Origin of the sequence: Halomonas sp. ALS9 (genome assembly GCF_001651035.1) — a bacterium.
Lineage (GTDB): Bacteria > Pseudomonadota > Gammaproteobacteria > Pseudomonadales > Halomonadaceae > Vreelandella.
Genome location: NZ_LXRG01000022.1, coordinates 1 through 56,750 on the forward strand (window position 1 = coordinate 1; position 56,750 = coordinate 56,750).

Sequence of the window (56,750 nt, forward strand, 5' to 3'; positions counted from 1 at the left end):
CTCACACCTCACACCTCACACATATATTCCATTTTGATCTTTAAATGGTTCTAAAAATAACTTTTTAGAATATAAGATTGGCTTCACAATACCCTCATGCTTATTTGTTAAGGATGTGTTGGTTATGTCGCTGGATGCTTGGATAGCGGTAGGGGTGGTGCTCACCATCTTCCCGTTGATGGCCTTTTCACGCCTGGGGCCGGATATTATTTTGTTGGGCGCGGTTATTGTGCTAATGACGCTGGGGGTGATTGACCCCCAGCAGGCGCTGGGGGGCTTCTCTAATAGCGGCCTGTTTACCGTGGCGTTTATGTATGTACTGGTCGCCAGTATTCGCGAAACCGGCGGCATCGACCTGATCATTCGCTATGTGCTCAAACGGCCCAAAAGCGAGCGGGGCGCGCTGGTTCGACTGCTGCTGCCGGTAGCCTCGCTTAGTGGCTTTGTCAATAATACCCCCGTCGTTGCTACCTATATCCCCGCGGTCATGAGCTGGAGCCGTCGGCTGCGCTTGTCTCCCCAGCGGCTGCTGATGCCGCTTAGTTTCGCTTCTATCCTGGGTGGCACCATCACGCTATTTGGTACCAGCACCAACTTGGTGGTGCATGGGTTGCTGCTGGAGCGCTACCCAGAGCTTGGCATGGGGCTGTTGGATTTGGCTTGGGTGGGTGTTCCTGTAGCCGTAGCAGGACTTGCCTATCTCATTTTGTTAGGGCCACGTCTGTTGCCCGCTCGGGAGGGGCTGGCCAATGCGTTCGCCAACCCGCGAGAGTTTACCATTGAAATGGAAGTCGACCCGGCAGGTGTGCTGGTGGATCGCAGCGTCGAAGAGGCAGGACTACGCCACCTACAAGAGCTGTTTCTGGTCGAGATTGAGCGCGAGGGTAACGTGGTCAGCGTGGTGGGGCCTGGCGAACAACTCAAAGGTGGTGACCGGCTGGTATTTGCAGGCACCTCTGATGCGGCGGTGGAGCTGCAGCAAATCCGCGGTTTGATCCCCTCCCGGGATGGCACTTCCAGTTTGGAGAAGGAGTTTAAAGAGCGTCGCTTGGTTGAGGCGGTGGTGTCTAACCAGTGCCAGTTTATTGGCCAGCGAATTCGCGATGGCCACTTTAGAACCTTGTATGGAGCCGCCGTGCTGGCGATCTGCCGTGGCGGTGAACGGGTTAAGGGCAATCTGGGGCAGGTGCGGCTGCAGCCCGCCGATGTGCTGCTGCTGGAAGCGCGGCCCCCGTTTATTGAGCGTCACCGCCAGTCACGGGACTTTTTGCTGATCAGTGAACTCAATGGCGCGGCGCGGCCGATCCATGAAAAAGCGCCGCTCGCCTGGGGCCTGCTGTTAGGTGCCGTGCTACTCGCCGCTTTCGGTGTGTTGAGCATGCTTAACGCGGCCATGCTGGGTGCCGCATTGGCGTTGATGACCGGCTGTTGTTCGGTGGGCGCTGCCAAGCGCGGCTTGGATACCCAGGTACTGCTCACCATTGCCGCCTCCTTTGGGGTGGGGGCGGCGTTGCAGAGTTCCGGTGCTGCCGGGGCGATCGGTGGCGGAGTATTGACTCTGGTGGCGGGTAATCCACTGTTGCTGTTAATCGGCACTTACTGCGTGGTGGCGCTGCTTACCGAGCTGGTCACCAATAACGCTGCGGCGGTGATTATTTTCCCGGTGGTGATGAGCGCCGCGGAAAGCTTGGGCGTTAGCCCAATGCCCTATGTGGTGGCCGTCATGTTTGCCGCCTCGGCGAGCTTTTTAACCCCCATCGGCTATCAAACCAATTTGATGGTGTATGGCCCTGGGGGTTACCGGGTGAGCGATTTTCTACGCCTGGGCAGTGGATTAAATATACTGACAGGTGCCATAGCGCTGGTGTTAATTCCCCTGGTATGGCCTTTTTAAGTGGGCTGTGACTATTTTAGGCGCTCTCCCGCTCGCTGTTAACGCAGGTTTGCGCTAGGGTGGCCCTTTTTGCATAAGGAATACGACGTTATGACTGCTCCTGGCGAACTGATTATTGAGCCGAAAGATGGTCAACCCGCCGATGCCTGTGTGTTCATTATTCACGGCTTAGGCGCGGATGGGCACGATTTTGAACCGCTGGTGCCAGCACTGGCGCTGCCAAAAGATTCCCACGTGCGCTTTATCATGCCCCATGCGCCACGCCTGCCGGTGACGATTAATGGCGGCATGGTGATGCCCGCCTGGTACGATATTCTCGCCATGGACTTGGGGCGTCGGGTTGATGAGGTTCAGCTCAAGAAATCCGCTGAGCGCATCCAAGCGCTGATTCAAGAGCAGATTGACCAGGGGATCGATAGCCAGCGCATTATTGTCGCGGGCTTTTCGCAGGGTGGCGCGGTTGCCTACCACGCCGCGTTGACTTTTCCCGCGCCGCTGGGTGGCTTGTTAGCCATGTCGACCTACTTCGCGACCGCCGACAATATCGACCTTGCAGAAGCTAACCGCCAGATTCCTGTGGAAGTTCAGCACGGTAACTTTGACCCCATTGTGCCTGAAAGCCTGGGACGTAGCGGCGCCGAGCGCTTAAAAGAGATGGGCTACGCGGTCAACTATCGCCAATACCCTATGGCCCATGCGCTCTGCCCCCAGCAGGTCAATGATATCGGCAAATGGTTGAGTTCTCGCCTAAACTAAGCGCCTATTCCTATTCGTGACCGATGCAAGGATGTAGCGAAAACGAATGATAGCTTTCTTTGATGCGATGAAACCTCTTGATGCAATGGAAATACTGCTGGCGCTGTGCCTGACGGCGTCGGCACTAGTGTGCCTGTTTGATCGCCACTTGCTGCGTGCCTGCTGCTTTTTTGTCGCCTTTGCGGCTTCAATGACGCTGGCTTGGTGGTGGCTAGAGGCTCCCTGGCTCGCCGCTGTCGAATTGGTGTTGGGCGTTGCGCTAACCGGGGCCTGTTTTTTTTATGCCCTGGGCCACGTTTTACCCGGCGTTTCATCCCCTCTCGAGCGGGATAGATTTAGCGAGCCCTGGCCGCGGGTGGCGATGCGCGTGTTCTTGGCGCTGGCCTGGTTTGTCATGGTCGGTGCCGCCATTCGCTATGTTATCGCTGACATGGCGTATTCACCTTCACAGCATCCGCTGCTGCTTGCGGGCGTGGTGATTGCCGCCAGCGCTCTGGGGGCGTTTGCATTACATCGCCATTTGCTGCGCCGGTTGCTAGCGTTCAATATTCTCGGCTCGGGGGTATTTATGCTGCTGGCCGGTGTGGCGGGCACCTCGGCGTCTGCCCAGGCGTTAATTAGCGTCGGGCTGCTAGTCGCCTGGCTGGGAAGCATGCTGGGTGCGCTGCTGATTAGACAGCTTTTGCATCTGGAAGGGGTCGAAGCCTTAGGGCGCGACGGTAAGCGCAAGGAGAGCGCTACATGATTTGGCGCTTTGGCCTTTTCGATAGCACCTTTGAACCTCTTGCTAGCACCCATTGGGCGCTGTTAGCTGCGCTTGGCTTGCCGCTGCTGCTAGGTCTCTTAGCTGCACTATTTCCTCCTAAACGAGCCTTTCCCGTTGCGCTGGCGAGCCTGCCAATATTGGCGTCCGGGTGGATGTTGCTATCTGCTTATGACCAGGCGGGTCTGCTCCGTTGGCAGTGGGAAATAGCCGGTGTTCACTTATCGCTCCGCTTAAACGGGCTGAGCGTGCTGCTGCTGTTAATGACCCAGGTGATCGGCGTTGCTGCGGCGCTTTATACACCTGGCTATCTGCGCTTAAGCGAAGCCGGGCCATTGGCACGCTGGCTGTGGCCGCTGATGGGCGTTGTGCTGAGTGCGCTGTCGTTAATTTGGCTGGCCACCGATCTGCTGACCCTTTACCTAGCACTGGAACTGATGGGCTTGGCGGCGGTGGGTATGCTGCTGTTATCGGGAAAGGTGCCCGCGCTAGTGGCGGGAATGCGCTATTTGCTGTTGGCGCTGGTAGGCTCGCTCACCTATCTACTCGGGGTCGCGCTGATTTTAGGCCACTGGGGTCGATTGGATCTGCAGGGCTTGGCTGATGTTATAGAGCCTGGCCCGGTGGCATGGTTCGCCGCCGCCCTGATCGGCACTGGTCTGGCCTTAAAAGCGGCAATGTTTCCGCTGCATGCCTGGCTGACCCCGGTGCATGAGAGTGCCTGGACACCCGTGAGCGCGTTGCATGCCGCGCTGGTGATCAAAGCGTCGCTGTTTATACTGCTGCAGCTGTGGAGCATTCTACTCCCTGAAACCTTCTACGCCCCGCGTGTTATCGCCTGGTTAGGCCTACTGGCGATTGTATGGGGCGGATTGCTGGCATGGCGTACTGATTCGCTTAAAACCCTGGTTGCTTCGTCCACCGTGGCCCAGTTGGGCTACCTGATGGTGGCTTTTCCACTGCTGCTGGGGCCAAATATCGAACCGCTGCCCCGGGCGTTAGCTTGGGAAGGGTTCTGGCTGCAGCTAATGGGCCACGCCTTTGCCAAAGCCGCCATGTTTATGGCAGCAGGCAACCTAATACTGGCCACCGGTGAGAGCACGCTCAAAGGCTTGGCGGGTACCAGCCGCCGTTTGCCGCTGTCACTGCTGGTGTTTGGCATCGCCTCTATCACGCTAATGGGCCTTCCGCCCAGTGCTGGCTTTACGGCCAAATGGATGCTGCTGCAAGCGATGATCATCACCCAGCAGTGGTGGGCGGTGGCGGCGTTATTAACCGGCACGCTATTAACCGCGGCCTATATATTCCGCCTGTTTCGTTACTCGTTTGACGAAACAGCTCCTCGCCATCGTTACCAACCTCTGGCGCCCGGTATGGATCTGATCGCACTAACGCTGGCCCTGATTGCGTTCGCCCTAGGACTATTGGCGCATTTTCCGCTGGAATTGATGCATGGAGGTAGCCCATGAACGCCGCCTGGTTACCGCTGACCGCTTTGGCGACCTCGCTCCTGGTGGTGGTGATTATTTTTGCGCTGCCGGAAGACGCCAGACGACTACGCACCACGATCAACCTCGCGGCGGCAGTGGTTAAGATTATTTTGGTTATGCTGATGGTCAGGCGAGTAGCCGCAGGTCATGAGGATATTTTTAGCTTTCAGGTAGTCGGGGGTGTTGATTTCGTACTGCGCAGCGATGCGCTAGGGGTGATGTTCGCCGGGTTATCGTCACTGCTGTGGCTATGCACCACGGTTTATGCCATCGGCTATCTGGAAGGTTCTGCCAACAGGAAGCGCTTTTTTGGCTTTTTCAGCCTGTGCGTTGCGAGCACCATCGGCATTGCCCTCGCCGATAACCTGTTTACCTTTCTGATTTTCTACGAAATGTTGACGCTCTCCACCTACCCACTGGTGGTTCACAAGGGGACGCAGCAAGCCCTCAATGCGGGACGTGTCTATTTACGCTATACGCTAAGCGCCGGTGTGGTGCTGCTACTGGGGGCGGTGCTGTTGTATAGCCTGACCGGGGATCAATCGTTCTCTTCAGAAGAAGGCTTGGGCGACTATGTGAACGATCACCGCGGCCTGCTAACGCTGATATTTGCCCTCTTGGTAGGCGGGTTGGCGGTAAAAGCGGCCATGGTGCCGCTGCACGGCTGGCTACCCAGAGCGATGGTGGCCCCCGCACCGGTGAGTGCGCTGCTGCACGCGGTCGCGGTGGTGAAGGCGGGCGCATTTGGCATTTTGCGGGTGGTTTACGACCTGTTTGGCATTGAGCTGAGCGTGGAGCTGGGCGTTATCACCGCCTTAGCGGTAGCGGCCTCTATTACGATTATCTATGGCTCGTTAAGGGCGATTGCTCAAGAGGAGCTCAAACCACGCCTAGCGTTCTCCACCGTCAGCCAGGTCTCCTACGTCATACTCGGTATAGGCTTATTCGGCCCGTTTGGCACCGTTGGTGCTTTAGCCCACTTGCTGCATCAGGGCCTAATGAAGGTCACGCTGTTCTTCTGTGCAGGTAACTATGCCGAAGAGCTGGGGATTCATCGCATCGATGAAATGGACGGCGCCGGTAAGCGCATGCCGTTGACCAGCATTGCATTTACTATCGGCGCGTTAGGCATGATTGGCCTTCCCCCGGTGGCGGGTTTTATTACCAAGTGGTATCTCGGGGTTGGCGCGATTCAGGCTGAGATGTACTGGGTCGTCGCTGTGCTAGTGGCGAGCAGCACACTCAATGCCATGTACTTTTTACCCATTGTGCACCGCTTATGGTTCCGTTCAGGGCCCTCCCATGGCAAAGGGAGTTGGCCCAAAGAGCAGCGTCTAGGCCGTTTTGAAACCCATGGCTGGCTGCTTTTGCCCATGGTGTTTACCGCCATGGCCAGCCTGGGCGCTGGGCTATTTGCCGGGCTTCCCTTTAGCCCCTTGGATTGGGCGGCTCGGGTAGCCATCGGGGAGTACCTGCCATGATGACGCTGCTGCTCGCCCTGACGCTACTTTGGCCACTGGTCGTCGTCGGCTGGACGCTATGTAACGCCTATCGCATTTCCGCTGCCCGGCGTGGCTACTTTTCGGTGCTATGGCTAAGCGCTAGTTGGCCAGCGCTGCTGTTAGCCTACGGCGGCGAAGCGCAGTGGACGATGGATGCCTGGATGCTGGGCGGTGAATGGCCGCTAAACTCGCTAAGCCGCCCGTGGCTTGCGTTTACCGCGCTGCTCTGGAGCCTGGCGGCGTTTCATGCCAGGGGCTATTTTGCAGCGGAGCAGGCGAAGGCTCAGGACGGTGATCAAGACGCCGAGCGGCGCCTGTTGCGCTTGGCGCTGTTGTGGCCGCTGACGCTGCTCGGCAACGTGCTGCTGATTATTGCCCAGGATATCGCCAGCTTTTATCTAGGCTTTGCGCTGATGACCTTCGCCGCCTACGCCCTCGTAGTGCATAGCGGTTCACAGGAAGCACGGCTGGGGGCAAAGGCCTATTTGATATTAGCCGTGGTGGGAGAAGGGCTTATTCTTGGTGGCTTTCTCTGGGCGGCCGGGGAAGCCGATACGCTTACGCTACAAGGGGTACGCGAAGGTATTTTAGTCGCTGAGCAAGGCGCATGGATGGCCACTTTGCTGTGCTTGGGTTTTGGTGTGAAAGCAGGCGTTATCGGCCTGCACGTATGGCTACCACTGGCCCACCCGGTGGCACCGGCGCCCGCCAGTGCGGTACTGAGTGGGGCGATGATTAAGGCAGGGCTATTGGGCTGGATCAGTGTGCTGCCGCTGGGTGATGAACAGGTGTCATCATCGCTAGCCCAGTTTGGCAACCTGATGCTGATGGCGGGGCTTGCGGCTGCCTTTGGCGCCGCGCTGTATGGGGTTTTTCAGCGCCATCCCAAAGCCGTGTTGGCCTACTCCAGTATCAGCCAGATGGGCATGATGACCGCGCTGGTGGCCATGGGCTTAGTCGCCCCAGAGGTATGGCCGCTGCTATGGCCAGGCTTGGTGCTGTTTGCTGCCCATCACGCGCTGGCCAAAGGCGCATTGTTTATGGGTACTAGTATCAGCGAGCACCTACCCCGCTGGCCGCTGCCGTTGATATGGGCATTGCTAGCGCTTCCGGGAATATCATTGGCAGGTACCATTGGCGCAGGCCTGGTCAGCAAGTGGGGCGTGAAGAGTCCGCTCTATGAAATGCACCATGAGTCCTTGATCAAACTGCTCAGTTGGGCTGCAGTTGGCACTGCGGCACTGGTGAGTGTTGCCTTATGGCGTCAGTGGCAGCAGCGCCATCAAGGGGGCAGTAACCGCGAGCAGTGGAGTGCCTGGTTAGTCGCCATCGCTGCAGCGCTGTTAACGCCGCTTTGGCTTCCCCTTCCTGCAGGAAGCATCGAGATACCGCTGCTGAAAGAGTGGCTCGGAATCATGTGGCCCTTGCCGGTAGGGGTTGTGTTCGCCGCGATGGGCTGGCTACTAACGCGGCCGCTGAAGGGTAAATCGCTCCCCGCAGGCGACCTATGGTGGCTTTACGCGGGTATTGTAGTCGCTGTGCTGGTGCCATTACGCTGGTTCGGGCACTGCTGCGCCCAGATGAAAGCGACGAGCGTGGCAACCGCACAACAAACCGAAGAAACGTTGATGGGGCATTTAACGCGGCTGTTATCGGCCGAGTCCTGGTTGCGTCACCATGCCAGTGGCTTGATGATGGTGCTTGCCGTATTGCTTGCGGCGCTACTGATGTGGGAAGGCCAGCGATGAGACGACTGTTTGCAATGTGCTTGTCAGGAGCCTGCTATGAGTAAGCTCTCGCGCGGTCGCCGCGCGCAGGTACCCGCTGATATCCCGCAACGTGGCTGGCAGGATATTGCCTGGCGGGTAGTGCGCGCCGCGCGCCGTAACCGCCTTACTATGCTGGCCGCCGGTGTGGCTTTCTACGCCTTATTGGCGTTGTTTCCTACCATTGCAGCGGTCATTTCTCTTTGGGGGTTGCTGTTTGATCCTTATGAAGCTGGCCAGCAGTTGTACGAAATTAGCCGCTTTATGCCACCGGATGCTGCCGAGTTAATCGATAAGCAGGCCCAACAGGTCGTTGAGAGTGCGGAGTCAGGTAACTTTCTAGGTGCTCTCGCCGGGTTGCTGATTGCCATGTTTATCGCTTCCAAAGGGGTGGCGGTATTGGTGATTGGCCTTAATGTAGTCTACGGCGAAAGCGAAAAGCGCAGCCTGTTACATCGCAGTACGGTATTGGTATCGCTGACCTTTGGCTTGATTTTTATGACCCTGGTCTCGCTGGCTTTTATTGCTATCGTGCCGGTGGTCGTCAACGCCCTGGCGATTGACCAACCGCTGAATCGAATACTGCAGTGGCTGCGCTGGCCTGCACTATTGTTGATGATGAGTATGCTGATTGCGCTGCTCTACCGCTACGCGCCCTATCGACGTTCAGCCCAGTGGAGCTGGTTAAGCTATGGCACGCTGTTGGCAACGGTGATGTGGCTGTTAGGTTCCGGCGGGCTTTCGCTCTATGTGCGCTACTTCTCTACCTTTAGTGAGCTGTACGGCTCATTGGGAGCGGTGGTGGCGCTAATGTTATGGTTCTGGCTCTCCGCCTTTGTGGTGCTGTTTGGTGCGGAAGTTAACTGTGAGATGGAGCGCCAAACCTTCACCGACACCACCATTGGCGAGGCGCGCCCGTTGGGTGAGCGGGAGGCGTTTGCCGCGGATACCATTGGCGCCCCTCAGCCATTGAAGGGCTCAACCGGTAACACTGAGACTGAATAACCCCCACCCTTTGTTAGCGGTGGGAGGTGGTGGGTTTTAACAAGCAGGTTTAAAGAAGAGGGCTTAAAGAAGTTAAAGCAGTTCTTCCGCCGCCAGTGCCAAGCGCGAGCGCTCAACGCTTTTCAAGGTGATATGCCCAGCGTGGGGCCAATCACGGAAACGCTCCACCACCGCGGCCATGCCGCAGGTGTTGGCAGTGAGATAGGGCGTATCAATTTGCCCGACATTGCCCAGGCAGACAATTTTGGTATTGCGTCCCGCCCGTGTTACCAGCGACTTAAGCTGTTTAGGGGTAAAGTTTTGTGCTTCATCAATAATCAAAAAGGTGTCGTTTAAGGTGCGCCCGCGCATAAAACTTGGCGAGCGGATTTGTACCCGCGAGCCAATTAACTGACGGGTGGCGCCGTTATCCCAGCTGGATTCTCCCTCCTCGTTGCGCAGCAGGTTATCCATATTGTCGTGGAAGGCACCCATCCACGGTGACATTTTTTCCTCCTCGGTGCCGGGTAAAAAGCCAATGTCTTCGCCCATGGGAATCGGCGCGCGGGTAAACACAATGCGCTCGAACAGCTTGGCATCCAGGGTTTGCTGAAAGGCCGCGGCCAGGGTCATAAAGGTCTTGCCGGTACCGGCATTACCGGCAATGGTCACTAGGTCAATATCGGGATCCATGAGTAGGTTGAGGGTGAAATTTTGCCGGCTGTCGTGGGCGTGAACCCCCCAAACGCCCGCGTGGTGGCGGTAGTTAGTGAGTAGCTGAAGGCGTGCTGAAGAGGGGCCCAGTTCGCGAATGATCGCTTCGAACTCAGCGCCGTTTTCGCTATCCGAGACCAGCATGCCCACGTGCCAGTTGCGGGGCATAGTGCCGGTAAGCTGATAGAAAGTATGGTGATCCAGGCGCTCCACAGTGACATCGACATTCAACGCTTCCCACAGTGAGGCGCCATTTTGCCCTGCAGAGGCGTAGACCTGAGCGCCTTCTATCATGGCGTCGCTGTCGGAGAAGGCACGGTCGTTGAGGTAATCCTCAACAGGCACTTTTAACGCGGCGGCTTTAACGCGTAGGTTGATATCTTTGGTGATCAGGATGACCGAGGCGTCGGGACGTTCTTCGCGTAGGCGGCAGGTTTCCGCCAGTATGCGGTTATCGGGGCTATCGTCGAGGGCGTCAAAGAGTTTTAAATCGTTGTAGCATAAAAAGTGCAGGCGTCCTGTGTCGCCGCTGAGCCGGGGAATCGGAATACCACGTTGGATCTCATCAAAGGTGACTTGGCTGGTAAGGTCAGAGAGCGTACGGCTGATTTGGCGAGCCGTGCGGGCAATTTCACGTACGCCATTTTTGTGCTTATCAAGTTCCTCCAGGACGGTCATGGGGATAACGACATCGTGCTCATCGAAGTGGTAGAGCGCGGTGGGGTCATGGATGAGGACATTGGTGTCCAACACATACAGCCGAGTGGCTTTCTTATCGAGTCGTACCATCGTTGGAATCACTCCTTGGTTGACGGCAACTTCGACACTGGCAGGTGCGTATTACGCCCAGATGACACTTACCAGTGTTCCTCACGTGGCGTGTCCTGGCGTCTCCTTATTTAGCTGTTTTTAATAGCGTGGAAGGCTTTGGCGTTTTTTGCCACAAAAAAGATTTCAACGATATGTCAGTAAGTTCGCATTGGCTTAATTCAGGGTGGCTAAAAAATGCGTCACTTTATTCAATAGCGCGGTGGCGACCACACCACAGTTATCGCTTTCAACATAGCGGTAGTAATGGCTATCCAACGCCAAATCGTGATTAAGCGTGCACAGCGTACCTGCCTCCAGGGCGCCTTTAATTAGTGGGTAAGGCAGCAGCGCCCAGCCGGTCGCGTTGATGACAGCGTCGCGAATGACTTCAAACATGGTCAGCCCAAGGTAATTGCCTGAAAACAGCGCCTCGCTAATCAGTTTGTCATCCTGCACGTGGGTTAAACACACTTGAGTGTACTGGGCCAGGTCGTCGCGGTTAACGCTGGGCAGTCGGCTAAGCGGGTGATGGGGCGCTGCCACCAAGCGCATGCTCACCGGGGCAAGATTGGCCGCCTTGGCGTCGATGCCTTCGGCGGTATACAGGCCAAAGGCAATATCCACCGTCTGGCGCTGCACAAACTGAGTATGTTCCTGGGGTGGCACCAAGTAGACCGAAATCGCGGTTAGCGGAAATTGCTGCTTTAAATCGTGCATCACCTGGCGCCAAAACGCTTCGGGCAAGGCGTCATCGCGGGCAATACCGAGCTGGCTTTCCACCCCCTGTAAGTGCTGATGGCAGTGTTTTTTGATTCGACTAGCGCTGGTTAGCAAGCGGTAGCAGTCGGGAAGCACGCTATCGCCTACGGCGGTTAGCGTTAGGCTGTTGCCCGAACGCTCGAATAGCGCCACGCCCAGGCTGTCTTCCAGCGCGTTGACGGCGGCGCTCAACGTGCTGCGTTTAAGGCCGGTATGCCTCGCTGCAGCGGCAAAGGAGCCGTGCTCGGTGACATCAATAAAAGCCTGTACCTGTTCAGCGCGCATCGTTACCTCGGTTAGCCCTTTGAGCGCCAGTAAAATTGGCGCTGAGCGATTCGTGATTGTTATCACTCCTGACTATTATGGCCCACAATTCGACTAATGTGATGGAGTTATCCGCGTGACCCCCTTTGTTGCCGAGCGCCGTGCGCTAAGATTTTCAGCTATTTCCGCTAGCCTGTTTGCGTTTACCGGGCTGGCGCTGGGGCTGACCAGCGGTTCCATAACGATTCTTTTTGACAGTGGCTACTCGCTGTTAAGCTTGATACTGGCATCGTTATCGTTATTTGCGCTTCAGCAGGCGCGTAAACCTGCGGATGATCACTACCCCTTTGGGCGACTGACGGTAGAGCCACTTGCCGTGCTGCTCAAAGGCGTAGTGATCGCGATGGTCTGTGTCGTCTCGCTGGTCTCAGCCCTGTGGAGCCTGCTCGACGGTGGGCGCTTGGTCACGCTGGATTTGGCACTGATGTTTGGCGTGGTCAATGTGACGGGCTGCCTATTAACTTGGTGGTGGCTGGCGCGCTACGCCCGGGTGGCGCGCTCCTCGCTACTGGCTGCAGAACTGCGCCAGTGGCAAATGGATACCTGGCTGAGTGCCGCCGTCATGTTGGGCTTTGCGCTTACCTGGGCGCTAACCCAGTCACCATGGGCCAGCTACGCGCGCTTCGCTGACCCGGTCATGGTGCTGATCATTGCAGGCTACTTTCTCCCGATGCCGATTCGCATGGTGAAGGGGGCATTACGTGAGCTGATGTTTGGCGGCTCTTGCAGCAGCGTGCGACAAGAGGTGGTGGAGGATGTCGCCGACTTTGATGTCACCGCCGACGATGTGCGCCTGGCCCAGGTGGGCAGCTTCCTGATGGTGGATATCCAGCTAGACAAGCAGCAGTTCGACGACGCCCAGGAGATTGTGGACAGCGTCGAGCAACGATGTAAGCGGCTAAATCTACGCCCGATTACCAGCCTTACCCTGGTTGCTGGCTAAGGCATGTGAAAAAGCATTGACGTCCGATTAAAGGCAGTGCTATTAAGCGCTACCGACAATGGGTGTCGGCTTAATAGTGCTACGTTGAGGGTTGTAAAAACATGCCATTGCGCCGCTGTTTACCCGTACTGCTGCTGACCGCACTGGTCGCTGGCTGTGCTAGTTCTACCATTGCGCCAAGTTACACCACCAACAATCCGGACGTTATGCGGATTGGCGGCGAGCGCCCGGCCAACCGCGATGCGAGCGTTGAAAGCGCCGGCTCTTTCTGCCTGGAAACCGCCGAACGCTGGAACGAGCACGGTCGCACGCCAGATGGTCAAACGTTATGGGCAAAAGATACCCTGCGTAAAGTGGTGCCTTGCAAGCAGTAACGATTAGTAAGTCAACACAACAGCGCCAGCTTATTGAAGCTGGCGCTGTTTCTTATATGTCTCTTTTCGCTGGCAAGTTTAGCTGGCAAGGGGCTATCCAATAGAATGATTACTCCTCTTTCTTCTGCGGATTGCCTTTGCGTTTTGTGCCCGCCATCTCCTCTAGCTCGTTTTCACTCATCGAGTCATACATCTCTTTAGAGGCGCCTACCAGTTCGCTGGGCTTGGTTTCGCCGCGTTTAGCGGAAAGGGCTGCCCCAGCAGCTTTCTGCTGAGCTTTTGAAGTGGCTTTCATTTTGAGACTCCTGTCAGTTGACTTCCTTAACTCGGTCACGTTATTAAGCCTAGCAGCGGGTAGTGGTATTTTCCTACTGGTTGACGCTTTTAACTTAAGAGAGAGAAATGACACCGGCGATTAATAGTGCAAAACATGCAGGCATTGCCTTTCAAATCCATGAGTACCATCACGATACCACCGCGCACTCCTATGGGTTGGAGGCGGCTGAAAAACTAGGCGTCGCGGTTAAGCAAGTATTTAAAACACTGGTGGTAAAGCTGGATGGTAAGCAGCTGGCAGTGGGCATTGTGCCCGTCACAGGGCAGCTAAACCTAAAGCAGATTGCCAAAGCCGCTGGGGCCAAAAAAGCGGCCATGGCAGAGCCGTCGGAAGTTGAGCGCACGACGGGCTACGTACTGGGGGGCGTTAGCCCGCTGGGGCAGAAAAAACGCTTAGCCACCTTTATTGACCACTCCGCCGAACATTTTGCCAGCATTTATGTCAGTGCAGGGCGCCGCGGGCTTGAGATTGAGCTTTCCCCAAAGGACTTAGCTACGTTGATTCAGGCTACATTTGTACCGCTGGCAGCGTGATGTCGATGTGATGGCGGCGCAGCCCGAGGCACTTTCTGGTATGGTGCTTCACATTATAGGTTTGCGGGGCAATACGGCCCCTTCAGGAATTTTCTGTGTCCGACACTTCTTTTGCATCTCTGGCGCTTCCAACGGCGCTACTTACGAATCTAGACACCCTTGGCTACCACGAAATGTCGCCGGTGCAGGCGGAAAGCCTGCCGCCCATGCTGGCCGGGCGCGACGTGCTGGCCCAGGCGAAAACCGGCTCAGGCAAAACCGCGGCGTTTGGTTTAGCGTTGCTAGCTAAGCTGAAAGTGGAGAGCTTCGCGGTGCAGGGCCTGGTGCTGTGCCCCACCCGAGAACTCGCTGATCAAGTCGCCGAAGAGCTGCGCCGTTTGGCCCGCGGTATGGCCAATGTGAAAATACTCACCCTCTGCGGCGGTGCGCCTTTTGGCCCGCAGCTCGGCTCTTTAGAGCACGGGGCACATATTGTGGTCGGCACCCCAGGGCGTATCGACGAGCATTTGCGCAAAGGCTCGCTCGCTCTGGGTTCTCTCACCATGCTGGTGCTGGATGAAGCGGATCGCATGTTGGATATGGGTTTCCAGGCAACCATTGATGACATCATTGCCGACACCCCAGCTGACCGCCAAACGCTGCTGTTTAGCGCAACGTTTCCGGATGAGCAGTCGTCAGGCGGCCTAACCGAGATGACCCGCGGGGTAGTGCGTAATCCGGTGACGGTCAAAATCGCTGAAGTGCACGATGCCAGCACCATTCGTCAGCACTTTTATAGCGTCGCCAATGAAGAAGCGCGATTCGATGCGCTGCGCCAGCTGCTGCTGACCTATCGACCTGCCACCAGCGTGGTGTTCTGCAATACCAAACGCGAAACCCAAGCAGTCGCCGAGCAGCTGACAGACGCCGGGTTTAGCGCCGTGGCGCTGAATGGCGATCTTGAGCAGAAAGACCGCGACCGCATACTGATTCTGTTCGCCAATCAGAGTGTATCTATTTTGGTGGCCACCGATGTGGCCGCCCGCGGCTTGGATATCGCCGAGCTGGATGCCGTGTTTAACTACCAAATTGCCCGCGAGCTTGATGTTCATGTGCACCGGGTAGGGCGCACCGGGCGTGCCGGGGCCAGCGGCATAGCCTGTACGCTCGTCACCCCTAAAGAGAGCTATCGTTTGGAGCGGCTGGAAGGGTTGCTGGAGCAGGCGATTAAAACGGAACCCATGCCTAAACCCCAGCACTCGGGGCCGTTTGAGCCGCCGATGGCCACACTGCAATTAGCCGGTGGCAAGAAAGATAAGCTACGCCCGGGGGATATTCTGGGAGCGCTGACCAGTGAAGGTGGGCTACGCGGCGATCAAGTGGGTAAAATCAAAGTACTCGCCCGCAGTGCCTATGTGGCCGTTGAGCGCAATGTGATCCAGCAAGCTCAGGCCAAACTTGAGCGTGATAAATTAAAAGGGCGTGCTTTCCGTGTTCGCCGTATCCGTTATTGAACGCGTACCAAAGAGGAGCCGACGCAGCTAACCATGAAAATTCCTAAACGATTACAGCCCCTTGTCGATGATGGCATGATCGACGAGGTGTTGGTGCAGTTAATGAGTGGTAAAGAGGCGCAGGTCTACGTGGTGCGCTGCGGTGAAGAAGTACGCTGCGCCAAGGTGTTCAAAGAGGCTAAGCAGCGCAGCTTCAAACAGGCCGTTCAGTACCAAGAAGGGCGTAAAGAGCGCAATAGCCGCCGTTCAAGGGCGATGGCCAAAAAAACCCGTTACGGCCAGAAAGAGCAGGAGCAGGCGTGGTTGAATGCCGAAGTCGACGCCCTCTATCGCCTTGCCTCGGCGGGTGTGCGGGTGCCCGAGCCCCACGGTTTTGTCGACGGTGTACTGTTGATGGAGATGATCAGCGACGCCGAGGGCAATGTGGCGCCGCGTCTGGACGAAGTAACGCTTAACCCAGAGCAGGCCGAGACCTACTTCGCCAAGGTCATTCAGGACGTGGTTAAAATGCTCTGCGCGGGTTTGATTCACGGTGATTTGTCGGAATTCAACGTGCTGGTCGATGCCTCCGGCCCGGTGATTATCGATCTGCCCCAGGCCGTCGACGCCGCCGGTAATAACAGCGCGGCCGCGATGCTGTATCGTGATGTGGATAACATGCGCAATTACTTCGGCCAGTTCGCGCCGGAGATTCTGAATACCGAGTATGGCAGAGAGATGTGGGCGCTTTATGAGTCGGGCGAACTGCACCCGGATAGCAAGCTCTCCGGCCACTTCGATGCTGACACCCACATTGCCAACGTCGATGAGCTGATGGAAGTGATCGACGACGCCAAAGAGGAAGAGGCCGATCGCTTGGCGCGCATGCGCGATGATGACGACGATGGCGAGATCCCGCAGCCTTACTAATCCAGTAGCTCATTGGCCTGGTTGACGATGTTCTCGACGGTAAAGCCGAAGTGCTTGAACAGATCCCCCGCCGGTGCGGATTCGCCGTAGGTGGTCATGCCGATCACGCGGCCGTCCAGACCCACATACTTGTACCAGTAGTCGGCGTGGGCGGCTTCAATGGCGATACGCTTGGTCACCGCTTTGGGCAGTACGCTTTCGCGGTACTCCGCGTCCTGACCGTTAAAGCGATAGGCCGATGGCATCGAGACCACGCGCACGGCTTTACCCTGCTGTTCAAGCTCCGCGGCGGCGTCCATGGCCAGTGCCACTTCTGAGCCAGTAGCAATCAGAATCAACTCGGGGGTGCCCTCGCTGTCTTTAAGTACGTACGCGCCGTTTTGAATCGCCGCCAGCTGCGCCTTAGTGCGCTGCTGATGGGGCAGGTTCTGGCGTGAAAGTACCAGTGCCGTGGGGCCAGAGTGGCGTTTGATCGCCGCATCCCAAGAAGCCGCTGTTTCCACCGCATCACAGGGGCGCCAGGTGTTCAAGTTAGGCGTGGTGCGCAGGCTGGTCAGTTGCTCAATCGGCTGGTGAGTCGGGCCATCTTCCCCCAAGCCAATGGAGTCGTGGGTAAATACGTAAATCACCTGCTGGCCCATCAACGACGCCATGCGAATCGAGTTACGCATGTACTCCATAAAGATCAGGAAGGTCGCGCCGTAAGGTACCAGACCGCCGTGGAGGGCGATGCCGTTCATGACCGCGCCCATGCCGAACTCACGTACGCCGTAGTGCAGATAATTACCGCTGGCATCTTCCGGGGTGATTGCCTGGGCGCCTTTCCAAAAGGTCAGGTTAGACGGCGCCAGGTCGGCGCTGCCGCCTAGCAGCTCTGGCATTTTCGGGCCAATGGCATTTAACACTTCAAAGGAGGCTTTGCGTGAAGCAATGGTCTCGCCGCGCTCTTGGGCCTGCTCAATCAAGGCCTCAGTAGGCAGTTCCGTCGGCAGTTGGCGCTTCATGCGGCGGGTGAATTCCCGCGCTTCCGTGGGGAAGGCTTCAGCATAGTGGGCAAAGCGTGCCTCCCACTCTTGCTGACGGGTTTTGCCTGCAGAACGCGCATCCCAGGCCGAGTAGATCGGCTCGGGGATATGGAAAGGTGCGTGGGGCCAGTCGAGCTGGGTACGCGCCAGGGCCACTTCGTCATCACCTAAAGGGGCGCCATGGGCGTCCTCTTTACCCTGCTTGTTGGGCGCACCAAAGCCAATAATGGTCTTGCAGATGATCAGGCTCGGCTTATCGCCGTGGCTCTTGGCCAGTTCAATGGCGGCTTTCACCTCTTCAGGCTTGTGACCATCCACATTGGGCACCACGTGCCAGCCGTAAGCGTCAAAACGCTTGGCGGTATCGTCGGTAAACCAGCCTTCCACTTCGCCATCGATAGAGATGCCGTTATCGTCATACAGGGCAATCAACTTACCCAGCTGCTGGGTACCGGCTAGCGAGGCCGCTTCGTGGGAGATGCCCTCCATCAAGCAGCCATCACCCAGGAAGCACCAAGTGTGGTGATCGACGATAGTATGGCCCGGGCGGTTAAACTGCGCCGCCAGGGTTTTTTCAGCAATGGCAAAGCCCACGGCGTTGGCAAAGCCCTGGCCCAGCGGGCCGGTGGTGGTCTCAATACCCGGGGCATAGCCAAATTCCGGGTGGCCCGCGGTGGGCGAGTGCAGCTGACGGAAATTCTGCAGCTGTTCCAGGCTTAGCTCGTAGCCACTCAGGTGCAGCAGCGAGTAAAGCAGCATGGAGCCGTGGCCATTGGAGAGCACAAAGCGGTCACGATCGGCCCACATGGGGTCTTCGGGGTTGTGCTTGAGGTAGTCATTCCATAGCACCTCGGCGATATCAGCCATTCCCATGGGGGCGCCAGGGTGGCCGGATTTGGCCTTCTGAACGGCATCCATGGAGAGGGCGCGAATGGCATTGGCTAGCTCAAATCGGTTATTCATATCAGTGGTACCTTGGTTGTTGTATTGAGTAGCGTGTCGTTAGGCACGAGCAGCCAGGCGTTGAGTGATCAGCGACTCTAATGTTTGTTGGTCGCTGGCGAAGCGGCGGATCCCGTCAGCTAACATCTCGTTGGCCATGGCATCTTGATTGTGCTGCCAACGAAACGCCGCTTCTGATAGCGGTGTGGATGCTTTATGAGTGACGGATTGTGGTTGGATGCTGGGGGTGACCTCTCCCTCCAGGCTATCAAGCTGCTCTAACAGGGCGGGAGAGATGGTCAGACGATGGCAGCCCGCCAGCGCCAAGACTTGATCGGTGGTACGAAAGCTCGCCCCCATAACCACAGTGTCGTAACGACTAGCGGCAGCCTTCTCGCAAATCCCTTTTACAAATAGCACGCCAGGATCGACTTCTGGGGTGAACTGCTTGCCTGTTGTCTTTTGGTACCAATCGCTAACGCGGCCAACGAAGGGTGAGATCAGATACACCCCCGCATCAAAGCAGGCCTGTGCCTGAGCATCGCTGAACAAGAGCGTTAAATTGCAGTTGATGCCTTCACGCTCTAGTTGCTCAGCCGCACGGATCCCTTCCCAAGTTGACGCGAGCTTAATCAAAACGCGGTTGCGGTTAATGCCCTGTTTTTCGTAGCGCTCAATCAGTTCGTAGGCCTTGCGGATGCTGGCTTGGGTATCAAAAGAGAGGTGTGCGGACACTTCTGTCGATATGCGTCCAGGAATCACGTTGGCAATTTGCTCGCCGATGGCAACCGACAGCTGGTCAACTATCCGGCTACTCTCCTTGGGGCGTGATTCAGCAAGCACTCTATCGATCATCTCTTGATAGCGAAGGAGCTCGAAGGCTTTGAGAATCAACGAGGGGTTGGTGGTAGCGTCCTGTGGTTGATAGCGCGTTATGGCATCCAAGTCGCCCGTGTCGGCCACGACCAGTGAGTGTTCGCGTAATCCCGTTAGAAGTGACATCACTCATCCTCGTTAATAATGTGCATTAAGTGATCAGATGATTAATCATTTTCATCAGTTTAGTCAAACAAGAGAACTGCTTGGATAGGTTTTAAGCCCTTAATGCAAAAATATAAGGCGCTGTGGTCATTGGTTTTTTTTCGTATATTTATATTAAAATCAATGTTTTATTAAATTTTTTTGCTTTTTTCTTCTTTTTCCCCTATCAAAAAACAGTTTGATCTTATGATCGATGTCTTTACATATGCTCGGTTGGTGATAGATTGAATAGGGTCCGACTGGCAGCTGTGTAGCGGTATTCCTCGTTGTCAGTCGTCCATGTTTCTATTTTCTGGAAAGGGAGAGCATGAATGTCTAATGCGACGCCTCCTCTCAGAGTCGCTATTGGCGGTGATGAAGCCGCTTACGACTTGAAAGAGATTCTCATTGGTTATATCCGAGAGTTAGGCTACGAAGTTGAAGATTTCGGCACTTTTAATGCCCAGCCGGTGCTGTACCCGGACATTGCCTTTGAGGTGGCTACGGCTATTAAGGAGGGGCGCTTCGATCGTGCTGTACTGGTTTGTGGTACGGGAATCGGAGTGGCTATTTCTGCCAATAAAGTGCCCGGGATCCGCGCTGCGCAGGCCCACGATACGTACTCAGCGGCAAAGGCGCGCACCAGTAATAATGCCCAAATTGTCGCGCTGGGGGCCCGAGTGATTGGGCCAGAGTTGGCGAAATCAATAGTGGCCACCTTTTTGGGTAGTAACTTTGCGGGTGGTAATTCCGAATTAAAAATAGCAAAAATTGACGAATATGAGTCCCGACTGAATACTCAGTAATCGTGGTATCGCTTATATTCGTCGACGCTGATTAATAACAACAGCATGCAAACTGTGATCACGCAGTTAGGCCTCACTCCAGAGGATATAATAATGACACGCCTATTTAATGACCCTAGTGATTTTCCAGAAGAAGCCCGTTTAGGCTTAGTAGCCGCGCATCGCGATAAGTTGATGGCTGTGCCAGGAGGTGTTGTGCGCAGTACGCGCAGCCAGCCAGGCACTGTTGCGGTCGTGATTGGCGGCGGGAGCGGCCATTACCCCACCTTTGCGGGACTGGTTGGGCAGGGCTTGGCCCATGGGGCGGTCATGGGGAATCTGTTTTGTTCGCCCTCTGCGCAACAAGTCTACTCCGTCGCCAAAGCCGCTAACAACGGTGGTGGCGTGCTGCTCTCTTTTGGTAATTATGCCGGGGATGTTCTGCACTTTGGCGAGGCGCGCGAGCGTTTGATCGCGGACGGTATTGCTTGTGAAATCGTGTTGGTCACTGATGATGTCGCCAGTGCGCCCTTGGCGGAGATTGATAAGCGCCGGGGCATCGCCGGTGATTTAACCGTTTTCAAAGCTGCTGCCGCTGCCGCAGAGAATGGCTTATCACTGGAAGAAGTCGTTCAAGTGGCGAAAGAAGCCAATCGCTGCACGCGCTCTTTTGGGGTGGCGTTCGAAGGATGTACGTTACCGGGCGCAGCCGATTCGCTCTTTCATGTGCCCGAAGGCAGGATGGCCATAGGGTTGGGGATTCACGGTGAACCGGGCATTAGCGAGACGGATATCCCTTCCGCAGATGGCTTGGCAGAGATCCTCGTTACCCGATTATTGGAAGAAGTGCCAGAAGGTATCAATCTTAAAGGGGCTCGGGTGGCGCCGATACTCAATGGTTTGGGTACCGTTAAGTATGAAGAGCTGTTCGTTATTTATCGCAAGGTTGACGAATTGCTGCAGGAGGCTGGGGTTACCATCATAGAGCCGGATGTGGGCGAGCTGGTGACCAGTCTTGATATGGCCGGGGTTTCACTGACGCTATTCTGGCTTGATAAACACATGGAGCCGTTGTGGATCGCTGCGGCGGATGCGCCGGGCTATCGAAAAGGCAGTGTGACGCCAGCACAGGCGCTGGATCCGGCCGAAGTCGAGGTGGTAACTCAAGATGAGATTCCCGAGGCTAGCGATGCCTCGCGGCAATTAGCGCTCGGCGTTGTCGAGGCGCTCGAAGTACTGGCAAATACAGTCAATGCAAACTGCGAGATGCTGGGCCAGATTGATGCGGTGGCTGGCGATGGTGATCACGGCATTGGCATGCAGCGGGGCAGCAAGGCTGCTCTTGAGGCGGCCAAAGAGGCTTGCGATAGAAGTGCGGGCGCGGAGACCGTGCTGCAGTGGGCTGGGCAGCGCTGGTCAGATAAAGCGGGCGGCACCTCTGGCGCTATCTGGCGGGTTATCTTAAAAGCGATGGGGGAATCACTTGGCAATCAGAAGCCGCTTTCAGGGCAGCGACTTGCTGCTGGTGTAGTCAACGCCCGCCAGCAAGTGATGGCATTCGGGAAGGCTGAATTGGGTGATAAAACGCTTGTCGATGTGCTGGTGCCTTTTGCTGATGCCCTATCTTTGCAGGCTGAGAAAGGCCAGGGAGCTGTGGCTTGCTGGGAGTCGGCCGCACCCATAGCGAGTGAGGCGGCTGAGGCTACCAGGCAGTTAATTCCCCGAGTGGGCCGCGCACGCCCATTGGCTGAGAAAAGCGTGGGTACACCCGATGCTGGGTCGGTTTCATTGGCACTGATTGTTCAGGCGCTGATTCCTGTGTTGAAAAAGTGTCAAGCAAGCTGACATGATACATGCCCTTCAACAACTCCTGGATGCCGAGGATGAATGGTCAAGACGCTGCAGATATAGACTTAATGACAGAGATTTCAACGCTCTACTATGTGCAGGGGGAGACGCAGGAAGCGATTGCTAATAGGCTCGGGCATTCGCGTGTGCGCATAGGGCGGCTGCTCAAGCGTGCCCAGGCAGAAGGGATAGTGGATGTTCGCGTGCGCCTGCATCCCGCCGTTAGTATCGAGATTGAGCAGGAGCTCAAACGGCGCTTTGGCCTGAAGCGAGCATTGATTGCTTTGGATAATGCCGACCCCGATGTGCAGCGCTCGTCGGTCGCGAGTCTAGTGGCCGACCATCTGTCGCGTAGTTTGACCGATGGCCAGATCGTGGCCGTTGGCATGGGGCGTAACGTCGCCGCAGTGGCGGATAATGTTTTTCTCTCCGAGTCGTTAAAGGTTTCATTTGTGTGCGCCATTGGCGGCTCGCTGCGCGCAGGCGAACATATGAATCCCGATCATATTTGTCGACGTTTGGCGAGTCGGTTTGGCGGTGATAGTGAGACGCTTTATGCCCCCGCGCTGGTACAGAACGGCGAGCTTAGGGATGCGCTGTATGAAAATTCCACCGTGCGCCAGACGCTGGATCGTGCTCGACGCGCAGATACCGCTTTGATTGGTGTCGGTGACGTGAGTGAGGACAGTAATATGGTGCGTATGGGGTGGTTTTCCGCCCAGGAGATTGCTGAAGCGCGGCTTTCTGGGACAGTGGGCGATATGATGGGCTACGACTTTATCGATATCCATGGGCAGCCTTCTGCGTCGCAGATGCAGGGGCGAGTGGTCGGGCTCAATATCCAGGATCTCACCCGTATTCCAGACGTTATCGCTATCGCCAGTGAGAATACTAAAGCGGTCGGTATACTGGGTGCGCTGCGTACCGGGGTCATCGATACGCTGGCCACTAGCGTCACAAATGCCCACACCATTCTGCGTCTTGATGAGGCGACTCAAGGAGAGGCGCGTGCTTAATTTGTATCCAAGCTTCGCTGCCTTTTAAGGACCCTTGGGCGCATTGCGCCCAATCGCTCCCAGCCGCCCCCTGCCATGCTCCTTGAGGTGTGCGCGCCTTTTGGCATGCCTGGCTTGCCCCCTCCTCTTGCTACGATGCCAGTAACGACTGTCTGGAAAATGTACATTTGAACGATGTAAGAACATATAGCATGGCTTAAAGAATCATTGCTACATGGCTTAAATAACAAATAGTTTCCATTTTTTAAATTTAAATATAAAAATCAATGAATTGAATTATTGGCCTAAAGTATAAGATCAGAAAATTCCATTATGGATTGACTGGGCTACGCTTAAGGCAGTTAATTCATATGTACACAATAAGATCTTTTGTAATGCGAGCATCGCTAGCTAGGCACTACAAGACACATTAGGAGTGAATAATGCATAACGCCGATAACAACAATCAAGCCGAACTGCCATTGACCATGCAAGCCGTCGTTGCCTACGCGCCTGGTGATTATCGCCTTGAAGAGGTGGACGTGCCTAAGGCGGGAGAAGGTGAAGTTCTGATTAAGGTCGAAGCATGCGGAATCTGCGCAGGCGATCTCAAAGCCTATGAAGGCGCCCCTAGTTTCTGGGGAGATGAAACCCAGCCTGCTTATATCAAAGCACCGATGATTCCAGGTCATGAGTTTATTGGTCACGTGATGGCCTTAGGGGAAGGCGTTAAAAACCTGGAGATCGGTGACCGCGTTATCTCTGAGCAAATTGTGCCTTGTTGGGAGTGTCGCTTCTGTAAACGTGGGCAGTACTGGATGTGCGAAAAGCACGATGTCTACGGGTTTCAGCATAACGTGAATGGCGGGATGGCCGAATATATGGTCTTTCCCAAAGAAGCCATTAATCACAAGTTGCCCGACGAGATTCCGATGGAAAAAGCGGTTCTTATTGAACCCTATGCCTGTTCATTGCATGCCGTTAAACGTGCACAGATTGAACTGGGGGATGTGGTTGTACTCTCCGGTGCGGGAACCTTAGGGCTAGGGATGATAGGCGCGATCAAAAAGTCCGGCCCTGCCAAGCTGGTCGTGCTGGATCTCAATAACAAGCGCTTAGAACTTGCCAAACAGTTTGGTGCCGACATTGTCCTGAACCCTGCGGAAGTCGATGTTGTTGACTACGTGAAAAGTATAACGGAAGGCTATGGCTGCGATATCTATATTGAGGCCACCGGCGCCGTTAAGTCGGTAGAGCAAGGCCTTTATATGATTCGTAAACTGGGCCGTTTTGTCGAGTTCAGCGTATTCAAAGAGCCTGTTACGGTTGATTGGAGCATTATTAGCGATCGTAAAGAGCTCGATATCCTGGGGGCGCATCTAGGCCCTTATTGCTACCCACTTGTTATCGAAGGCATCGGTAATGGTGATTTTCCAACGGACAATGTAGTGACTCACAAGCTGCCATTGGCAGAATTCCATCAAGGGCTAGATTTAATGCGTAATGACCCTGACGCGTTAAAGGTTGTGTTAATACCTGGTTCGTAGGGAATAGCCGAAGCTTTTTATTTATAACTACAATGATAACCGGAGTGATTATGTCGGCGACATTAAATTCGGTGCTCGGTGATAAGCGTATAAAAGTCTATGTAGCAGCGGCTTGTGGTTTAGTGCTAGTTGCACTCATGGCGTTTGATACCAAAGTCATTAGCCTTACTGAACTTGAGAGTGAGGTAGGGTTTTCACCCCAGCAATTTGCTCAGGACACATTTCCCGAGATCCAGGCATATGTCGAGAATAACGCCGTAGAGGCAGCGGTATTAGCGCCAGAAGTGCTTCAAGATGCCGGCGCGGCAGGTGAGAAATACGGTGTCGCTGCTGGCATTGGTCATATCGTGCCAGTCTCTTTCTCAGGTGTTGTTGTAGAAGGGCGAGGGGGTGTTTACACCCTAGATGTTGCCGATGTGCCTTCAGATATCGTTATTCGCCTGCAAACGGGTCCAGCCATTAATGGCACTACGCTAAGAGATACAACCGGCAGTATCCAATTTGGTGACTTCACCAATCAGATCGAATACCAAGACGTTGGCGCAGCACTTAATGACGAAATGAAGCGTCAAGTGCTTGCCGATATTTCCGGACAGGATTTAGCCGGGAAAACGCTAGAAGTCGTCGGCTCCTTCACCATGATAAATCCCAAAAACTGGCTAATTACTCCCGTGAGTATGGCGATCATTGAGTGAGGGGCGACTATGAGTATCGATAGATCAACAGGGGAAGTGGCGCCGGTGATTCTTTCTGCCCGCAATATCGAAAAACGTTTCGGTGCCGTGCAAGCCCTTAAAGAGGTGAACTTCGATATATATCGAGGTCAAGTGACAACACTCTTTGGTGAAAATGGAGCGGGTAAATCCACGCTGATGAAAATCCTGTCTGGCGTCATTACCCAGACGGCTGGCGAGATTGTGTTGGAAGGCGAGAATGTTAGCTTTTCTTCACCGTCGGATGCCGAAGCGATGGGGATTACCATTATTCATCAGGAGTTGAGCTTGGCCCCTAACCTGAACGTGCGCGACAACATTTTTATGGGCCGTGAACTGACTAAAGGGAGGGGCAGCGTCGATTATAAAGAGGAAGCGCGTCAGGCGGAATTATTAATGGAGGAGCTTGGCGAACCGATCCATCCTCTCACCCTAGTCGAAGATCTACGTGTGGGGCAGCAGCAAATCGTTGAAATCGCTAGAGCGTTGTCCAAGAACTCACGCATTTTGATTATGGATGAACCGACCTCCGCATTGAGTGCCACGGAGGTCGAGACGCTATTCAGTGTCGTCGAGGATCTCAAAAACAAGGGTGTGTCGATCGTTTATATTTCTCACCATTTGGAGGAGGCGCTACAGATTACCGATCATGCCGTTGTTCTACGTGATGGCGTTATGACGGCTTATGCCCCGCGTTGCGACATCGATCTGCAGTGGATTGTTAGGCACATGGTGGGGGAGAGCTTCGATCTAGGTTCACCGCCAACAGGGTATGAGCAGGGCGCCACCGCGCTCTCTATTCAGAACCTTTATGTAAGCGACGATAAAGTGGCAGGTCGTTATGTGGTTGAGAACCTTTCGCTGGATGTGCGCGCAGGTGAGATTGTTTGCATTTATGGGCTGATGGGGGCTGGCAGAACTGAGTTATTGGAGTGTGTGGCAGGGCGAACCCGGCAATCCAAGGGAGATATCCTGCTCAATTCAACTGGTGTATCGCATTACAACATTGCCAAGCGAATCGAGAGAGGGTTGGTGTTAGTCCCTGAGGATCGCCAGCGCGATGGATTGGTGCCCACCCTGTCAGTCGGTAGAAATCTGTCGCTGGCCAGTATCCAGGCGTTTACCCGCAAGGGGCTTACTTCATCCCGCCTGGAGGCAGAAATGATTAGTTCAGCTATTGGCAATGTGCATATCAAAACAGACGGTGGCGAGGCTAGCATTGGTTCATTGTCTGGCGGTAACCAGCAGAAGGTGGTGATCGGTAAAATGTTGGCGACTAATCCCGACGTCATCATGCTCGATGAGCCGAGCCGTGGCATTGATGTGGGTGCCAAGGCCGAAGTGTTCAAGTTGTTAAGCCAAGGGGCTCGGCGGGGGTTAGCAGTTGTCTTTACCACGTCTGAAGTAAGCGAGTGCTTAAGTATTCCGCACAGAGTGGTGGTGATGAGCAAGGGGCGGATTTCTGCTGAATTCAAACCGGGTGTTACGAAAGATGAAATTATGGCTGCTTCGGGCGAATCAGTTGCTGCGTGATTATTCAATTGGATAGGTAATGACCATGTCTTATCAAAAAATGTCTCATCATAACAATAACGCGTTACAGGTTGATAAAGACAGTATCGATATCGTCAAGGTTTTGCTGGAAGGTCGGGCTTTCTTCGCATTAATCGGGATCATTATTGTCTTTTCCATACTCTCGCCTGTTTATTTCTCCACGGGTAATTTTTTAACCATGTCTTCGCATGTGGCTGTTTTTGGCTTGCTAGGCATCGGTATGCTGTTTGTTATTCTGACCGGCGGCATAGATCTGTCGGTTGGCTCTACGCTAGCACTTTGCGGGGTGTTCGCGGGTATGCTGCTAGAAGGGATAGAAATTGAGGCACTTGATTTAGCCTTTTTCCCTTCAGTGTGGGTTGTCGTGGTACTTACCTGCTTACTAGGCGGGCTAGTGGGAGCTATCAATGGTGTATTAGTTGCCTACTTCAAAGTGCCTGCTTTTGTGGCCACGCTTGGAATGCTGTATGTCGCCCGCGGAGCCGCTTTGCTACTCACAGATGGTTTAACTTTTAATAGCTTAAGTGGCGATCCTGCGCTAGGTAACACCGGGTTTGAATGGCTTGGGTTTAATAAGCTATTGGGTATTCCGGTAGGGGTTTTAATTCTCTTTTGTGTCGCTATTGTTTGCATGCTGGCTCTTGGCCGCACGCCCTTTGGCCGGTGGATTTACTCTACGGGTGGCAATGCGCGCGCAGCAGAGCTGTCCGGGGTGCCGGTCAATAGAGTTAAGCTCTCTGTCTATATCATTTCCGGCGTGTGCGCTGCCATGGCGGGGATCGTGCTGGCCTCACAGTTGACATCGGCGGGGCCTACAGCAGGCACTACGTATGAGCTGACAGCGATTGCTGCAGTCGTTATTGGTGGCGCCTCGCTTATGGGAGGACGTGGCACTATTCGCAATACTTTATTGGGTGCATTTGTGATTGGTTTTCTCGCCGATGGTCTTGTCATCATCGGTGTGTCTGCCTACTGGCAGATGGTATTCACGGGCAGTGTTATCGTCTTCGCTGTCATGTTAAATAATGTCCAATACAGTGCTAAAAAAAAGTCCTCGAAAAAAGCCGATAAAAAAACCACTGAAATTAAGCGCGAAGATTCTAGAGCAAAAGCTACTTAACGTAGCATTGCTTAGAAGTGTGACCTGATAAGGTCTATTGAACCAAGAGATAACAATCATAACTATGAGGTAATAATCATGCTTCCAAAAAGTAAAAAAATGCTTTTTACAGCACTCGCCAGTGTCTCGATGCTCTTTAGTGGCTCTATAGTGGCTCAGGATAAGGGGCTTATCTCAATTATTGTCAATGATATGTCAAATCCCTATTGGCAAACGGAAGGAAAAATTGCTGAACGCACAGCAAAAGAGTTGGGCTATGAAGCAAATGTCAGTTCCCATGTGGGGGATACCAACACGGAAAGCAATCAGGTCGATACGGCGATTACCAATGGGGCTAAAGCGATCATTCTGGATCCTGCTAATGTGGACGGCTCCATTGGTGCCGTGAGACGTGCCGTAGAGGCAGATATTCCTGTATTCATTATTAACGCCGAAATTAACCAGCAAGGGTTGGCTAAGGTGCAGCTGGTTTCCAATAATGCGCAAGGTGCCGCGTTAGGGGCCCAGGAGTGGGCGACGCAGCTGGGTGGAGAAGGTTCTTATATAGAATTAGAGGGGCCGCCATCTGATAACAATGCCGCGACAAGATCCAATGGCTACGAGACAGTGCTGAGCCAGTATCCCGACCTTAATCTGGTGGCATCAGATATCGCCAATTGGAGCCGGACTGAAGGGCGCAATAAGATGCAGAGCATGCTCCGTTCTCATCCTGATATTCGAGGCGTCATAAGCGGTAATGATGAAATGGCCTTAGGCGCTATTGTTGCTCTAAAGCAGGAGGGGCGGTTAGACGATGTGCTGGTCGGTGGGTTTGACGGTTCACCCGATGCCGTTGATGCGGTTCGCTCGGGGGAATTGGCTTATACCGTTCTGCAGCCGGTGGCCGTTTTTGCAGAAGATGCTGTAAAAATCGCTGATCATTACATCAATACTGGAGAAACGGGGCTGGATAGTGAAAAGCAGCTTTATGACTGTATCCTTATCACCCCAGATAATGTAGATAACTATACTTCTCCCTTTGTTTTGGAAGAATAGGTTTTTGAAGAGTAAGTATTAGAAGGGTGAGTGTTAGATAATCTTTCTTAGAGACCAGCCAGCTTTATAGTTGGCTGGTTTTTTGAATAAGAGGGCGTGTCAATGATATTTAACTTTGGTTCCATCAATATTGATCATACTTACCGCGTTCCCTATTTTGTTCGCCCTGGCGAAACGCTGGAAAGCAATCAATACAGTGTCGGCTTGGGTGGGAAGGGAGTTAATCAATCGCTGGCGATAGCGCGTGCCAAAGGATCGGTGAGCCACTGGGGACGAGTGTCATCGATAGATGCCTGGGTGGCCCGCGAGCTTGAGGCTGCGGGTGTTGGTGTGAAAGATGTTGAATTGACCACAGGGCCTAGTGGGCATGCGGTTATTCAAATTGATTCACTGGGTGAAAACGCTATTCTTTTATTCGCTGGCGCCAATCATGGTTTTACGCAGGAGAGGATTGCGGCACTGATTGCGCAAACCGCGCCTGGCGACACAATACTTCTTCAGAACGAATGTAATGGGCTTGATCAGCTTATTCCACTGGCAGTGAGTCATGGCTGCAAGGTGATATTTAACCCTGCGCCAATGACCTCGAAGGTAGCATCACTACCCCTCGACCAATGTGACCTGCTTTTTTTTAACCGGACAGAGGCCGCCGCTTTATTAGATATGCCAGTAGAGTCGAGTGCTGCAGATTTGCTAAGGCGTTGTAAAGAAGCCCTTGGCGATGTCGAAGTAGTGCTTACCCTAGGTAGCGAGGGCGCTTGGTATCAGCGTAGCAGCGAAACCCTTTTCCAAGAGGCGTTAAAAGTAAAGGCCATTGATACAACGGCCGCAGGCGATACCTTTGTGGGTTACTTCCTTGCCGCTAGGCAAGCTGGCCTAACGCCCTCACAGAGCTTGCAACGGGCGACAGCTGCAGCTGCCCTAGCGGTTCAAAAACACGGTGCTGCCAATAGCATTCCAATGGCTGAGGAGGTTGATAGGTTTATGTGTCACCAATAGCAAGAGCTGTAAAGCTGGTTTTTTGTAGCTTGTATGATGCATTGATGGCTACCGCTCCCAATGGCTGACATCGCATGGTCAGCATCTGACGGAGTCCGTGTTGTTCGTATGTGGATATATGCCTTTCCCTTTCATTTAAGCCCCCTCCTTTCAAATAGCAGTGATTGACCGCCCAGTTTGGCCTTTCTCCTCGTTCGCTGCCTCACATCCTGACCAGTCTGCATTATTCCCTAGGTCTACGCCGTTATCGCTGCATGGTGGATAGGTACGCTATTTATTCTGAAAAATCTTAAATTGGTCAACCATTGTGTCTTTTGAAGAACTTTTAGTACCAGATTTGCCTGAATATAGATTCTTGAAATGTTATTTATTGATCTTTGATTCGTGTGCCTTGTGTTTTATAAGTATTTGTAATTTATCGATTATTTATTAATTTTTGTGTGTTCTTAGATTTGTACATATGCCGTTTTGAAGCCGATCATTTTTCCTTTAGACTAAAGTCACGTTTATAAAATAGAAAATTATCTCTATCTTCAAATGGTCAACCATTTGGAGGTGACTGAAATGTGTCAAACAGCTACCGCAGCGAAGGCTAGTGATATCGAGGCACTTCGGCAGCGGGCTTACAAAATTCGTCGCCACGCCCTGCGGATGGGCGAAGTGCAAGGGCAGGGCTACGTTGGTCAGGCCTTAGGGGTTGCCGATGTTCTAGCAGTTGCTTACTTCCGAGCGCTAAAACTGGATCCCAAAAATCCTGAATGGGAAGAACGGGATCGTTTTCTGCTGTCCATTGGGCACTACGCCATCGCTCTCTATGCTGCCCTAATTGAGGCGGGTGTCATCGCCGAAGAAGAGATCGAAGACTACGGTAGCGATGACAGCATCCTGCCTATGTCGGGTATGGCAGATTACACCCCGGGTATGGAGATCACCGGTGGTTCTTTGGGTCACGGTTTGGGTATCGGCGTAGGTATGGCGCTGGGCCTCAAGCGCAAAGAGAGTGCTTCACGTATTTTCAACCTGCTTTCGGATGGCGAGCTAAATGAAGGCTCGACCTGGGAAGCCGCAGCCTCGGCGGCACATTGGAAGCTGGATAACCTGATTGCCATCGTCGATGTTAACGATCAGCAAGCTGACGATAAATCCTCCACTGTACTCAACTATGAACCGATCGCTGATAAGTGGGTTGCGTTTGGGTGGGAAACCTACCGTGTCGATGGCAATGACCTCGACGCGCTAGTCGAAGCCTTCGACAGTGCGCTAGCCAGTGACTCTAACAAGCCCCGAGTGATTATCTGCGACACCCTGATGGGGCGCGGTGTGCCTTTCCTCGAGGAACGTGACAAAAACCACTTTATTCGTGTTGATGAGAATGAGTGGAGTGTGGCGCTCAAACAGCTCGATGAAGTTTACGGTGTCCAGTAAGGAGGAGATGAAATGAGCGCCAAGAAGAAGCTAAAGACCTCGGCAATGATTGCGTCCATCGCCGGCGAAGACCAGCCCACAACCGCCGCGCCCTTCGGCCATGCGTTGGTAGAGGCTGCTGCGAAAAACCCCAAAATTTTGGGTATGACGGCAGATTTGGGCAAATATACCGATCTACACATCTTCGCCCAGGCCTACCCGGAGCGCTACTACCAGATGGGCATGGCTGAGCAGTTGCTGATGATGGCCAGCGCAGGGATGGCCCGTGAAGGCTTTATCCCTTTCGTGACGACCTATAGCGTCTTCGCCTCACGTCGCGCTTACGACTTTATCTGCCTGGCGATTGCTGAAGAGAAGCTGAACGTCAAGATAGTCTGCGCGCTTCCTGGGTTAACCACAGGCTATGGGCCGAGCCACCAAGCGACTGAAGATATTGCAATTTTCCGTGGCATGCCGAACCTGACCATCATCGACCCCTGTGATGCGGTTGATATTGAGCAGTCAGTTCAGGCGATGGTCGATTTTGATGGTCCGGTCTACCTACGCCTACTGCGTGGCAAGGTGCCTCGCGTTCTGGATCGTTTCGAAGGCTATAAATTCGAGATCGGCAAAGCCAAGCGTTTGCTGGATGGAGAGGATGCTCTGATCATCTCCTCTGGACTTATGACCATGCGCGCGATTGAGGCTGCCGATGAGCTAAGAGATAAAGGCACCAACGTGGCGGTTTTACACTGCGCCACAATTAAGCCGCTCGATACCGATACCATTCTGAAGGAGGTTCGTCGCTATGCTGAACGTCCCGTCTTCGTGGCCGAAAACCACTCAATCATTGGTGGTCTGGGCGAAAGCATCGCATCGCTGCTGATGAAAGAGGGTGTGTCCGTCAAATTTAATCAGATCGGCCTTCCCGATGAGTTTCTGGATGCCGGTGCTTTACCTACCCTGCATGATCGTTACGGTATTTCAACCAAGGAGGTGATCAAAACGCTAAAGCAGCACGTTGCCTGAAAGTACTAAGTAGATCATCACGCTAAGACTCCAGCTACGTTAAGTAGCCGCTATTTCTAACAACAAATATTTTAATAGAGAGAAACGTCATGAAAAAAACAGTCCTTGCTTCTGTCATTGCCAGTGCCTTTTTCATTAGTGGTAATGCCGCCGCTCAGCAAACCCTGCAACTCGCCCACAATGCGGCGGAAGGTAACCCCAAGTGGGATGCTTCCGAGCTCTTCGCAGAGCTCGTCGAAGAAGGAACCAATGGGGAATTAATAGTAGATGTGGGTGGTAATGCGCAGTATGGCGACGATATGGAAGCTATCACCCAGATGAGAATGGGAACCTTGGCTTTTAGCACCAATAGTCAGGGCTCGACATCCAGCGTTGTGCCGCAGTTCTCGGTTCTGGGGCTACCGTTTCTGTTTAACTCTCTCCCCAGTGCATGGAAGGTCATGGACGGCGAAGTCGGTGATGAGCTGAAAAGGCTTTCAGAAGAAAAGGGACTTGTTCTTTTGGCGCTGTGGGATAACGGCATTCGTCACGTTAGCAACAATGTTCGCCCTATCGAGACCCCTGCTGACCTGGAAGGTCTTAAGATTCGAACCCCTCCCGATGAGATGACGGTTGATATTTTTGAGGCGCTAAGCGCAAACCCTACTCCAATGAACTTCTCTGAGCTTTATATCGCCCTTGAGCAGGGAGTCGTTGATGGTCAGGAAAATCCATTAATGAATATTTACTCATCCAAGCTTCACGAGGTGCAGGACTATATTTCCTTAACCGGCCACAAGTATGAGTCAACCCCTCTGCTTATGAGCAAGATGGTCTGGGATACGCTTTCTCCCGAATATCAAGAAGTAATTCAGCAAGCGGCCATTGAGGCGGGCGAATTTAATCGCCAAGCATCACTTGAAGCCGACGATGAGCTGAGAAGCAAAATGGAAGAGGCAGGTGTCGCTTTTAACGAAGTGAATCCTGAGCCTTTCATTGAAGCCACTTCATCCGTTTATGACCAGTGGGCAGAAGAGTACCCCGAACTGGTCGATATGGTCGTCAATGCGGCTCAGCGCGAGTCGCAATAACGGAAGGGGCTTTTCATGTCGCTCTCAATGGAGAGCCGCGGCGGTGAAGTGGGCGGGCCCACTTCACTGTTAGCGAGCTCAAAACGTTTGATTTATCACACCTTCAAATGGGTATCCATCGTCGCCGTTGTGACTATCTTTGTGTCGCTATTGCTGGGTGTGGTGGTTCGGTACCTGTTTTCTACCAATTTGGGCTGGGTGTCGGAAGTGCCTAACCTGGTTTTCCCCTGGTTAACGATGTGCGCCATCGTCGCTGCGGCGGCAAGGAACGAGCACATTGGCGTCGAGCTGGTAGTCGAAAAGCTGCCAAGACTACCCAAGAAGGTAGTGGTGTTGGCCGTTAACCTAATAGCAATGATCGCTTTTAGCTTTATGGCAGTCCACGGGTTGGATGTCGTCGAAATTGCAGGCTCCCAGCGATTGCCGATCACCCGGATTGGAATGTCTTGGGCTTATTGGTCAGTCGTCGTTGGTTTTATGGGGTTAGCTGTTATTTCGTTCATCAACATCGCAATGGTTCTCAGCGGAGGAGATCTGAATCAATCCTCTGAACCTCAAGTCTCGCACGGGGAGGAAGGGATATGACGGCCCAGATGCTCATTGGCTTTGTCTTGTTGCTATTAATGGCGATGCCGGTTGGTTACTCGCTGGTTATAAGCGGTTGGGCGGCGCTATCCGTTTTTGGCCCTATGCCATCCAGCATGGCGGTCATGAAGATATTTCAGCCGACACAAAGTTTTCCTTTGCTGGCGATACCCTTCTTCATTCTTTCTGGTGGGCTGATGATGTCCGGCAAGCTAGGACAGAAGCTAGTGGGTTTAGCCTCCATGTTGGTGGGTAAATATCACGGCGGGCTTGGTCAGGTTACCGTGGTGGGTTCAACGGTCTTCGGTGGGGTCTCAGGGTCTTCGGTAGCGGAGGCGTCCGCACTTGGTTCTATGCTTATCCCTTGGCAAAAGAGAGAGGGCTACCCTGGCGCTTTCGGCGCTGCCGTTACCTCAGCCTCCTCTGTGATTGCTGGCCTGATGCCGCCTTCTATCCCACTTATCCTGTTTGCTACTGTCTCGAACACTTCCATAGCCTCACTGTTCATTGCCGCAGTGATACCGGCACTGATGCTCGCGGGTGGCATGATGCTGGCTTGCAATATCATTGGCAGACGTCGTGGGTTCCCCCGTCTTACGCTCAAATATACGGGCGCTGAAATAAGAAACACGCTGTTCACCGCGCTACCCGCGTTGCTGATGCCGGTATTTATCGTCGTGCTGCTGCGTGCGGGGATTGCCACACCCACAGAGGTGAGCGTCATCGCCGTTGCCTATGCCCTGGTAGTCAGTAGTGTTATCTACCGTGATCTGACGGCTGATCGTGTCATGAGTGCACTGGTAAACACAGTGATCACCACAGGCATTGTGATGTTAATTATCGCGGCGGCAAACATCATTGCTTACATTCTGACGTCTGGCGGTGTCCCGCAGGCCGTCGCTCAATGGGCTGTCGAGTATCTAAAACACCCTATCTTGATCATTTTGGCGATCAACTTGCTGATGCTATTTATCGGTATGTTCCTCGATTTGCCCGCTGCCATCCTACTGTTGGGGCCAACGCTGGTTTCTATCGCCAACGCGATTGGGCTAGATCTGGTGCAACTTGGCATCATCATGTGCGTGAACCTCAGCATTGGCCTGTTCACGCCCCCCATCGGCACCACTCTGTTTGTCTCTTCTGCCATTGCCCGTGAACGTATTGGCGCCGTGGTAAAGGAGTTGGGGCCTTTCTATTTGGTGGCCATTGTCGTGCTGTTGCTGGTGTCCTACGTGCCAGCTCTGATTATTTACTGAGGTGGTTATGCAAGCTATCGCATTTGCAGGGCTGGGCGCCATGGGGTGGCCTATGGCAACCCGGCTGAAAGAAGGTGGTTTCCAGGTGCTGGGTATGGATGCCGTTGAGTCAACGGAAACGGCTTTCAACGACCAGGTGATGTCATCAGAGCAAAAACAGCGCGGGCTGACCCGTTGCGAAGCACTTTTTATCATGGTGGTAAATGCTGATCAGGTGCGTTCTGTGCTGTTTGGTATCAACGGTATCGAGTCGCTTAGGCAAGGTGCTTGTGTTGTCCAAATGTCGACCATTGCCCCGAACCATGCGGCGGCTATCTCACAAGAAGTCGCGGCGATTAGGCCAGACCTGCACTTCATTGATGCTCCGGTGTCAGGCGGAGTGGTGGGTGCCGAGACGGGTGAACTCACGATTATGGCAGCCGGTACCCAAGATGCTTTGTCGAAATGCCGTCAAGCGTTTGAAATATTGAGCAAAGTTGTCTTTGAAGCCGGGGAACGGCCGGGGCAGGGCGCGGCGATGAAAGCGGTTAATCAACTGCTATGTGGCGTGCACATTGCCGCTGCTGCGGAAGCGCTGTCGCTGGCAGAGAAGAGCGGTATTGATGCCTCAACAATGCTGTCGCTGTTACAGGGTTCGGCAGCGTCAAGCTGGATGCTGAAAGATCGTGGCCCCAGGATGATTGCTGAGCCAAACGATATTACCAGTGTGATCGATATTTTCTGCAAAGATATGGGCATCGTCTGTGATTCAGCCAAGGCCTCCAAGGCATTTACGCCACTGGCAGAAACCGCGCGTCAGCTTTTTATAGCCAGTGCTGAGCGTGGGGAGGGCAAGTTAGATGACAGCCAGCTGATTCGTACCTACCGAATGCTCAACGGAACGGCCTAAGGAGACACAATGCCGAGTTTTATATCTGTCAGCACGGCGGCTTACGACGGCTACGGATTTGATGTGATTCTGCCATCGCTAGCGCGGTGTGGTGTAAAAAATGTGGAATTTGCCTTTATCGATGGCTATGTAGAAGCCTTTACCGACAGCGACTTTACTGAAGCTTTCGCCAGCGAGCTGAAAAGTGAAATGCAGCGCCATGGCCAGCAGTGCCGCTATTTTTCCGGCCATATTGATTTGGGCATTGAAAACGCCGCTGCTAGGCTTGAAGCACGCTGTCGTTTTGCTGCGTCTTTAGGGGCCACCTGTGTAATTACTAACGCCGCTACGCGTGATCGCGCAGGTGCTTTCTTTGCACAGGCTGATGCCCTGGCTGCGATTGCTCACCACTACGGTGTGCGCATTCTGCTTGAGAATCCCGGCAATGGCGTTCCTAACTTACTCGACCACGCCGGTGACGCAACGGGCTTGCTTAAACAGCTGGACGCCCAGGGCTTCGGTATTAATTACGATATCGGCAACCTGTTAGCCCACTGCCCAGCTCGAGATCCGCTTGAAGATGCACGTACAGCAATGAATTTTGCCGACCATTTCCATCTTAAACCCTGCGTGCGCCGTGAAGGCGGCATCGATTTCGTTCCATTGGGAGCAGGGGATGTGAATTACACTGCGCTGGCGTCGCAGCTTCTTCGCCAAAATAAGCCGTTTTCACTCGAGCTTCCATTTCGCCTTCATCGTGATGCCAATGCTCAACCTTGGCGCGATGAACAACCACTGCCACTTGATGTAATCGAGTCGCACATTTCCCGCTCGCTTATGGAGCTGGAGTTACTTCAAAAACAATCTACTACAAATCAATAAAAGGAAAACGTTATGCTACTTAAAGACAAGGTATGTATCGTTACAGGCGCTGCAGGTGAGAAAGGCATTGGCTTGAGAACCGCTAAGCTCTTCTATGAGCATGGGGCTTCGGTCGTTATTTCTGATATCAATCAGCAGGCCTGCGATAAGGTGAGCAGCGAGTTTGACCCAGAGCGCTCGCTAGTAGTGGTTGGAAACGTAGCGAATCGTGATGATTGCTTCAATTTAGCGAAGGCGATCATGGATAAATTCGGCCGCATTGATGTGCTCATCAATAACGCTGGTATTACTCAGCCGGTGAAGTTCGAAGAGATCTTGCCCGAAGACTATGATCGCATTCTGGACGTTAACCTCCGGGGCATGCTGTATATGTCGCAGGCTGTTGTGCCACATATGAAAGCGGCGAAGTCAGGCTCAATTATTAATACCTCTTCGGTTTCTGCGCAGCGGGGTGGCGGTATCTTTGGGGGGCCGCACTACAGTGCCGCTAAGGCAGGCATGTTAGGGCTGGGTAAGGCCATGGCGCGCGAGCTAGGTGCTTTTGGTATTCGCATTAACTCCGTCACGCCGGGATTAATCGCTACCGATATTACCGCTGGCAAGCTGGATGATCAGATGAAAGCCAAGATTTTAGAGGGCATCCCGCTGGCACGAATGGGCACTCCTGAAGATGTAGCCAAGGCCTTCCTGTTCTTGGCCAGCGACCTTTCCAGCTACATTACAGGGGCCACCCTGGATGTTAACGGCGGTATGCACATTCATTGATTATGCTAAGCTGCCCCTATGCTTACGATACGGTATAGGGGTGGCGCTTGGATGATGTTATGAGTCAGATCGATCCGAATCTTTTGGATAGACTTAAGGAGTTTGTGTCGGTCTCCGAGCTGTCTAAAGATGGCCGGTTAAAGCTACCGGCAGAAAGAGCGTTGTGTGAGCATTTTGATATGCATCGTTCGTCGGTTAGGAACGTCCTTTCTTTATTGCAAAGTCTTGGCTTCATCGAACGCAAGCAGGGGAGTGGTACTTTTCTTAAGATGCCCGAGCCGGTTTTTATCCAGCTCTATTTTGAGCTAGCGCTAAAGCTCAATTACGTCTCCGTCGATCATCTTGAGACGGCTAGGGAGATGTTTGAAAAAGAGATCGTGCAGGCCGCAGCGGTTAATCATCAGGCTCATGAGCTGAAAAGGCTAGAGTTACTTTGCGAAAAAATCGTGACGTCATCTGATGTTCTTGAGGGCATTCAGGCGGATTATGAATTCCATGAGCTGCTGGCCATTATGGCCAAAAACCCTGCCATATTGATTATTTTTCAAGGGCTATCATCGGTACTTAAAAAAGTACTTCACCAGCGCAGGATTTTGGCAAGGCAATCAAAAGAAGCACAAAAGAAAACTAACGAGACACATATAGCAATTGTCGCTGCCATTAAAACTCGTGACCGGGAGCTTGCGCGTCAAGCAATGCACGATCACTTTGAGACGTGGAATCAGCAGACGATGCGTAGCTTCCCAAAAGCAGAGGGTTTAGGCGTGTTTGCCGAGTAGATGCTGCTCCTCGGCAATAATCCTAAACGGCATTTAGGCTGTAAAAAACCTCTAGATTGACTAGGTTAGCGAGCAGAGATTCAGACTGCTCGCTACCTAAGCATATTCAGAGGGTTGGCAGTGGCCTATTTTAGCCCTTGAATCCTTTTATGGTTTTCCAGGGTCATGACCAACGCTTCTGCGGCTTCCTTGCCTTTGGCGCGGAAATGATCATGGAAAAACGCGTGGTGCGTGCTGTGTTCATGAAAATGATGAGGCGTCAGCACAACTGAAAGGATGGGGATTTCGGTGTCCAGTTGCGCTTGCATCATGCCTTCAATGACCGCTTGGGCAACGAATTCGTGCCGATAGATGCCGCCATCAATGACAAAGCCGGCCCCCACAATGGCGCTGTAACGGCCAGTTTTAGCGAGCAGTTTAGCCTGAAGCGGGATTTCGTAAGCTCCCGCGACTTGGAATATCTCTACTTGATCAGCAGAAAAGCCATGCTCGCTGGCAAGCTGAGCAATAAATGCCTCTCTGGCTTGGGTGACTATATCGTGATGCCAAGATGCTTCGATAAAGGCAACGCGCACTGATGAGGAGTGTTGGGTCTGATTCATGGTCATCCTATGGGGGGATTGTTTACCAGAACCAGGGCATGAGGCATCCAATAGCACAGCACCCGTATGCGTTGGAACGCTACGGGCAATATCACTAGGAAACCTTCTCTTTTATCCGGACTATTACCGTCGGCTCCGGGATCTCACCGAATCTGCTGTCCTCAACCGTCAAGCTTTAGCCATTGGTTGAGCGCTCGTGGGCTTGGCCGCATCGACTGCGGTATCACCACCGGTGGGGACTTGCACCCCGCCCTGAGAAAGTTCGCCATTAATGGCGAAGGCTATTATACGCTGGCTGGATAGTAGATGCAGACGTCGAAACAACTATTTTTGATCAGGAGCCATCGCTTGAAAAGACGCGACGTCAACCCTGAAAGACGACTAATAGTGATAAACTGGCCATGACGCTTAGCAGGATAAGTATCCTGGCGCTTAGCCAAAGGTTGATCATGGGGGGCAGTTTGAAGGGCTACCGTTTCAGTGCAGAGAGTTTAATGTCACTTGCGATTTCGCTGGGTCTAGGTGCCGTGGGCGGCACGTTGTTTCAACTGACCGGTTTGCCCCTTGCCTGGATGCTGGGCCCGCTGATTGCTAACCTGCTGGCTTCTTCACAAGGTGTTAAGGTGTCAGTGCCTGAGCCGCTGCGTAATATGTTTTTAGCGGTCATGGGTATGGTGCTGGGTAGCCAAGTGACGCCGCAGTTGGCGCACAGGGTAGTGGATTGGCCGATATCGGCGGCGCTGTTGCTACTGGGAGTGGCCGCTTCCACCGCCGTGGCCGCTGCCTGGTATCGTCGCTGCGGGTTTGACCCAGTCAGCGCCTGGTTCGGTGCCTCGCCTGGCGCGATGACGGCGATGATCCTGCTGGGTGAAAAGTGCGGTGGCGACCCGCAGCGTATTGCAGTGGCGCAGTCGCTGCGGATCATTTTAGTGATTCTTTTTTTACCGCCGCTATTTTGGGCCTACGAGGGTGGCGGTGAAGGCATTGATCCTGTTCATAGCGGTTTGGAACATGGCTGGATGCTGTTGCTGATTCCGCTGTTATTGCCGCTTGGCCGCTGGCTACGAATTCCCAGCCCCGCACTGCTGGCACCGCTGCTAGTCGCTGCTCTATTATCCGGTGTTGATATTGCTAGCCTTGCTCTACCGGAGTGGGGCATGAACCTTATGTTGTGGGTGCTGGGCAGTGCCATTGGTTCGCGTTTTCAGGGCATGACGCGACAGCTTTTTGGGCGCTATTTATGGCAGTCTGGCGTGGCGACACTGTTAGCGTTGCTGGTACTGGCGTTATTTGCCGAGCTGATTCACCAACTGCTCGGGGTAGGGCGCGATGTAGCGCTGCTGGCGCTGGCACCAGGTGGCATTGGCGAGATGGCAATTTTGGCTGTGGCGTTAAACATCGACCCGGTATTTGTCGCTTTTCATCACCTACTGCGTATGGTGACGCTGATGATTATTGCACCGTTCTGGGCGCGTTGGCTGCTGCGTCATTCGCATTCTTCATGACCTTTTAACGACATCTACACCCTCACACACAACAAATTAAAGACCGTCAATACCAACGCCAGTAACGTAAAGGAACCCTCATGCTATCGCGTGTTTTACAGCCGTTATTTCGTTACTTCGAAACGCGGGTTAATCCCTACCCGGAAGGCGAGGTAAAAACGCCGCCTAAGGGCTTAATGCCGTTTATTGTCCACTTTTCCCGTCCTATGTTGCCGCTATTGCTGCTCATGACGCTGTTCACCGCGTTGGTGTCGGCGGCGGAAGTGGTCTTCTTTAGCTACATGGGCCAGCTAGTGGATTGGCTGGGCAACGTTGAGCGGGCAGGCTTTTGGGCTGAAAATGGACTGTGGCTAACAGGCCTGGGGCTATTGCTGCTGATCGGCTTGCCGCTGTTAGTGCTGATGCAGTCGCTGGTTACCCATCAGAGTATTTTCGGTAACTACCCGATGATTGGCCGCTGGTTATCCCACCGCCATATGCTGAGCCAGAGCCTGGCGTTTTATCAGGATGAGTTTGCCGGGCGGGTGTCGCAAAAAGTGATGCAAACGGCGCTGGCGATTCGTGAAACCGTCACCAAGGTGATGGATCTGCTGGTTTACGCCATTGTTTATTTCACCGGCGCGGCTTATCTGTTGGGCCGGGCGGATCTATTGCTGCTTATCCCGCTGGGGCTGTGGTTAGTAGGTTATCTGGGGATTATGCGCTACTTCGTGCCGCGCCTGCGGGATGTCTCCATGGCCCAGGCGGACGCCCGCGCGCAAATGACCGGACGCGTGGTGGACAGCTACAGTAATATTCAAACCATTAAGCTGTTTGCTGATACCGAGCGAGAACAAGGCTACGCCAAAGATGCCATGGAAGGCTTTATGGTGACTGTTCACCGCCAGATGCGGTTAGTGACCATTATGAGCGTAGGGTTGACGCTGTTAAATACCTTGCTCCTAGTGGGCACGGCGGCGATGGCCATCAGCGCCTGGTATACCGAGGCGATCTCTCTGGGCGTGCTGACGATTGCCATTGCACTGGTCATGCGTATTCGCTTTATGTCTGATTGGATCTTATGGGAAGTCGCCGGGCTGTTTGAGAATATTGGTACCGTTCAAGATGGTATGAATACCATCGCCCAGACGCCAACGATCAACGATGCGCCCAATGCAAAAGCGCTTCAGGTTCCCAATGGCGAAATTGTGTTTGATGCGCTTCGCTTTCAATACGAGCAGGCGAAAGGCGAGAGTAAAAACGTCTTTGATGGGCTAAGCCTGGCCATTAAGCCCGGCGAGAAGATCGGCTTGATTGGCCGTTCGGGGGCGGGTAAATCCACCCTGGCCAATCTGCTGCTGCGCTTTTATGACCTGCAAGGCGGGCAGATTTTGATTGATGGGCAGAATATTGCCGAGGTAACCCAGACCTCCCTGCGCCACCAAATTGGCATGGTCACCCAGGATACCTCGCTGCTGCACCGCTCGCTACGCGACAACATCCGTTACGGCAGCCCTCATGCCAGTGACGAGGACGTTTGGAACGCGGTGTGCCGCGCCCATGCGGATACCTTTATTAATGACTTGGTCGATCCGAAGGGGCGTCGTGGGTTGGATGCCCATGTAGGCGAGCGCGGCGTTAAGCTGTCAGGCGGCCAGCGCCAGCGGATCGCCATTGCACGGGTGTTGCTTAAAAATGCGCCGATTCTGGTTTTGGATGAGGCGACCTCGGCGCTTGACTCTGAGGTCGAAGCGGCTATTCAAGAGCAGCTGGATACGCTGATGGAGGGCAAAACGGTCATCGCTATTGCCCACCGTCTTTCGACCATTGCTATGCTCGACCGGCTGATAGTAGTGGATGAGGGGCGCATGGTGGAAAGCGGCACGCATCAGGAGTTGCTTGCACATAACGGCATTTATGCCAGCCTATGGCAGCGACAGTCGGGGGGATTTTTAGGTCACGACCTTGATCTTGAAGATAACGCCCTCATCTCATAATAGACCAGTCGTTTTTAACGACACACGTTTAATAGGAGATAGTAATGCAAGCTATTCAGCTGCGAGAGCCCGGCGGTTTAGACAAGCTAGAGGTCGTTGAACTAGCGGCCCCAGGCGAGCCTGGCCCTGGCGAAATTAAAGTACGCCTGCATGCCAGTTCCTTGAATTTTCATGACTACGCCGTGGTCGCTGGGATGATTCCCACCGACGATGGACGTATTCCCATGTCTGACGGCGCGGGCGTTGTCGAAGCCGTCGGCGAAGGTGTTAGCGAATTCGCGGTAGGAGACCACGTGGTTTCGACCTTCTTCCCGCATTGGTTGGAAGGCCCAGCCAGAGTGGGTGATTTTCGCACTACGCCGGGCGACGGCGTGGATGGCTACGCTCGTGAGCAGGTTATACGCCCGGTCGAGTGGTTTACCCATCAGCCCAAGGGCTACAGCCATGCGGAATCCGCTACCTTAACCACCGCTGGCTTAACCGCTTGGCGGGCGCTGGTCGTCGATGGTGGCATTAAAGCAGGCGACAGCGTACTGGTGTTGGGCACCGGTGGAGTATCGATTTTTGCCCTGCAGTTCGCCCGCCTAATGGGCGCGCGGGTAATCGCGACTTCATCGTCGAACGAAAAGCTGGCGCGGCTGCGCGAGATGGGCGCCGAGCACACCATCAACTACAAAGAGACGCCTGATTGGGGTAAGCGGGTAAAAGAGCTGACCAACGGCGAAGGCGTTGATCATATCGTCGAAGTGGGTGGCCCTGGTACGTTGCCACAATCCTTTGATGCAATAAAAATCGGTGGCCATATCGCCTTGATTGGTATCCTCACGGGCCGCGAAGGCGAATTGCCGACGGCCAAGCTAATGGCCAAACAGGCGAACTTGAAGGGCTTGATTGTGGGCAGCCGTCGCCATCAGATCGAGATGATCCGTGCGCTGGAAACCTTCGACATGCATCCGATTATTGATCGCGAATTCCCGCTCGCCGACATCGCTGACGCTTTCCGCCATCAGGAGTCTGGCCAGCACTTCGGCAAAATTTGCCTGACCATGTAAGCTTGTCGTGCAATCAGCAGCCTGACGTTAAGCGGCCATTCGGGTAGAATGGCCGCTTTTCTGTCTAGTCATTAATTAACGCAAGAACTAACACAAGGTACCTATGCAGCGTTTAGCCCATTTAGTGCATGAATCATTAGCCCAGCTGCTTGAAGTCGAGCAGCTACGGGTCTTAAAGCGTGAGGCGGCCCGAGCTATTGTCACCCGTGACGATAAAATCTTGCTGCTCTACACCGAGCGCTACGATGATTTTAGCTTTCCTGGTGGCGGCATTGATCCGGGCGAAAGTCCTGAGGCGGGCTTGCACCGTGAACTGCATGAGGAGACAGGCGCTAACCAAATCGAAATCGTTTCCCACTTCGGCTATGTGACCGAATATGCGCCTACCTTCAAAAAAGACTGGGATGTAATGTATCAAACCTCGCACTGGTTTAACTGTGAAATCGGCCAGACGCTTGGCGATACGCGTTTTGAGGATTATGAAATCGCTAACGGTATGTCCGCTGCTTGGGTGAGTCTTGAAGATGCGCTAGCCCACAACCGTGGTGTGATTCAGCGTCGCCCTAGCAAGATGGGTATCTCTATTCACCGTGAAACCCTGGTGCTTGAGCGTGTGGCTAAGGCACTGGTGGAAAGCCCGCAAGTGCCTGCATAGAGGTGGCGTCAGCCGTAGTGAAGAAAGAGGGGGAAAGCCAGTTTTGACGACTAATCTGGCAAGCGGCTGTAGACCACACCTTTTATTTCCAGCTCCAATATTTCATCATAGGGAACCGTAACGCCTTCAACGTCACCCGGCGTGCGATGGCTGTTTTTAATCTCGGTTTCAGGTATCACCTTTACGCCAACCAGCCCTACGTGCTGGATTCTTGCGCTAAAGCGATTGCCCTCATGCTCGATCAGTAACCGCTCACCGGCAATGCACTTCTCAAGCTTGGCGTGCAGCTCTTCTTCGCTAACGTGGACAACACTCATCGCTTTCTCCTTTAGCTTTTGCCATTGCTTGACCATAAAATGCTTGGCAATAAAAAAATAGTCCGTTAAGTGCCCTAATGACCGTCTATAAAGACTGTCTATAAAAACTGCCTATAAAGACTTTATTCTAGACCATAAGTTCGTATTTGAGGTTAGTAACAGTGAGCGCCGTGCTAAAGTGATCGCCTAACGCCAGTCATAAGGACAAGAGTCATGGGGGAGTCATCATCATCGGCCGACACGCCGTTGTGGGCGGTCGTTGAGCTAGATCACTTTCGCACCCCTGAGCAGACCCAGGCGAGCCAGTGGCGACGCTCGTTACGTTCGGCTTCGACGTGGCTGGTAGGCAAAAACAGCGCTGAACAACAGGTAAAGGAAGAAAATGAACTGCGTGCGTTACCTGAGGTTAAGCTAGCACATATAGTGCCGCCCATTGATTGGGCACCCGCAGCAAAGGCTTTGGCGCAGCAGCTAAACGGTCTGGAAGCGCCGGTTGCATTTTTTATTACCCCGCCGCACTGCGGCCATGTCTCAGTGGTTCGTCAGTGGGCGGAGCTGCAACATTTTACCTGTCTGCCGCCACCCACGCTTAGCGAGCTTACCGAAGGCGGTGCTCAGTGGGTTGAGCGCTTTGCAAATCAGCGAGAATGGGCTGTTACCGCGCTAGAGCGTTATTTTTTACGCCACACCCAGGGTATTCAGGGCGTTCGTGAGTTTCTTGAGCGCGCCTTAAGTGGCCGCTTGGGGCAGGGTGTGATTGGCTGCAATAGCTGGACGTATGCCTACCTACAAGAAGTGATCGGTATCGAAGGGGCACCGGTGTTTACTCTTCAATCCATGGAGGGCGAACAGCTGTCGCACTACTTTGCCAAGATTGCGGCCTATGAGGGGCAGTCTCCGTTGGTCTACAGCACGCGAACCGGCAAGCCGGTATTGGCTGAATCAGCAACCCAGTCTAACGATAAAGCCCCTAACAACGATAAAACCCCTAACAAAGAGCTACAGCGCTTAGCCGCTCACTGTCGTGGTCATATCGGCCTTGCTTGGCACTACTGGCGGGAGCGACTGCGCGAGCCAACATCAGACGATGAAGAGGCGCTGTGGCTGGTAGATGCCCTCGCCGAGGCGGAACTTTCCACTGATACCGGAGATATCGCCACGCTGGTACTGCATGCGCTCTTGATTCATGGCGGGTTGGATGACCACTCGCTCGGGCAGGTGTTGCCATTTTCGCACCATGAAGCACTCAATGCCCGGTTAGCGTTGCAGCGCAAAGGGATTGTTTCAAGCAACGATGGTCGTTGGCAGATCACACCCTTGAGCTACGCGAGCGTTCGCCAGCTATTAGAATCGCGCAATTATCTGGTTGATCCCCTTTAAGTCGCCGCGCTAAAAGCGACAGGCCTGCGGAGAGCACCATCCATGGACGAACAACAAAAGTACGCACGACTGTTTAACGATATTGATAGCCAAACGCTGATTACCCTAGGGATGGTGCTGTTATCGACCATTGTGCTGATTATTGTCAGTCAACGAGGTCTCAACTGGTTGGCCACACGGTTACATGGGCAAGTGCGTTTCCGCATTTTTGCACTCGTGCCGTTGACGCGTTTATTGATTTTGATTACCGCGCTGGCCATCATCGTACCGATTGTTATCGAGCCGTCGCTACGCAATATGGTCACGCTGCTGGGAGCGCTTGGCTTAGCCATTGGTTTTGCCATGAAGGACTACGTAAGCAGCTTGATTGCGGGAGTCGTTTCGGCGATTGAGTTGCCTTATCGTCCTGGGGACTGGGTGAATATTGAAGGCACTTACGGCGAGGTTAAGCACGTCGGTTTGCGCACGGTAGACATTCAGACACCCGACGATGATTTAGTCGCCGTGCCACACTTAAAGTTGTGGGATCACGCCGTTTACAACGCCAATAATGGTGGTACCAGCCTGCAGTGCGTGGCGAGTTTTTACCTTCACCCCGAGCACGAAGCAGGCTGGGTACGTAAAGCGCTGCGCGATGTGGCGCTGACCAGCGCCTATCTGAAGTTCGATAAGCCGGTCATTGTGGTGGCCGAAGAGAAACCCTGGGGCACTCACTACCGCATCCGTGCCTACCCGGTGGATCCTCGCCAGCAGTTTCTGTTTATTACCGACCTAACCGTACGTGGTAAAACAGTACTGAATGCTGCGGGCGTTCAGTCAGCGATGTTGCCACCGGATGCCGCCCTGGATGCGCGCAACGCGGCAGAATCTTCTTACTAACGGGTGTTAAGCATCGGTAGACTCAGGTAGCTCACCGCTGTGGTAGACATTTTGTACGTCGTCCAGCTCGTTGAGCATGCCAAGAAATTTTTCAAACATGGCCACGTCGTCGCCTTCCACCGGGGTGGTGGTTTGCGGCAGGAATTGAATCTCGTCAGCTTCAAAGTCAATGTCACCGAAGGCATCCAGCAGCGCCTGTTTGGCTTTGGCGTAGTCGGTATGCGGTGCAAAAACGGTGATCCGCTCACCCTCTTGCTCAATGTCAGTGACATCCACATCGGCTTCCATTAATGCTTCGAGCACGGCGTCTTCATCGCTTCCGGCGAAGGAGAAGATGGCACAGTGGTCAAACATATGGCTGACGCTACCGGGGGTGCCGATTTTGCTCTTGGTTTTGGTGAAGCAGCCGCGAACATCGCCAAAGGTGCGGTTGGGGTTGTCGGTAAGGCAGTCGACAATCACCATTACATTGCCAGGGCCGAAGCCTTCGTAACGGGCGGCGGAAAAATCTTCGCCACCGGCGCCGCTGGCTTTGTCGAGCGCTTTATCAATAACGTGAGAAGGCACCTGATCTTTTTTGGCCCGCTCCATTAAACCGCGCAGCGCCAAGTTGCCATTGGGATCGGTGCCACCAGCTTTAGCGCAAACGTAAATCTCGCGTCCATACTTGCTGTAGACCTTGGTCTTTGCATCGGCCGTTTTGGCCATGGATTCCTTACGGTTCTGAAAAGCCCTACCCATGTTGCCGTCCTATGTTTTCTATACGCCCCGCGCAGTGGGCGGCGGGGCGGTTGTTTTAAAAAAGACAAAAAGTGCAAAGAAAAAAGTGAGAGCGCAAATTTTACCCAACAGCGTACCATGCTAACAGCGTTATTTAAGACGCTTACCGAAGTGTTGCTTGGCTTGGCGTATACTGGCCGCAACCCCCCATACTGTGATATCGACCCTTCAAGGAGGAACAGGCATGCCGTTGACACTTTGGCTATCACTCGCCGCGGTTTGTGCCATGGGGGCTATGTCGCCGGGGCCGAGTTTGGCACTGGTGCTGCGCCATACGTTGGGCGGCGGGCGTTTCACTGGGGTGACCGCTGCTATCTTCCATGCCTTTGGTGTGGGCTTTTATGCGTTACTCACTGTTTGGGGATTAGGTGCAGTAATTGCCGGCTTTCCGCTGCTGTTCCAAATGATTACCTGGTGCGGCGCGGCGTATTTGGCATGGCTAGGGGTGAAAGCACTGCGCGCTGGCAAAGCGGGTGCCTTAGAGCCTGATGCGATTGTGACTAGCCGGGGCCAGGCCGCCAAAGAGGGCGTACTGGTGGCGTTAGGTAACCCGAAGCTGATTCTATTTTTTGTCGCACTGCTGAGTCAGTTTGTGACCCCGGAAATGAGCGATCTGGCTAAAGCGATCATTGTGTTAACGGCGATGTTGATTGACGGAGGGTGGTACGTGCTGGTCGCAGTGGTGCTTTCTCATTCACACATTCTGCCCTGGCTGCAGCAGCGTGCCCACTGGATTAACCGTATCACCGGCGTATTATTAATCGCACTGGCGCTAAGAGTCGTCGCTGGGCCGCTGGTGTAAAAAGCATAGCCGTGGCATGGTGATACCCATGCCGTTTGTGGTTTTGTGGGGCTGATTGATGCAAATTTACGACCAAGATTGCTTTACCCACCAAGGGCTGCCGTTCAATCTGCGCGTGCTGCGCGGTCAAGTGTTGCTGGTGGTGAATGTCGCCAGCCAGTGTGGTTTTACCCCGCAGTTAAGCGAGTTAGAATCGCTCTATCAGCGCTACCGGGATCGTGGCTTCACTGTGCTCGGTTTCCCGTGCAACCAATTTGGCCGCCAGTCACCGGAAAGTGCCCAAGCGTTTTGTCAATTTGGCGAGCAGCAATTTGGCGTCAGTTTTCCGTTACTGGAGAAGGTTAATGTCAATGGCCGTGATGCCCACCCTCTGTTTGTACTGCTCAAGCGTGAAGCACCTGGCGTGCTGGGCACACAACTAATCAAATGGAATTTTACCAAGTTTCTGGTGGGCCGTGACGGCAAGGTGATTGCCCGTTTTGGGCCGCGGGATCACGGGCGCCCACTTCGTCTGGCATTGGAAGAAGCGTTAGACCAGAGCTACCCCTAACGCTATCTAAATCTGCTCGCCCCGGGCAACGGCCACGCGGCTAATGAGCGTGTTTAAGCGGTGACGCACCATCATGGTGGTTAGGCCTGAAAACAACGCCCAGCTTTTGCGCCGCCAACCTTTCAACCGCAGGTTGTGGCTTACCAACTGTTTCATCAACTTATAGTCATCAAATTGCCGCCACTCGCTGGCGATCGAGAGCTGGTGGCGGGACATCACCGGGGCCATTTCCAAGCGAAACATCCACTCAAGCTCGTTAAGGGTCATATCATAGCGCTCTATGACCTCGACCATACGCGCGTAATCGCGTTCGCTGGGTTCACGATCCAGCCACAGCGGGGCTAGCACCAGCCATAAATCGCCGCGTTCATCTACTAGCTGCTGTGCATTCATGATTGCCTCATGGTAAGTCGTTGCTGACACAAGTGCTGATACAAGTACTGACACAAATACTGGGGCAGCTATCGTGACGCGAAAGTGTTTCTAGCTCAAGGGCGGACTACCGCTTAAGCATGGACAATAGCTCAAGGGCGGACAGGGCGCCGGTAGACCGCTAGAATACCCCCACTGAATCATGACATTGCTCATGAAATTGCTCTTGAAATTGCTACGGCAAACGCTATTGCAAAAACTAACGCTGTGGCAAAACTATGGCATAACGATGTTGCTAGTTATGATGTCAAAAAAGCAAAATCAATCCGATAACGAGGTTCGATGTGATTATTAAACCCAAAGTGCGCGGCTTTATTTGTACTACCACTCATCCCATCGGCTGCGAGCAGAATGTTCGCGAACAGATTGAAGCGACCCGTGCTCGTAGCTTGGATAAGCAGGCGGGCCCGAAAAAAGTGCTCGTCATTGGGGCTTCAAGTGGCTATGGGTTGGCCGCACGTATTACCGCAGCGTTTGGCTATGGCGCCGACACGCTTGGCGTGTTCTTTGAAAAGCCCGCCACCGATAAAAAACCGGGCACCGCAGGTTGGTACAACAGCGCTGCTTTCGATAAGTTTGCCAAGCAGGAAGGCCTGTATAGCAATTCGATTAACGGCGATGCGTTCTCCCATGAAGCGCGGGAAAAAGCCATCGAATTGATCAAGCAAGACATGGGTGAGATTGATCTGGTGGTTTACTCGCTGGCGTCCCCTGTGCGCAAGCTGCCGGATAGCGGCGAACTGAAGCGCTCAAGCCTTAAGCCGATTGGCGAGACCTACCGCGCCACCGCTATCGACACCAATAAAGACGCGATTATCGAAGCGGAAGTAGAGCCAGCTACCCAGCAAGAGATCGACGACACCATCACCGTGATGGGTGGCGAAGATTGGGAGCTGTGGATGGAAGCCCTTGACCAGGCGGGTGTGCTGGCCAAGGGCGCGCGCAGCGTAGCGTTTAGCTATATCGGCACTGAAATCACCTGGCCGATTTACTGGCACGGTGCGCTGGGTAAAGCCAAAGAAGACCTGGATCGCGCCGCAGCGGCTATCGATGCCAAATTGAAACAGAGCGGTGGCGGTGCCAATGTGGCAGTGCTCAAGTCGGTTGTCACCCAGGCTAGCGCGGCCATTCCAGTTATGCCGCTGTATATCGCCATGGTCTATCGCATCATGAAAGAGCAGGGTCTGCACGAAGGCACTATCGATCAGTTGAACCGTCTATTTGGCGAGCAGCTCTACTCGGCCGAAGGCCTTCGCGGTGAGTTCTCCACCGACGACGTTGGACGTCTGCGTCTGGATGACTGGGAATTGCGCGATGACGTACAGCAAGCTTGCCAGGACCTTTGGCCGGAAGTGACGACGGAAAACTTATTCGAAATTACCGACTATGCTGGGTATAAGCACGAATTTTTGAAACTGTTTGGTTTCGAGCGTGACGATGTTGATTACGACGCCGACGTCAATCCAGAGGTTAAGTTTGATGTCGTGAATCTGTAAGCCATTCACTGGGGCGGGGGAGCGCCGCCCAATTCGACCGGAACGCGGGAGGTGTTTATGGATACTAGGGAAAGCAAAACCCCGGAAGAAGAGAAGCAGCACATTATCAATGAGCGGATACCAGAGGATTATGAAACCTCCAAACCGCATCTACAGCCTGAAGCCAAGAAGCGACCAGACGGGTTATACAAGCTGCTACCGTTGGTGGTGATCATTCTCGGCGTAATTGTGGTTAGCATCATCGTGCTAGGCATTATTAATCGGGGAAATTAGTGCTTAACTAGGCTTTAAATTGCCGGGCTTTGGCCCGGCAATTTGCATTCATGCGTCACGTTTTTGCTGCAGTGGTCATAACGCTGCCATCCTCTACGCAATTGGGTAAGATGGTCGCTTCCCTAGGCCGATGGCGGTTTTTCATGCGGTTTTTTATACAATTTTTTATACAAGCCAGTCAGTTATCATGCTGCCCAACCCGTTAACCTCCCACACAGGTATCACCCGTCGGCGGGTGGCTTTTCTGTTGTTGCCGGGGTTTTCGTTATTGACCCACTCCAGCGCGCTAGAACCGCTGCAAATGGCCAACCAACTAAGTGGGCAAATGCTTTACCAAACCTTCACGCTAAGCCTCAATGACGAGCCAGTGCGGAGTGGCGCCCAGCTTTCGCTCATAGCGCAGCATGAGCTAACTACTGCTCTAGGCCCACTAGACCTGCTGTTTTTATGTGCACCGACACCATTGCCCTATACGCTGCCCGCCAAGCTCAATGAGTGGCTGCGGGGGCACCAGGGCCATGGTGTAGCGCTAGGGGGCTTGGCAGGGGGCACCGAGGTATTGGCGCGCTGTGGTTTGCTAGAAGGTTATCGGGCGACGCTGCCCTGGCAGCGTTTTGAGGCCTTTTCCCAGGCTTATCCGCAGGTGACGCTTTCTCAACAGCTGTTTGAAATTGACCGCGATAGACTCACCTGCGCGGGCGGTACTGCCGCCATGGACTTAATGCTGACGCTGATTGGTCAGCATCACGGTGCGCGCTTAGCGGAACAGGTGTCGGAACAGTTTGCCTGCGACCGCATTCGCTTGGCAGATGAGCGCCAACACGTGCCGCTGCGTAGCCGCTTGGGCCACGCGCCGCAGAGCTTGGTGGATGCCGTGACGCTGATGGAAGCCAATATTGAGGAGCCGCTCTCGACCCTGGAACTGGCCGAGCACTTGGGGATCTCCCGGCGTCAGTTGGAGCGACTATTTAAGAAGTATCTGCAGGCGGTGCCCAGCCGCTACTATCTCGATTTGCGCCTGCAGGAAGCCCGCAAACAGCTGCGCGAAAGTGACCGGCCAGTCGGCGATATTGCCTTTGCCACGGGATTTTCCTCTGGCGCCCACTTCTCTACCGCCTACCGTCACCATTTCGGCATGACACCGCGGGAAGAGCGCCTGGGTTAAGCGCCGCTATTCATAACTTACCGTCCCATTACTGAAAGCGGTTACCCTTATTACCCCTTTATACTGTTTTCATTCTATTCCTCCATTGGAGCTAGCGTGCCATGAGCCATACCCCAAGCCGTCAAGATTACGACCACTACATGACGCCCAACTACTCACCGCAGCAGGTCATTCCCGTGCGTGGTGAAGGTAGCCGCTTGTGGGATCAGCAGGGGCGAGAATATATCGACTTCGCCGGGGGGATCGCGGTTAACTCCCTTGGCCATTGTCATCCGGTGCTGGTTAACGCGCTTAAAGAGCAGGGCGAAAAGCTGTGGCACCTCTCCAACGTATTCACCAACGAGCCAGCGCTTGCCCTCGCCAAAACGCTGGTCGAGCGTACCTTCGCCGATAAAGTGTTCTTGTGCTCCTCCGGCGGTGAAGCCAACGAAGCTGCGCTGAAGCTGGCGCGCCGCTGGGCGGTGGATAACCACGGCGAACACAAAGATAAAATCATCTCGTTCTACCAATCCTTCCACGGGCGTACCTTCTTCACCGTTAGCGTCGGCGGCCAACCCAAGTACTCCCAGGGCTTTGGCCCGGTGCCCGGTGGCATCCTGCATGCTGACTACAACGATCTGGAAAGCGTCCGCAAGCTGGTCGGCGACGATACCTGCGCGATTATGGTGGAACCCATGCAGGGCGAGGGCGGCATCGTGCCCGGCACGCAGGCGTTCCTCCAGGGGCTGCGCGACCTGTGCGATGAACACAACGCGCTGCTGATTTTTGACGAAGTGCAAACCGGCGTTGGCCGCAGCGGCGAGCTCTACGCCTATAAAAATTACGGCATTACGCCGGATATTCTCACCAGCGCGAAATCCCTGGGCGGCGGTTTCCCCATTGGCGCCATGCTGGCAATCGACTCGGTGGCTAAATCATTAGTTGTCGGTACCCACGGCTCTACCTATGGCGGTAACGCGCTGGCGTCTGCCGTTGCTCTGGCTGCGGTAGAGTTTATCGATACCCCCGAAGTGCTCCAGGGCGTTAAGCATCGCCACGATCTGTTCCGTGAGCATCTGGAAACCATCAACCGCAAGTACGGCGTGTTCAAAGAGATTCGTGGTATGGGCCTGCTGATGGGCGCCCAGATGTCGGATGCCTATGAGGGCCGTGCCAAAGATATCCTGCCGCTGGCGATTGAAGAGGGCCTGATGGCGCTGATCGCAGGGCCGAACGTACTGCGCATGGCGCCTTCCCTAGTTATTCCAGAGGCAGATATCGCCGAGGGCATGGCCCGCTTGGAGCGCGCGATTGAGCGGTTAGTTGCGACCGCATGAGTGAACAACAGGCTGCGTCACTCGTGTTAACGGAAGGGGAGGCGTCGAGAATGCTGGTAGTTCGACCCGTTAAAGCGTCGGATCTCATGGCGCTGGAGCAGTTGGCGGAACACGCGGTGCCGAGGCTGACCAACTTACCCGCCAACCGTGAGCGGCTTCAGGAGCGCATTGCGCGCTCTCAAGACGCCTTTAACGGTGACGTTGAGTTTCCAGAAGACGAGCACTATACCTTTGTCCTGGCGGACGATACGTGCGAGGAAGTACTAGGCACGGCGACTATCCGTGCCCAGGCGGGCGCCAACGAGGCCTATTATACCTACCGTCAGGAAACGCTGATTCACGCTTCCCAGCAGCTCAACGTGCGCCGCGAAGTGCAGACGCTGGCGCTCTCCCATGAAGTGTCGGACGCCACGCTGCTGTGCGCCTTCTCGCTTAATCCCCGCTATAAAGGCACCAGCGCGGAGAGCCTGCTACGCCGAGCGCGGTTAATGTTTATCGCCCAGTATCCAGAACGGTTTTCGCGCATTCTGGCGGTGGCCTTCCCCGGCTATCTGGATACGCGCAGCGAATCGCCTTTCTGGGAAAGCGTAGGACGGCACTTTTTCGCCCGCAGTTTCCAGGATATGAATCACATTGCCGGAGTGCGCTCGAAGAGCTTTATCGCCGAAGTCATGCCCCAGTTTCCGCTCTATTTGCCGTTGCTAACGCCCCAGGCGCGGGCGGCGATAGGTCGTGAGCACCCCGCTCACGAAGAGGCGCTGGAAGAGATGCTGGCGGAGGGCTTTGTGCGTTCGCGGCATGTGGATATTTTCGACGCGGGGCCGATTGTCAAAGCCGAGCGCGAGCGGTTAGAAACCTTCCGCAGTGCCGCCTGGCACCCTGTTCGCATACGCCCGGAGCACACCTTGCCTGATGCTGAACCGGCGCTGGTTGCCAATCAAAAACTGGGTGAGTTCCGTTGCATCGTCGCGCGCTACGCGCTCTCGCCCACCGGTCAGTTGATGCTATCTCCTGAGCACGCCGAGCGGTTGGGCGTCACGGAAGGGCGGGCGGTACTTGCCGCGCCGCTGACGTTACCCACCGCGGTAGATGCACTCGATGAAGGAGAGATGTAATGCGCATTCGACCCATTGCCCGTGATGATTTGGATGGGCTTCAGGCGCTTGCGCAGCAGGCGGGCGTTGGCTTTACCTCGCTGCCGGATAACCGCGAGTTTCTAGCCGGTAAGATTGAGTCTGCCGCCAGCGCCTTTGAAGAGCGCACCCCGGTGGATGACCGGCTCTACTTCTTTGTGCTGGAAGACGAAGCAAGCGGCGAACTCGCTGGCTGCTGCGCCATTGAGGGGCAGGTGGGCCGGGAAGTGCCGTTCTACAACTATCGGCTGGGCACCTTGGCACACTCTTCGGTGCAACTGGATCTACACCGCACCATCGATACGCTGTTTTTAAGCTCTGACCACACCGGTGACGCCGAAGTGTGCTCGCTGTTTCTGCGCCCGGAATACCGCGGCGAAGCCAACAAACACTTGCGCAATGGCGCGCTGCTTTCCAAAGCTCGCTGGCTGTTTATCGCCCAGTTCCGCGACCGTTTCCCCGATAAAGTGCTGGCGGAAATGCGCGGTGTGTTTGACGAAAACAACACCAGCCCTTTCTGGGAGAGCCTGGGTAAACACTTCTTCCCCATGGATTTCAGCGAAGCGGATCGATTAACCGGTCTAGGGCAGAAAAGCTTTATCGGCGAGCTGATGCCCAAGTTTCCCATTTACACCACCTTTATGGCCGAAGAGGCGCGGGCCTGTATTGGTCAGGTGCATCGCCATACCCGCCCGGCGCTGGAAATGCTTAAAAAAGAGGGACTGCGCTGGGAAGGCTATATCGACATTTTCGATGGTGGCCCGACGGTCGAAGCTTATATTGACGACGTGCGCGCCATCCGTAACTCACGGCTCTGCCAGGTGGAAATATCCAATAGCGCAGCGGAAGAGAGCGTTAGCCGCTGGCTGGCCGCCACCACCCACATGCTGAACTTCACAGCCAGCTGGGTAGGTCGTGCGCCTACCGATGACAACACCATCGTGCTTAGCGAACAAGAAGCGCAGCGTTTAGGCGTTTCCACCGGCGATACCTTACGGTTACTCGAAACCTAAGGAGCCTCTGATTAATGTGATGAGCGCAGGCCAGACAAGGCAAAAATCAACGAAAAAGCGGAGTTTACGGGGGGGAAATGAGCATTTTGAGGCGATTTTTAACGCAGTATGGCCAAGCGCAATAGTTAATCAGAGGTTTCCTAGGCGACGTTTACAGGAGAATTTTTTATGCACGCCCAACAGCAGCAACTCATCAATGGCGCCTGGGTCGCGGGCGACGCAGAGCCGTTGAGCAAGGTTGACCCCGTTTCCGGTCAGCCGCTATGGCAAGCCGCGACCGCCAGCGCTGAGCAAGTCGCCGCAGCGGTAAAAGCCGCCCGCGGTGCCTTTCCCAACTGGGCGCGTACCCCCTTTGCCGAGCGTCAGGCGCTGGTCGAACGGTTTGCCGAGGTGCTCAAAAACCGTAGTGAAGCGTTAGCCGTGGCAATCGCCTCTGAAACCGGTAAACCACTCTGGGAAGCGCGCACCGAAGCGGGTGCCATGGTGGGTAAGGTGGCGCTGTCGGTTAAGGCGTATAACGAGCGCACCGGTGAGCGGGAAAAAGCCGTTGGCAGTGCAAAAGCGGTGCTGCGCCATCGCCCCCACGGCGTGATGGCGGTGTTTGGCCCTTATAACTTCCCTGGTCATCTGCCCAACGGGCATATGGTGCCTGCGCTATTGGCGGGTAACTGTGTGGTCTTCAAGCCCAGCGACCAAACCCCGCTGACGGCAGATTTAACCCTGCAGTGCTGGCTGGAAGCCGGTCTGCCCGCAGGCGTTATCAACCTGGTGCAGGGCGGTGTGCCGGTGGGCCAAGCGCTGGCAGGTAATCCCGATATTGATGGCCTGCTGTTTACCGGCAGCGCCAAAGTG

General features: G+C 54.2%; 54 protein-coding genes and 1 riboswitch (1 of these 55 running past the window's edge). Of the genes, 45 read left to right on the top strand and 9 right to left on the bottom strand.

Annotation, left to right across the window (positions count from 1 at the left end; genetic code table 11):
- Positions 1-124: 124 nt before the first annotated feature.
- The 7 genes from A6R74_RS00750 to A6R74_RS00780 all read left to right on the top strand — a co-directional run bounded on the left by A6R74_RS00750 (position 125) and on the right by A6R74_RS00780 (position 9,176).
- On the top strand, positions 125-1,894 hold the full coding sequence (locus tag A6R74_RS00750) for an SLC13 family permease (RefSeq protein WP_064232465.1): 1,770 nt from the start codon (positions 125-127) through the stop codon (positions 1,892-1,894).
- Between the two features lie 90 nt (positions 1,895-1,984).
- On the top strand, positions 1,985-2,650 hold the full coding sequence (locus A6R74_RS00755) for an alpha/beta hydrolase (protein ID WP_064232466.1): 666 nt from the start codon (positions 1,985-1,987) through the stop codon (positions 2,648-2,650).
- A 46-nt stretch (positions 2,651-2,696) separates the two neighbouring features.
- The gene (locus tag A6R74_RS00760; protein ID WP_082906536.1) at positions 2,697-3,395 is read left to right on the top strand and encodes a hydrogenase subunit MbhD domain-containing protein; all 699 of its coding nucleotides are present in this window, start codon (positions 2,697-2,699) and stop codon (positions 3,393-3,395) included.
- Positions 3,392-4,882: a complex I subunit 5 family protein gene (locus A6R74_RS00765; protein WP_064232467.1), complete on the top strand. Its 1,491-nt coding sequence runs from the start codon at positions 3,392-3,394 to the stop codon at positions 4,880-4,882. Before A6R74_RS00760 ends, A6R74_RS00765 begins: the two co-directional genes overlap by 4 nt.
- Positions 4,879-6,384 (top strand): complex I subunit 5 family protein, encoded by a 1,506-nt coding sequence (locus tag A6R74_RS00770; protein WP_064232468.1) that lies wholly within the window; start codon positions 4,879-4,881, stop codon positions 6,382-6,384. The genes A6R74_RS00765 and A6R74_RS00770 overlap by 4 nt, the downstream gene beginning before the upstream one ends.
- The gene (locus A6R74_RS00775) at positions 6,381-8,153 is read left to right on the top strand and encodes a complex I subunit 5 family protein (RefSeq protein ID WP_064232469.1); all 1,773 of its coding nucleotides are present in this window, start codon (positions 6,381-6,383) and stop codon (positions 8,151-8,153) included. The genes A6R74_RS00770 and A6R74_RS00775 overlap by 4 nt, the downstream gene beginning before the upstream one ends.
- Before the next feature lie 36 nt (positions 8,154-8,189).
- Positions 8,190-9,176: a YihY/virulence factor BrkB family protein gene (locus A6R74_RS00780; RefSeq protein WP_064232470.1), complete on the top strand. Its 987-nt coding sequence runs from the start codon at positions 8,190-8,192 to the stop codon at positions 9,174-9,176.
- A gap of 72 nt (positions 9,177-9,248) precedes the next feature.
- On the opposite strand, the gene A6R74_RS00785 is transcribed toward A6R74_RS00780, so the two are convergent.
- Complete coding sequence (locus A6R74_RS00785) at positions 9,249-10,658, bottom strand: PhoH family protein (RefSeq protein ID WP_064232471.1); 1,410 nt, start codon at positions 10,656-10,658, stop codon at positions 9,249-9,251.
- A 195-nt stretch (positions 10,659-10,853) separates the two neighbouring features.
- Entirely contained in the window at positions 10,854-11,723 is an 870-nt protein-coding gene (locus A6R74_RS00790; RefSeq protein WP_064232472.1) for a LysR family transcriptional regulator, read from the bottom strand.
- Positions 11,724-11,838: 115 nt separating this feature from the next.
- Here A6R74_RS00790 and A6R74_RS00795 point away from each other — a divergent pair, with 115 nt between their 5' ends.
- Together A6R74_RS00795 and A6R74_RS00800 are read left to right on the top strand one after the other, a co-directional pair.
- The gene (locus A6R74_RS00795; protein ID WP_064232473.1) at positions 11,839-12,705 is read left to right on the top strand and encodes a cation diffusion facilitator family transporter; all 867 of its coding nucleotides are present in this window, start codon (positions 11,839-11,841) and stop codon (positions 12,703-12,705) included.
- 101 nt (positions 12,706-12,806) lie between these two features.
- A complete protein-coding gene (locus tag A6R74_RS00800) occupies positions 12,807-13,079 on the top strand; it encodes a hypothetical protein (RefSeq protein ID WP_064232474.1) in 273 nt (90 codons plus the stop codon).
- Positions 13,080-13,188: 109 nt separating this feature from the next.
- Here A6R74_RS00800 and A6R74_RS00805 read toward each other — a convergent pair whose 3' ends face one another.
- Positions 13,189-13,374, bottom strand: a complete 186-nt coding sequence (locus A6R74_RS00805) for a DUF3008 family protein (RefSeq protein ID WP_064232475.1) — start codon at positions 13,372-13,374, stop codon at positions 13,189-13,191.
- A gap of 107 nt (positions 13,375-13,481) precedes the next feature.
- On the opposite strand from A6R74_RS00805, the gene ybaK reads away from it, so the two are divergent.
- From ybaK to A6R74_RS00820, 3 genes are all read left to right on the top strand, one after another.
- Entirely contained in the window at positions 13,482-13,949 is a 468-nt protein-coding gene (gene ybaK, locus A6R74_RS00810; RefSeq protein ID WP_064232476.1) for a Cys-tRNA(Pro) deacylase, read from the top strand.
- A gap of 95 nt (positions 13,950-14,044) precedes the next feature.
- Positions 14,045-15,442, top strand: coding sequence for an ATP-dependent RNA helicase DbpA (dbpA, locus tag A6R74_RS00815; RefSeq protein ID WP_064232477.1), 1,398 nt, complete (start codon positions 14,045-14,047; stop codon positions 15,440-15,442).
- 33 nt (positions 15,443-15,475) lie between these two features.
- Positions 15,476-16,351, top strand: coding sequence for a PA4780 family RIO1-like protein kinase (locus tag A6R74_RS00820; RefSeq protein ID WP_064232478.1), 876 nt, complete (start codon positions 15,476-15,478; stop codon positions 16,349-16,351).
- On the opposite strand, the gene tkt is transcribed toward A6R74_RS00820, so the two are convergent.
- Together tkt and tal are read right to left on the bottom strand one after the other, a co-directional pair.
- Positions 16,348-18,339 carry a transketolase gene (gene tkt / locus A6R74_RS00825; RefSeq protein ID WP_064232479.1) on the bottom strand — a complete coding sequence of 664 codons (1,992 nt, stop codon included), beginning with the start codon at positions 18,337-18,339 and terminating at the stop codon, positions 16,348-16,350. The two genes, A6R74_RS00820 and tkt, sit on opposite strands and share 4 nt — an antisense overlap.
- 39 nt (positions 18,340-18,378) lie before the next feature.
- Positions 18,379-19,320, bottom strand: a complete 942-nt coding sequence (gene tal, locus A6R74_RS00830) for a transaldolase (protein ID WP_121499337.1) — start codon at positions 19,318-19,320, stop codon at positions 18,379-18,381.
- Positions 19,321-19,670: 350 nt separating this feature from the next.
- Here tal and A6R74_RS00835 point away from each other — a divergent pair, with 350 nt between their 5' ends.
- From A6R74_RS00835 to A6R74_RS00920, 18 genes are all read left to right on the top strand, one after another.
- On the top strand, positions 19,671-20,144 hold the full coding sequence (locus A6R74_RS00835; protein ID WP_064232481.1) for an RpiB/LacA/LacB family sugar-phosphate isomerase: 474 nt from the start codon (positions 19,671-19,673) through the stop codon (positions 20,142-20,144).
- 93 nt (positions 20,145-20,237) lie between these two features.
- Positions 20,238-21,968, top strand: coding sequence for a dihydroxyacetone kinase family protein (locus A6R74_RS00840; protein ID WP_064232482.1), 1,731 nt, complete (start codon positions 20,238-20,240; stop codon positions 21,966-21,968).
- 38 nt (positions 21,969-22,006) lie between these two features.
- Positions 22,007-22,987, top strand: coding sequence for a sugar-binding transcriptional regulator (locus tag A6R74_RS00845; protein ID WP_240488127.1), 981 nt, complete (start codon positions 22,007-22,009; stop codon positions 22,985-22,987).
- A 422-nt stretch (positions 22,988-23,409) separates the two neighbouring features.
- Entirely contained in the window at positions 23,410-24,513 is a 1,104-nt protein-coding gene (locus A6R74_RS00850) for an MDR/zinc-dependent alcohol dehydrogenase-like family protein (protein WP_064232483.1), read from the top strand.
- A gap of 50 nt (positions 24,514-24,563) precedes the next feature.
- Positions 24,564-25,208 (top strand): DUF2291 family protein, encoded by a 645-nt coding sequence (locus A6R74_RS00855; RefSeq protein WP_064232484.1) that lies wholly within the window; start codon positions 24,564-24,566, stop codon positions 25,206-25,208.
- A 9-nt stretch (positions 25,209-25,217) separates the two neighbouring features.
- Positions 25,218-26,759 carry a sugar ABC transporter ATP-binding protein gene (locus A6R74_RS00860; RefSeq protein ID WP_064232485.1) on the top strand — a complete coding sequence of 514 codons (1,542 nt, stop codon included), beginning with the start codon at positions 25,218-25,220 and terminating at the stop codon, positions 26,757-26,759.
- 19 nt (positions 26,760-26,778) lie between these two features.
- Entirely contained in the window at positions 26,779-27,900 is a 1,122-nt protein-coding gene (locus A6R74_RS00865; protein WP_240488128.1) for an ABC transporter permease, read from the top strand.
- A gap of 78 nt (positions 27,901-27,978) precedes the next feature.
- Positions 27,979-28,935, top strand: coding sequence for a D-ribose ABC transporter substrate-binding protein (locus A6R74_RS00870; RefSeq protein WP_064232486.1), 957 nt, complete (start codon positions 27,979-27,981; stop codon positions 28,933-28,935).
- A 102-nt stretch (positions 28,936-29,037) separates the two neighbouring features.
- Complete coding sequence (locus A6R74_RS00875) at positions 29,038-29,934, top strand: ribokinase (protein WP_064232487.1); 897 nt, start codon at positions 29,038-29,040, stop codon at positions 29,932-29,934.
- A gap of 564 nt (positions 29,935-30,498) precedes the next feature.
- The gene (locus tag A6R74_RS00880) at positions 30,499-31,359 is read left to right on the top strand and encodes a transketolase (RefSeq protein ID WP_064232488.1); all 861 of its coding nucleotides are present in this window, start codon (positions 30,499-30,501) and stop codon (positions 31,357-31,359) included.
- Positions 31,360-31,371: 12 nt separating this feature from the next.
- Entirely contained in the window at positions 31,372-32,367 is a 996-nt protein-coding gene (locus A6R74_RS00885) for a transketolase family protein (protein WP_064232489.1), read from the top strand.
- Between the two features lie 89 nt (positions 32,368-32,456).
- Positions 32,457-33,437, top strand: a complete 981-nt coding sequence (locus tag A6R74_RS00890; RefSeq protein WP_064232490.1) for a TRAP transporter substrate-binding protein — start codon at positions 32,457-32,459, stop codon at positions 33,435-33,437.
- A 15-nt stretch (positions 33,438-33,452) separates the two neighbouring features.
- Positions 33,453-34,022 carry a TRAP transporter small permease gene (locus A6R74_RS00895; protein WP_064232491.1) on the top strand — a complete coding sequence of 190 codons (570 nt, stop codon included), beginning with the start codon at positions 33,453-33,455 and terminating at the stop codon, positions 34,020-34,022.
- Complete coding sequence (locus A6R74_RS00900; RefSeq protein ID WP_064232492.1) at positions 34,019-35,278, top strand: TRAP transporter large permease; 1,260 nt, start codon at positions 34,019-34,021, stop codon at positions 35,276-35,278. The genes A6R74_RS00895 and A6R74_RS00900 overlap by 4 nt, the downstream gene beginning before the upstream one ends.
- 7 nt (positions 35,279-35,285) lie before the next feature.
- Positions 35,286-36,167, top strand: coding sequence for an NAD(P)-dependent oxidoreductase (locus tag A6R74_RS00905; RefSeq protein ID WP_082906540.1), 882 nt, complete (start codon positions 35,286-35,288; stop codon positions 36,165-36,167).
- Positions 36,168-36,176: 9 nt separating this feature from the next.
- Entirely contained in the window at positions 36,177-37,028 is an 852-nt protein-coding gene (locus tag A6R74_RS00910) for a sugar phosphate isomerase/epimerase family protein (RefSeq protein WP_064232494.1), read from the top strand.
- A gap of 12 nt (positions 37,029-37,040) precedes the next feature.
- Positions 37,041-37,793 (top strand): SDR family NAD(P)-dependent oxidoreductase, encoded by a 753-nt coding sequence (locus A6R74_RS00915; RefSeq protein ID WP_064232495.1) that lies wholly within the window; start codon positions 37,041-37,043, stop codon positions 37,791-37,793.
- A 59-nt stretch (positions 37,794-37,852) separates the two neighbouring features.
- Positions 37,853-38,572 carry a FadR/GntR family transcriptional regulator gene (locus A6R74_RS00920; RefSeq protein WP_064232496.1) on the top strand — a complete coding sequence of 240 codons (720 nt, stop codon included), beginning with the start codon at positions 37,853-37,855 and terminating at the stop codon, positions 38,570-38,572.
- 125 nt (positions 38,573-38,697) lie between these two features.
- Here A6R74_RS00920 and A6R74_RS00925 read toward each other — a convergent pair whose 3' ends face one another.
- Complete coding sequence (locus A6R74_RS00925) at positions 38,698-39,174, bottom strand: 6,7-dimethyl-8-ribityllumazine synthase (RefSeq protein ID WP_064232497.1); 477 nt, start codon at positions 39,172-39,174, stop codon at positions 38,698-38,700.
- Positions 39,175-39,273: 99 nt separating this feature from the next.
- A riboswitch (FMN riboswitch) is annotated at positions 39,274-39,438 on the bottom strand.
- A 230-nt stretch (positions 39,439-39,668) separates the two neighbouring features.
- On the opposite strand from A6R74_RS00925, the gene A6R74_RS00930 reads away from it, so the two are divergent.
- The 4 genes from A6R74_RS00930 (at position 39,669) to A6R74_RS00945 (ending at position 44,362) form a co-directional block, all read left to right on the top strand.
- On the top strand, positions 39,669-40,679 hold the full coding sequence (locus A6R74_RS00930) for an AbrB family transcriptional regulator (RefSeq protein ID WP_240488129.1): 1,011 nt from the start codon (positions 39,669-39,671) through the stop codon (positions 40,677-40,679).
- Between the two features lie 80 nt (positions 40,680-40,759).
- On the top strand, positions 40,760-42,655 hold the full coding sequence (locus A6R74_RS00935) for an ABC transporter ATP-binding protein (protein WP_064232498.1): 1,896 nt from the start codon (positions 40,760-40,762) through the stop codon (positions 42,653-42,655).
- Between the two features lie 44 nt (positions 42,656-42,699).
- Entirely contained in the window at positions 42,700-43,707 is a 1,008-nt protein-coding gene (locus tag A6R74_RS00940; protein WP_064232499.1) for a zinc-dependent alcohol dehydrogenase family protein, read from the top strand.
- A 103-nt stretch (positions 43,708-43,810) separates the two neighbouring features.
- Positions 43,811-44,362, top strand: coding sequence for an NUDIX hydrolase (locus tag A6R74_RS00945; RefSeq protein WP_064232500.1), 552 nt, complete (start codon positions 43,811-43,813; stop codon positions 44,360-44,362).
- Between the two features lie 50 nt (positions 44,363-44,412).
- Here the strand turns inward: A6R74_RS00945 and A6R74_RS00950 are convergent, their stop codons facing one another.
- Complete coding sequence (locus tag A6R74_RS00950) at positions 44,413-44,679, bottom strand: hypothetical protein (protein ID WP_064232501.1); 267 nt, start codon at positions 44,677-44,679, stop codon at positions 44,413-44,415.
- Between the two features lie 213 nt (positions 44,680-44,892).
- Between A6R74_RS00950 and A6R74_RS00955 the strand changes: the two genes are divergently transcribed.
- On the top strand, positions 44,893-46,059 hold the full coding sequence (locus A6R74_RS00955) for a hypothetical protein (RefSeq protein ID WP_064232502.1): 1,167 nt from the start codon (positions 44,893-44,895) through the stop codon (positions 46,057-46,059).
- A gap of 42 nt (positions 46,060-46,101) precedes the next feature.
- Entirely contained in the window at positions 46,102-46,938 is an 837-nt protein-coding gene (locus tag A6R74_RS00960; protein ID WP_064232503.1) for a mechanosensitive ion channel family protein, read from the top strand.
- Between the two features lie 6 nt (positions 46,939-46,944).
- On the opposite strand, the gene A6R74_RS00965 is transcribed toward A6R74_RS00960, so the two are convergent.
- Positions 46,945-47,679: a YebC/PmpR family DNA-binding transcriptional regulator gene (locus A6R74_RS00965; protein WP_064232504.1), complete on the bottom strand. Its 735-nt coding sequence runs from the start codon at positions 47,677-47,679 to the stop codon at positions 46,945-46,947.
- 223 nt (positions 47,680-47,902) lie between these two features.
- Between A6R74_RS00965 and A6R74_RS00970 the strand changes: the two genes are divergently transcribed.
- The gene (locus A6R74_RS00970) at positions 47,903-48,520 is read left to right on the top strand and encodes a LysE family translocator (RefSeq protein ID WP_205634122.1); all 618 of its coding nucleotides are present in this window, start codon (positions 47,903-47,905) and stop codon (positions 48,518-48,520) included.
- A gap of 58 nt (positions 48,521-48,578) precedes the next feature.
- A complete protein-coding gene (locus A6R74_RS00975) occupies positions 48,579-49,070 on the top strand; it encodes a glutathione peroxidase (protein WP_064232506.1) in 492 nt (163 codons plus the stop codon).
- A 6-nt stretch (positions 49,071-49,076) separates the two neighbouring features.
- Here A6R74_RS00975 and A6R74_RS00980 read toward each other — a convergent pair whose 3' ends face one another.
- The gene (locus A6R74_RS00980; protein ID WP_064232507.1) at positions 49,077-49,463 is read right to left on the bottom strand and encodes a DUF7079 family protein; all 387 of its coding nucleotides are present in this window, start codon (positions 49,461-49,463) and stop codon (positions 49,077-49,079) included.
- Positions 49,464-49,786: 323 nt separating this feature from the next.
- Between A6R74_RS00980 and fabV the strand changes: the two genes are divergently transcribed.
- From fabV to astD, 7 genes are all read left to right on the top strand, one after another.
- Positions 49,787-50,998 (top strand): enoyl-ACP reductase FabV, encoded by a 1,212-nt coding sequence (gene fabV / locus A6R74_RS00985; protein WP_064232508.1) that lies wholly within the window; start codon positions 49,787-49,789, stop codon positions 50,996-50,998.
- Positions 50,999-51,055: 57 nt separating this feature from the next.
- On the top strand, positions 51,056-51,271 hold the full coding sequence (locus A6R74_RS00990) for a hypothetical protein (RefSeq protein WP_040480793.1): 216 nt from the start codon (positions 51,056-51,058) through the stop codon (positions 51,269-51,271).
- A 187-nt stretch (positions 51,272-51,458) separates the two neighbouring features.
- Complete coding sequence (locus A6R74_RS00995; protein ID WP_205634123.1) at positions 51,459-52,436, top strand: GlxA family transcriptional regulator; 978 nt, start codon at positions 51,459-51,461, stop codon at positions 52,434-52,436.
- Positions 52,437-52,537: 101 nt separating this feature from the next.
- On the top strand, positions 52,538-53,752 hold the full coding sequence (locus tag A6R74_RS01000; protein ID WP_064232509.1) for an aspartate aminotransferase family protein: 1,215 nt from the start codon (positions 52,538-52,540) through the stop codon (positions 53,750-53,752).
- A gap of 50 nt (positions 53,753-53,802) precedes the next feature.
- A complete protein-coding gene (locus tag A6R74_RS01005) occupies positions 53,803-54,867 on the top strand; it encodes an arginine N-succinyltransferase (protein WP_064232510.1) in 1,065 nt (354 codons plus the stop codon).
- Positions 54,867-55,898 carry an arginine N-succinyltransferase gene (astA, locus tag A6R74_RS01010; protein ID WP_064232511.1) on the top strand — a complete coding sequence of 344 codons (1,032 nt, stop codon included), beginning with the start codon at positions 54,867-54,869 and terminating at the stop codon, positions 55,896-55,898. Before A6R74_RS01005 ends, astA begins: the two co-directional genes overlap by 1 nt.
- A gap of 168 nt (positions 55,899-56,066) precedes the next feature.
- Positions 56,067-56,750, top strand: the start of a protein-coding gene (gene astD / locus A6R74_RS01015) for a succinylglutamate-semialdehyde dehydrogenase (RefSeq protein ID WP_064232512.1). Its footprint extends 789 nt past the window's final position; 684 of the gene's 1,473 nt are visible here — the first part of the coding sequence; its start codon is at positions 56,067-56,069; its stop codon lies off the right edge, out of view.

Bases quoted from the DNA above. Each gene is read 5' to 3' on its own strand.
- A6R74_RS00850 (WP_064232483.1), top strand. From the start codon at position 23,410: ATGCATAACGCCGATAACAACAATCAAGCCGAACTGCCATTGACCATG.
- A6R74_RS00900 (WP_064232492.1), top strand. From the start codon at position 34,019: ATGACGGCCCAGATGCTCATTGGCTTTGTCTTGTTGCTATTAATGGCG.
- A6R74_RS00990 (WP_040480793.1), top strand. From the start codon at position 51,056: ATGGATACTAGGGAAAGCAAAACCCCGGAAGAAGAGAAGCAGCACATT.
- A6R74_RS00880 (WP_064232488.1), top strand. From the start codon at position 30,499: ATGTGTCAAACAGCTACCGCAGCGAAGGCTAGTGATATCGAGGCACTT.
- astA (WP_064232511.1), top strand. From the start codon at position 54,867: ATGCGCATTCGACCCATTGCCCGTGATGATTTGGATGGGCTTCAGGCG.
- A6R74_RS00805 (WP_064232475.1), bottom strand. From the start codon at position 13,374: ATGAAAGCCACTTCAAAAGCTCAGCAGAAAGCTGCTGGGGCAGCCCTT.
- A6R74_RS00750 (WP_064232465.1), top strand. From the start codon at position 125: ATGTCGCTGGATGCTTGGATAGCGGTAGGGGTGGTGCTCACCATCTTC.
- A6R74_RS00785 (WP_064232471.1), bottom strand. From the start codon at position 10,658: ATGGTACGACTCGATAAGAAAGCCACTCGGCTGTATGTGTTGGACACC.
- A6R74_RS00960 (WP_064232503.1), top strand. From the start codon at position 46,102: ATGGACGAACAACAAAAGTACGCACGACTGTTTAACGATATTGATAGC.
- A6R74_RS00980 (WP_064232507.1), bottom strand. From the start codon at position 49,463: ATGAATGCACAGCAGCTAGTAGATGAACGCGGCGATTTATGGCTGGTG.
- tkt (WP_064232479.1), bottom strand. From the start codon at position 18,339: ATGAATAACCGATTTGAGCTAGCCAATGCCATTCGCGCCCTCTCCATG.
- A6R74_RS00905 (WP_082906540.1), top strand. From the start codon at position 35,286: ATGCAAGCTATCGCATTTGCAGGGCTGGGCGCCATGGGGTGGCCTATG.
- A6R74_RS01005 (WP_064232510.1), top strand. From the start codon at position 53,803: ATGCTGGTAGTTCGACCCGTTAAAGCGTCGGATCTCATGGCGCTGGAG.
- A6R74_RS00895 (WP_064232491.1), top strand. From the start codon at position 33,453: ATGTCGCTCTCAATGGAGAGCCGCGGCGGTGAAGTGGGCGGGCCCACT.
- A6R74_RS00860 (WP_064232485.1), top strand. From the start codon at position 25,218: ATGAGTATCGATAGATCAACAGGGGAAGTGGCGCCGGTGATTCTTTCT.
- A6R74_RS00800 (WP_064232474.1), top strand. From the start codon at position 12,807: ATGCCATTGCGCCGCTGTTTACCCGTACTGCTGCTGACCGCACTGGTC.
- A6R74_RS00970 (WP_205634122.1), top strand. From the start codon at position 47,903: ATGCCGTTGACACTTTGGCTATCACTCGCCGCGGTTTGTGCCATGGGG.
- A6R74_RS00925 (WP_064232497.1), bottom strand. From the start codon at position 39,174: ATGAATCAGACCCAACACTCCTCATCAGTGCGCGTTGCCTTTATCGAA.
- A6R74_RS00790 (WP_064232472.1), bottom strand. From the start codon at position 11,723: ATGCGCGCTGAACAGGTACAGGCTTTTATTGATGTCACCGAGCACGGC.
- A6R74_RS00780 (WP_064232470.1), top strand. From the start codon at position 8,190: ATGAGTAAGCTCTCGCGCGGTCGCCGCGCGCAGGTACCCGCTGATATC.
- A6R74_RS00930 (WP_240488129.1), top strand. From the start codon at position 39,669: ATGTCACTTGCGATTTCGCTGGGTCTAGGTGCCGTGGGCGGCACGTTG.
- A6R74_RS00945 (WP_064232500.1), top strand. From the start codon at position 43,811: ATGCAGCGTTTAGCCCATTTAGTGCATGAATCATTAGCCCAGCTGCTT.
- A6R74_RS00855 (WP_064232484.1), top strand. From the start codon at position 24,564: ATGTCGGCGACATTAAATTCGGTGCTCGGTGATAAGCGTATAAAAGTC.
- A6R74_RS00775 (WP_064232469.1), top strand. From the start codon at position 6,381: ATGATGACGCTGCTGCTCGCCCTGACGCTACTTTGGCCACTGGTCGTC.
- A6R74_RS00920 (WP_064232496.1), top strand. From the start codon at position 37,853: ATGAGTCAGATCGATCCGAATCTTTTGGATAGACTTAAGGAGTTTGTG.
- A6R74_RS00865 (WP_240488128.1), top strand. From the start codon at position 26,779: ATGACCATGTCTTATCAAAAAATGTCTCATCATAACAATAACGCGTTA.
- A6R74_RS00820 (WP_064232478.1), top strand. From the start codon at position 15,476: ATGAAAATTCCTAAACGATTACAGCCCCTTGTCGATGATGGCATGATC.
- A6R74_RS00975 (WP_064232506.1), top strand. From the start codon at position 48,579: ATGCAAATTTACGACCAAGATTGCTTTACCCACCAAGGGCTGCCGTTC.
- A6R74_RS00765 (WP_064232467.1), top strand. From the start codon at position 3,392: ATGATTTGGCGCTTTGGCCTTTTCGATAGCACCTTTGAACCTCTTGCT.
- A6R74_RS00760 (WP_082906536.1), top strand. From the start codon at position 2,697: ATGATAGCTTTCTTTGATGCGATGAAACCTCTTGATGCAATGGAAATA.
- A6R74_RS00840 (WP_064232482.1), top strand. From the start codon at position 20,238: ATGACACGCCTATTTAATGACCCTAGTGATTTTCCAGAAGAAGCCCGT.
- A6R74_RS00940 (WP_064232499.1), top strand. From the start codon at position 42,700: ATGCAAGCTATTCAGCTGCGAGAGCCCGGCGGTTTAGACAAGCTAGAG.
- A6R74_RS00950 (WP_064232501.1), bottom strand. From the start codon at position 44,679: ATGAGTGTTGTCCACGTTAGCGAAGAAGAGCTGCACGCCAAGCTTGAG.
- A6R74_RS00915 (WP_064232495.1), top strand. From the start codon at position 37,041: ATGCTACTTAAAGACAAGGTATGTATCGTTACAGGCGCTGCAGGTGAG.
- A6R74_RS00995 (WP_205634123.1), top strand. From the start codon at position 51,459: ATGCTGCCCAACCCGTTAACCTCCCACACAGGTATCACCCGTCGGCGG.
- A6R74_RS00875 (WP_064232487.1), top strand. From the start codon at position 29,038: ATGATATTTAACTTTGGTTCCATCAATATTGATCATACTTACCGCGTT.
- A6R74_RS00910 (WP_064232494.1), top strand. From the start codon at position 36,177: ATGCCGAGTTTTATATCTGTCAGCACGGCGGCTTACGACGGCTACGGA.
- ybaK (WP_064232476.1), top strand. From the start codon at position 13,482: ATGACACCGGCGATTAATAGTGCAAAACATGCAGGCATTGCCTTTCAA.
- A6R74_RS00845 (WP_240488127.1), top strand. From the start codon at position 22,007: ATGAATGGTCAAGACGCTGCAGATATAGACTTAATGACAGAGATTTCA.
- A6R74_RS00870 (WP_064232486.1), top strand. From the start codon at position 27,979: ATGCTTCCAAAAAGTAAAAAAATGCTTTTTACAGCACTCGCCAGTGTC.
- tal (WP_121499337.1), bottom strand. From the start codon at position 19,320: ATGTCACTTCTAACGGGATTACGCGAACACTCACTGGTCGTGGCCGAC.
- A6R74_RS00770 (WP_064232468.1), top strand. From the start codon at position 4,879: ATGAACGCCGCCTGGTTACCGCTGACCGCTTTGGCGACCTCGCTCCTG.
- A6R74_RS00955 (WP_064232502.1), top strand. From the start codon at position 44,893: ATGGGGGAGTCATCATCATCGGCCGACACGCCGTTGTGGGCGGTCGTT.
- A6R74_RS00835 (WP_064232481.1), top strand. From the start codon at position 19,671: ATGTCTAATGCGACGCCTCCTCTCAGAGTCGCTATTGGCGGTGATGAA.
- A6R74_RS00755 (WP_064232466.1), top strand. From the start codon at position 1,985: ATGACTGCTCCTGGCGAACTGATTATTGAGCCGAAAGATGGTCAACCC.
- A6R74_RS00935 (WP_064232498.1), top strand. From the start codon at position 40,760: ATGCTATCGCGTGTTTTACAGCCGTTATTTCGTTACTTCGAAACGCGG.
- A6R74_RS00885 (WP_064232489.1), top strand. From the start codon at position 31,372: ATGAGCGCCAAGAAGAAGCTAAAGACCTCGGCAATGATTGCGTCCATC.
- A6R74_RS00965 (WP_064232504.1), bottom strand. From the start codon at position 47,679: ATGGGTAGGGCTTTTCAGAACCGTAAGGAATCCATGGCCAAAACGGCC.
- A6R74_RS00890 (WP_064232490.1), top strand. From the start codon at position 32,457: ATGAAAAAAACAGTCCTTGCTTCTGTCATTGCCAGTGCCTTTTTCATT.
- A6R74_RS01000 (WP_064232509.1), top strand. From the start codon at position 52,538: ATGAGCCATACCCCAAGCCGTCAAGATTACGACCACTACATGACGCCC.